A 56237-nucleotide genomic window follows, 5' to 3' on the forward strand; every position below is an offset into this window, starting at 1 on the left:
TTCTTCTCGGCAGGGGGAAGCGACTCTTCGGGGATAGCACGGCGCCTTCTGGGTTCGAGCTGGTCGACCATGCCGTTTCCACCACCGGGGTGACCATTGGCCGCTACTGCCGCGGTGGCGAGATCCAGACCGGCTCCTTTGCCATGCCGGAGCCGAGCCAAGCGGAGCGGGACCGCCAAGCACGCTGGGCGAGGGAAGGCTAAAACAACTTCCCCGTTGCGGCCTTGTCAGCGAGCGGGCAAGGCCGCATCTTTTGCTCATGAGCTCGCGAACAAACCAGCCGGCCCGCCTGGATCAGGCCTCTCTCCGCACCGGAAGCAGCGGTACCGAGATCGAGGCCTTCATCCAAAAGGCGCGTGCCGTAGCCAGACCGGCCACAGGTGGGGGACGGGTGATCCTTGCTCTGGATGCGACCATGAGCCGTCAGCCGACCTGGGATCTGGCTTGCTCGCTGCAAGGCGAAATGTTCGACGCCGTCGGCAAGGTCGGCGGCCTATCGGTTCAACTCGCCTATTTCCGTGGGTTGTCAGAAAGCCGCACCTCAAAGTTCGTGGAAGATACGGAGACGCTGAAACGGCTGATGCAACGCATCACCTGCCAAGGCGGGCAAACCCAGATCGGCCGGATCTTGTCGCATGCGCTCAAGGAAACCCGCGGACAGAAGGTCAACGCCGTGATCTTCATCGGCGACGCGATGGAGGAAAATGTCGACCGCCTCGCTGATGACGCTGCGGCGCTGGGGCTCGCCGGTACGCCGGTGTTCCTGTTTCAGGAGGGCCGGGACGGCGCTGCCGAAGCGGCGTTTCGCGAGATCGCGCGCTTGTCTAAGGGAGCGTGGTTTCGCTTGGACCATTCCTCGGCGGCAACGCTCGCCGGACTGCTTTCCTCAATCGCGGTTTTCGCGACGGGCGGTCTCACCGCCCTGGAAGCGCGCGGACGCAGTGAAGATCGCCTTCTGCTCCAGCATCTTGGCGGCAAAAAGCGATGAGCATTTTCCTCGGTATCGTTGCAGCCCTGGCCTTCTGCTTGCTTGCCGCGGTTGTTTTCACGCGCGCCGATGCGGCCTGGCTCGCAAACGTCCTCAGCAGAATGGGGCCGTTCGTCCTGGGTGCGCTTGGCCTTGGGCTGCTGTTGGTCGGTCGCGCATCGTTCGGCGGCATGCTGCTGGCCGGCGCGGGATCGTGGTTTGTTGCCCAGCAGAAGCGGCGTCGTGCAACGCCGACCCCGGGGCGTCGATCAGCCGTGCGCACCGCCGCGTTGGAAATGGAGCTTGATCATGACTCCGGCGCCCTCGAAGGGCATGTGCTGGCGGGTTCCTTTGAAAGCCGCCGGCTCGGCGATCTCGATCTTCAGGAGCTTCTTGTGCTGCATGAGGAACTCGCGAGCGACACGGAAAGTCTCCGTCTCCTAGAGACGTATCTTGACGGCCGCTTTCCCGTCTGGCGCCAGGACGCTGAGGCGCAGATGAACACGCGGATGAGAAGCGCGCCAGCTTCTGGCTCCATGAGCAAGGAGGAGGCCTACCAGATCCTTGGTCTTGAAACGACTGCGTCCACGGCGGACATCCGCCAGGCCCATCGCCGCCTCATGCAAAGGCTGCATCCGGACTTCGGGGGATCGACCTTCCTGGCTGCCCGGATCAACGAAGCGAAGGACGTCCTGCTCTCTCACCATAACTAAGTTCCCCTCGACGCAATACATTCGGGAAGTTCTGGCGCTCCGCCCTGAGGCGAAGCGCCTCTAACGCTGCTACTGCTGGATGGCGTAGCAGGAGATGTCCTTCTTCTTCAGGGCGCTGCAGGTGTTCCAAGCCTCGTCCTTGGAGCCGTAGCCGCCGAAGCGAGCCCGGTAGTAGGTGGTGCCGCCCTTGGTGAAGGTTTCCGTGAAGGCGGCATCCGCCGAAAGGATCCCGCTCGCCTGCCGTGCGACCTTCGACAAGGTCGACCGGGCTTCCCCTTCAGAACCCAGCGACGCAACCTGGATTGCCCATCCGCTGCGCGATGTCGTGGAGGCGGTGGCAACCGGATCAAGAGCCGCGGCTGCGGCTGCGGCTGAACGCGCCACCGCAGCCTGAAGCCGGTCTGCTCGGACGGGATCGGCCGTTGCGATTTCAAGCGCCGACTTCGCGTCCGCCGTTGCGACCTGTTGCAACACTGCCAGCCCCGGGCGATCCGAGGGGATGGGGGCGTCGCTGCGCGGCAAGGGCGATGCGTAGGCGGTGACGGCCGCATCGTCGGCGCTGCCACGGGCAACAAGCAGACCCGTGCTGCGGGTGGAAGCCTTGGGCAGATAGCGCTGGACGAGTTCGGCCATGTGGTTGTCACGCGACGCGCCGGAGGTGCCGCCCATCACAACGGCCACGAGCTTTCGGTCGCCGTCCTTCAGGGACGTAACAAGGTTGAAGCCGGATGCGTTGATGTAGCCGGTCTTGATGCCGTCCACACCCTTCACCCGATCCAGCAAGCGGTTGTGGCCGCGGATCGTGGTGTTTCCGAACTTGAAGGAACGGGTGGAGAAATAGCCGTAATATTTTGCGTGGTGCTCACGCAGGGCGATGCCGAGCGTCGCCATGTCGCGCGCCGTCGTCTTCTGGTTGGCATCAGGCAGGCCCGATGCGTTGCGGAAGGTCGTCTGGCTCATCCCGAGGCTGCGGGCCTTGGCCGTCATCATGCTCGCGAAGTTGGCTTCCGTTCCGCCGAGCAGTTCGCCCACGGCGGCCGCCGCATCATTGGCGGACTTGGTGATCAGCGACAGGATCGCCTGTTCCACCGTGATCGAACCGCCAGGGCGGACGCCGATCTTCGTGGGTGGCCGGCCAGCGGCGTATTTGGAAAACGGCACCTTGGAATCGAGGCGAATCCGCCCGGCCTTCAGGGCATCGAAGACCATGTAGAGCGTCATCATCTTGGTGAGCGATGCGGGATATCGCGGCGCGTCCGCGCTCGACGAAAACAGCGTCTTGCCATTGTTGGCATCGATCACGATCGCTGCATAACGGGGATTGGACTTCGCATGTGCCGCGCTTACGCCCCCTGAGGCGATCAACACAGCCGCAAACGCTGTTGTAGCAGCGCGGCGAACGAAGGAAAGCAGGCCTGCCGGTGTCTGACGCACGATGCAACCTTTTTGGTTCGTCTTTTGGGTTTGGGTGACCTTTCGGTCGGCCACGGTCATTCACGCTAGGGGCAGGTGGTTACGAAACCCTTTAGGGTAACCACATCCTTGACGCGGTGGCGGGTGTTCGATTCAAATCGTGGCTTAGCAAAGAAGATGCGGTGGCGGTTTGCCGGCGTCACCATGTCGTGAAGCTTTCTCGGGACTACCAAAACATCGTATTGTCAGCCGCAAAGAAGGCCTTAAATTCATCTGGCTTCGCACCTACATCGGGGAAGAGCGATAGAACGCAGACAGGGGTCGGACGAGTGAAGAGCGGTGAGAACGCCAGTCGGCGTTTGACACGTATGCAGGCGCAGGATGGTGGCAGCGGCCTTGGTCGCAGCACTGCGGTAATCACGCGCACTCGAAGCAAAACAAAGAAGCCGAGCCTCTACCGTGTTCTGATCCTGAATGACGATTACACGCCGATGGACTTCGTGGTCCATGTCCTCGAACGGTTCTTTCAGAAGGACCAGGAGGCGGCGACCCGCATCATGCTGCATGTCCATAATCATGGGGTCGGCGAATGCGGGATCTATACTTTCGAGGTGGCCGAGACCAAAGTGTCTCAGGTCATGGACTTTGCCCGTCAGCACCAGCATCCGCTGCAATGCGTGATGGAGAAGAAGTGAGGTACTAAATGCCGGCTTTCTCCCAAGGCCTAGAAAAAGCACTCCATCAGGCGCTGACGTTCGCCAACGAGCGGCATCACGAATACGCCACGCTGGAACACCTGCTGCTCGCCCTCATCGAGGACAGCGACGCAGCTGCGGTGATGCGCGCGTGCAATGTCGATATCGACGATCTGAAGCACACGGTGCTGACTTACATCGACACCGAGCTCGACAATCTGATCACCGGCTATGACGAGGATTCCAAGCCGACCGCCGGTTTCCAGCGTGTCATTCAGCGCGCGGTAATCCACGTCCAGTCGTCGGGCCGTGAGGAAGTTTCGGGCGCCAACGTGCTCGTCGCGATCTTTGCTGAGCGCGAAAGCCACGCTGCCTACTTCCTCCAGGAACAGCAGATGACCCGCTACGACGCGGTGAACTACATCAGCCATGGCATCGCCAAGCGGGCCGGGGCCGGCGAAGCGCGCCCGCCCCGTGGGGCTGAGGATGATCAAGCCGGCGGTGCTGGCGGCGAAGGTGAAGACGGCGGCAAGAAGAAGCAGCAGCAGGACGCGCTCACCGCCTACTGCGTCAACCTGAACCAGAAGGCCAAGACCGGCAAGATCGACCCACTGATCGGCCGCGCCAACGAGATCAACCGCACGATCCAGGTGCTTTGCCGCCGGTCCAAGAACAACCCGCTTTACGTGGGCGATCCAGGTGTTGGCAAAACGGCGATTGCGGAAGGCCTTGCCAAGCGCATCGTGGAAGGCAAGGTGCCGCAGGCGCTTGCCGACTCCACCATCTTCTCTCTCGACATGGGCACGCTGCTGGCGGGAACCCGCTATCGCGGCGACTTCGAAGAGCGCTTGAAGCAGGTCGTGAAGGAGCTGGAGGAATATCCGGGCGCCGTTCTGTTTATCGACGAGATCCACACCGTGATTGGTGCGGGCGCAACCTCAGGCGGTGCCATGGATGCGTCCAACCTCCTGAAGCCCGCGCTGTCTTCGGGCGCAATCCGCTGCATGGGCTCGACGACCTACAAGGAGTTCCGCCAGTTCTTCGAAAAGGATCGGGCGCTCGTGCGTCGCTTCCAGAAGATCGACGTGAACGAGCCGACGGTGGATGACACGATCGAGATCATGAAGGGCCTGAAGCCCTATTATGAGGACTTCCACAAGGTGAAGTTCAGCTCGGATGCCATCAAGGCTGCCGTGGAACTGTCGGCGCGCTACATCAACGATCGCAAGCTGCCGGACAAGGCGATCGACGTGATCGATGAAACCGGTGCGTCGCAGATGCTGCTGCCGGAAAACAAGCGCAAGAAGACGATCACGGTCAAAGAGATCGAGGCGACCATCGCCACCATGGCCCGCATTCCGCCGAAAACCGTTTCGGCCGATGACGAGCAGGTGCTAGCTGGCCTCGAGGTCGAGCTCAAGCGCGTGGTTTATGGTCAGGATACCGCCATCACCGCGCTGGCTTCGGCGATCAAGCTGGCTCGCGCCGGCCTGCGGGAACCGGAAAAGCCCATCGGCTCCTACCTGTTCTCGGGTCCGACGGGCGTCGGCAAGACGGAAGTGGCCAAGCAGCTTGCGGCTTCGCTCGGTTGTGAGCTGCTGCGCTTCGACATGTCGGAATACATGGAGCGCCACACCGTGAGCCGCCTGATCGGCGCGCCTCCCGGCTATGTCGGCTTCGACCAGGGCGGCCTTCTGACCGACGGCGTCGACCAGCATCCGCATTGCGTGCTGCTTCTCGACGAAATCGAAAAGGCGCATCCGGACCTGTTCAACATCCTGTTGCAGGTCATGGATCACGGCCAGCTCACGGATCACAACGGCAAGAAGATCGACTTCCGCAACGTGATCCTGATCATGACCACGAATGCCGGTGCGGCAGACATGGCCAAGGCGGCGATCGGCTTCGGTTCGTCCAAGCGCGAAGGCGACGACGTCGAAGCGATCAACCGCCTGTTCACGCCGGAGTTCCGCAATCGCCTCGATGCGATCATTCCGTTCGGCTCGCTGCCGGTGCCGGTGATCCATCAGGTCGTGCAGAAGTTCGTGATGCAGCTGGAAGCGCAGCTTTCAGAGCGCGGCGTGACCTTCGACCTGTCGCCGGACGCGATCGCCTGGCTGGCTGACAAGGGCTATGACGAGCGCATGGGGGCACGCCCGCTCGGACGCGTCGTTCAGGAACACATCAAGAAGCCGCTGGCGGATGAGATCCTGTTCGGCAAGCTCAAGAAGGGCGGAACAGTGCGCGTCACGGTCGAGGAGATCGAGGGCAAGAAGGGCCTGAAGCTCGAATCGCTTGCAGACGAACTGCCGGTGAAGCCCAAGAAGGAGGCCGAGGAAGAGGACAAGCCGAAGCGTGTCCGCAAGCCGGCTGCCAAGAAGGCAGAAGCGAAAGCCAAGCCGGAAGAAAAGAAGAACCCGGGGCAGCGCAGCCTTGTGCCACAGCTGCCTCGCAAGAACTGACCTCACAGGGATCCTTGTGAAAAAAGGCGTCGATCCGGGGATCGGCGCCTTTTTCTTTTTGGACCAATGCTGAAACGCCGCCCGCCTCTTCGCTCCCCGCAACAGCAATGTTAATCCCCGGTAATGACGCCGTCTCAGCACGTGGATATCCAGCGCTCCCGCACCGGTTGGTATCTCGCCGGTGTCCGTGCTGCCTTTTCCCTGCCTGGGCTGATCCTCGCGAGTTCCTTTGTCGGGTTTGCCGCCCTGGCGAAGGCGGCAGGGCTGACAATCGCACAGGCCGTTTTCATGACCGGCGTGATCTGGGCGCTGCCTGCCAAGGTGGTGCTTGTCGGGGCCATCATGTCGGGCAGCTCGATCTTTGCAGCCGCCTTCGCAGTCGCCCTGTCCTCCGTGCGTTTGACGCCGATGGTGGTTGCCCTGGTGCCGGAACTGCGCGGCTCCCGGACACGACAGCTGACGCTTTACCTTCTGTCCCACTTCGTTGCCATCACCTCATGGGTGCTTGCGATGGAGCGCGTCGGCGACGTTCCGCGCGACATGCGGACCACCTTTTATGCGGGTCTCGGCAGCACGCTGACCCTCGGCAACATGGTTGTGGTGGGGGTTGTTTATGCCTTGAGCCAAAAGCTACCGCCGGAGATTTCGGCTGCGCTCTTCATGCTGACGCCCATCTACTTCCTGACCTCGCTTTGGGCCTCGGCGCGCGAATGGGCGACGCATCTCGCGATGGTCATGGGACTGGTGCTGGGCCCGGTCTTCCACGTCGTGCTGCCGGAGTTTGACCTGCTTGCCGCCGGCACCATCGGCGGGTTCAGCGCCTATGCGATCTTTTCCCTGGTTCAGCGCCGGCGGCCCGCCACGTGACCTTCAGCGCCGTCGACAGCTGGTGGTGGCCGTTCCTGTTCATCCTCATCGCAGGATGGTTGGCGACCGACGCCTGGCGCTTCCTCGGCGTTTATCTCGGCGGACGGCTGCGGGATGATGCGCCGGTTCTCGTGCTGGTGCGGACCATCGCCACCGCGCTGGTTGCCGCGGTGATCGGCAACCTCATCATTTTTCCGTCGGGAGAACTGGCCGACACGCCCTTGTGGCTGCGGCTAGGGGCGGCGTTGATCGGTTTTGCTGCTTTTCTGTTGACTGGCCAGCGCATGATCGTTGGCATCGTTGTTGCCGAAGCGCTTCTGCTTTTCGGCATCTACAGTTTGTAGACTCGAGCTTGAGGGTAATGATGACCGGCTACGTGGATCCCACAAAGGAAAGCTTTGCAGCTTTTCGCGAGAACGACCGGGGCGGCCCGGTGCACATGCTGAATCTGGTGCGCTTTCGCGAGGAGGCAGCCTATGAGGATGGTCGCGTTAGCACGGGAGCCGAAGCCTACGCAGCCTACGGTCGTGAGACCCGCTCGATCTTGAAAAGGCTCGGCGGCAGAATCGTTTGGCGGGGCAACTTCGAGTTGATGCTGATCGGGCCATCGGAAGAACGCTGGGACGAGTGTTTTATTGCCGAATACCCGTCGGTGGCAGCGTTCGTGTCAATGATCCGGGATCCGGAATACCGCGAGGCGGTGAAGCATCGCCAGGCGGCGGTGCTGGACTCCCGGTTGATCCGCCTGGAACCGGCCGCTTCAGGGCAGGGCTTCGGCGGCGAAGGCTGACGTCTTCAGTTGCCGAGGGCGCCGATGATCTTTTCGGCGTGGGCGGCCAGAACGTCTCCCTTTTCCATCTCCCCACTGTGCGGCTTGAGCGACACGCCATTGAAACGGGGGATGACGTGGAAATGGAGGTGGAACACCATCTGCCCGCCCGCGGCTTCGTTGAACTGCTGGATCGTCACGCCGTCGGCGTCGAATGCCTTCATTACAGCCCTCGAGATGAGCTGCACCGTGTGCATCGTGGCAGCAAGGCTTTCCGGCGTCACATCCAGAATGTTGCGCGCACCGACCTTCGGAATCACGAGGCAGTGCCCGTCGCCCCTCGGCATGATGTCCATGAAGGCAAAGGTATGTTCATCCTCGTAGACACGGTGCGCCGGCATGTCGCCGCGCATGATCTTGGCGAAGATGTTGTCCGGATCGTAGCGGGTCGTATCCTGCATGGCGGGCCTTTCGCGAGCTCAACATCATCGGCATAGCATGCGAGGCCGGCTGATCAAGCAGGAGGGCTTCGCTTACTCCCCGTCGACCTTGCGAAACGGCGTCCGGTCTTCCAGATACTCGCTCATGGCAGCCACGTCGCGCCGCTCGCGCGCCAGGTAATCGGCCACAGCGCGCCTCAGCCCGGGGTGAGCGATGTAATGGAGGGAGTGCGTGGTCACCGGTTGATAGCCGCGCGCGAGCTTGTGCTCGCCTTGGGCGCCGGCTTCCACGACCTTGAGCTTGTGGGCGATCGCGAAGTCGATCGCCTGATGGTAGCACACCTCGAAATGAAGGAACGGGTGATCCTCTACGCATCCCCAGTTGCGGCCGAACAGGGTGTCGCCGCCGATGAAATTGATGGCCCCAGCGATATAGCGGCCGTCGCGCTTGGCCATCACGAGCAGGATATCTTCGGCCATGCGCTCGCCGACCAGCGAGAAGAACTTCCTGTTTAGATAAGGCCGTCCCCATTTTCGACTGCCCGTATCCATGTAGAAGCGGAAGAAATCATCCCAAACCCGCTCCGTCAGGTCAGTCCCCGTCAGCCAGTCGATCGAAATGCCCGACGAAAGAGCCGTTTCCCGCTCCTTGCGGAGGGTCTTGCGCTTGCGGGATGCGAGCGCGTCCAGAAAGTCCGTGTAGCTGGTGTACCCATCGTTGAAGAAGTGGAACTGCTGATCGGTCCGATGGAGGAAGCCGTGCTCTTCAAGCGTGGTGATGTCGCGCTCGGCGGCGAAGGTGACATGGGCGGACGATGCCCCGATCTGGTCGGTCAGCGCCTTGAGCCCTTCAGCCAAAGCCGCCTGGATCGGCAGCGGGTCCGATGCTTGGAGGCACAACAAGCGGGGGCCGGCCGCTGGCGTGAACGGAACCGAGGCCTGTAGCTTCGGATAGTAATCCCCGCCCGCACGCTCGAAGGCGTCAGCCCAACCATGGTCGAAGACATATTCGCCCTGGCTGTGGGATTTCAGATAAGCGGGAACGGCGCCAAGCAGGGTTCCGTCGTCCGCTTCCAGCCGCAGAAACTGCGGCAACCAGCCCGTTTTTCGAGACGCGCAGCCGGAGTCTTCAAGCGCGCTCAGGAAGGCATGCGAAAGAAATGGATTGTAGGGAAAGGCGCCCGTTCGGGACGCTCCGGCAAGCATGCCCCACTCGTCGGGGGCGAAGGCTGTCGCGCCTGCCGCTACCCGAATCGTGATCTCGCTCGCGGATGCCGCTTCGCCACCATCTGCCATTCGGGGAAACATACGCCGCCCGTTGTGCGGCGCAAGGTGACGGAACGGCAGTGTGATTGATCAGGCTTCGAAACCCTCGAACGTCATCTGGTCCGCGTAGTCGGCAGTTCGCGTTCGGCCTTCTTCGTCGCGGACCGTCCACGTGATCACAGGCATCGCCAGCCGCTGTCGTACAAAGGTGATGAAGGGGTTCGGCAGATGCTGCCAATGGTAGGACACGAAGTCGATCTCGTGGGCAAGCATTGTGAAATGCAGTTCAATTTCATCAGGCTTTTCGCCCCACGCGGTCAGGCCTCGGGGCAGATCAGGTGCGAAGCGCTTGAAGTCGCGGATGAGCCAGTGGTCGAAGGACATGATGGCCGCCTCGCCGGAATAGCGGTTCAGTTGATCCGCCACCTTTTCGACCAGCCCGGCGTCCCGGCCCTGGATGCCCTTCAATTCGATCACAAGCGGAACGCGGCCGGCGGTCAGTTGAAGAAGCTCGGCCAGGGTCGGCGGATAATCGTCCGTTCCCCCGATGCGCAGGGAGCTCAGTTCTGCTGCCGTTTTTTCGTAGATGAAGCCTTCGGCGCCCGCCAAGCGCTTCAACTCGTCGTCGTGGAATACGATCGGCACGCCATCGGCCGACAGATGCACGTCACACTCAATCGCGTAGTTGCGGTCGATGGCCGCTTTGAAAGCGGAAAGGGTGTTTTCCCATCGCGACTTGTTGAGGTCGTGGTAGCCGCGATGGGCGATTGGCCGTGCCGTCAGCCAAGGGTAGGACTTCATGCTCCGGCGAGCTCCACGATCGCTTCCACTTCAACCGGCGCATTCAAGGGCAGGCTAGCCACCCCAACGGCCGACCGAGCGTGCTTGCCCTCGTCGCCCAGTGCTGCAACCAGGAAATCGGAGGCACCATTAGCCACGACGTGTTGTTCGGTGAAGTCAGGAGTGGAAGCCACGAAGACCGTGATTTTCACGATGCGCCTGATTCGCGCGAGATCGCCGCTTGCCGCCTTGATTTGCGCCAGCACGTTCACTGCACACCACTTCGCGGCGAGCTTGCCGGCTTCCGTGCCCAGTTCGCGGCCAAGCAAACCCATCGCCATCAGCTTGCCGTCCTTCAACGGCAACTGCCCCGCGGTGAACAAAAGAGTGCCAGTTTGGGCGGCCGGAACGTAATTGGCTGCCGGCGCGGCCGCCTCCGGCAATGTCACGCCAAGTTCAAGCAGCCGCTTTTCGATTGTGTCGCTCATGGTCGTCTCCTTATATGCTGCCGGTAGAAGCCGAAGCAAAGGCGCCTCGCTTTTGCCACGTCCGGAGCGCGAACGCAGCCGGAATGTCGATGAGTTTGCGTCCGATTCACGGAGAAGAACAATGCGGTTCGCCCGCGTCATGACCTCGCTGCTGCTTGTTCTCGCGCCCGCCACGGCGTGGGCCCAAGGACCCGCCGCCCTGTCCCCGCACCGGGCAGTCTACGATCTCAGGCTGGACAAGGCGAGCGAGAGCTCTGACATCACCGGCATTTCCGGCCGGATGGTCTATGACTTCGACGGTTCACCCTGTGAAGGTTATACCGTCACCTTCCGCTTCGTCACGGATATCCAGACAAGCGACGCGTCGCGGGTGACGGACCAGCAGACCACCACCTTCGAAGAGGGTAGCGGACAATCGTTCCGCTTCGTTACCAAGTCGTTTGTGGACAGCGTGTTGGAACGCGAACTGCGCGGCGAAGCAAAGCAGGCTGCGGACGCGCTGGAGATTACGCTCGACAAGCCGCAGGAGATGGATGTCAGGTTGCCTGCGGCGCAGTTTCCGACGCAGCACATGCTGGAACTCCTCGGCAAGGCTCAACAGGGCGAAACCTTCTACGAGACGAGCATCTTCGATGGCTCGGAAGACGGCGACAAGGCGATGACCACCGCGGTGGTGATCGGCAAGCCAACCGCAATGTCCGAAAGCGACCCTGAAAAAGCGGCTCTCAAGACGTTGGCCGGCGACCGGTACTGGCCCGTCGACATCGCGTATTTCGACCTGCAGGGCGACGGCGGGGAAGAAACGCCCGACTACCGCGTCAGCTTCAAGCTTCATTCCAACGGCCTGACGCATGACCTGGTGATGGACTACGGAGACTTCGCGATGACCGGCAAGCTGGTTGATCTCCAGCTTCGAGAACAAGCTCCGACGACCTGCGAACCGGCTACGCCGCGATAAGCGCGCGGATGCCGTCGGCGACGAACTGGACGGCGAGGGCGGCGAGCAGGACGCCTAGCAGGCGCGTCAGAATCGAGCGGCCCGTTTCCCCAAGAAAGCGATCAACGCGTTCGGCCAGGATCAGCACCAGGGCCGTCACTGCAAGGCAAAGAGCAAGGATCACAACTGTGGTGAACTGCCCGATCGGGCTCGGGTAAGCCGAAGACAGCAACACGGTTGCCGAAATCGCGCCCGGTCCGGCGATCAGCGGGATCGCAAGAGGAAAGGCGGCGATGTTGCGGATCATGTCGCGCGTGATCGCCCGCGCCGCGCTTTTTTCGTGCCGCTCCTGCCGGCGCTCGAAGATCATCTCGAAAGCGATGAAGAACAACAACAGGCCGCCCGCCGTGCGAAACGCCGGAAGCGTGATGCCGAATGCGCCGAGGATCACCGTCCCAGCCAGCGCAAACACTGCAAGGATGGCAAAGCCGATCACCGACGCGCGGACTCCGACATGGATCCGCTGCGAACGGTTCATCCCGCTTGTCAGCGCGAGGAACAAGGGTGCGAGACCCGGCGGGTCGATGGTCACCAGGATCGTGACAAAGGCGTTGAAAGCGCTTTCGAAGTCCAGCATCTGCTTCGGCTCCCTTGCGCCAGGTTGGGTGGTCGGCGGCTGTTTTAGAAGCTGTGTTCGTGGTTGCAAACGCCGGCTGTCATGCGCTGCCGGCGAAATAAACGCGGATGGATCTGCGTACGCGACCTAAGCGGCTGATGTTGCTTTAAAATCTGCCGGATTTTGCTGTGGGTAGAATGATGGTCCGGTTTGGAGTTGACGCCGCCTTTCCTATATAAAGGACTGATGATTCCCCCAAAATGCGGCGCTAGACATTGACAGATCAAACCACTCCACGAGACGGCGGGCCGAACGGCATTGAGCCCATCTCCATCATGGAGGAAATGCAGCGGTCTTATCTCGATTACGCAATGAGCGTGATCGTCAGCCGGGCGCTGCCGGATGTGCGTGATGGCCTGAAGCCGGTGCATCGGCGGATCATGTATGCGTCGTTCGACAGCGGTTATCATTGGAACCGCAAATATGTGAAATCGGCCCGCCCCGTTGCTGATGTGATGGGTAAATACCACCCGCACGGCGACGCTTCGATCTACGATGCCTTGGTACGCATGGCCCAGGACTGGTCGATGCGCGTGCCGCTCATCGACGGGCAAGGCAATTTCGGCTCGATCGACGGCGATAGCCCGGCGGCGATGCGCTACACCGAAGCGCGCCTCACCAAGGTCGCGCATGAACTGCTGGAGGACATCGACAAGGACACGGTCGATTTCCAGGAAACCTACGACTCGTCCGGTTCAGAGCCTAAGGTCCTGCCGGCGCGTTTTCCCAATCTTCTCGTCAACGGCTCAGGCGGTATTGCCGTCGGCATGGCGACCAACATTCCACCACACAACCTGTCCGAGATCATCAACGGCACTATTGCCCTGATCGACAATCCCGCCATGGATTTGGCTGATCTCATGGACATCATTCCCGGGCCGGATTTCCCCACCGGCGCGCTTATTCTCGGCCGCTCGGGCATCCATTCCGCTTATTCCACCGGCCGCGGCTCGATCCTGATGCGCGGCAAGGTGCACACCGAAACCATTCGGGGTGAGCGCGAAGCCATCATCGTGACGGAAATGCCCTATCAGGTGAACAAGGCATCGATGATCGAGAAGATGGCCGAACTCGTGCGCGACAAGCGCATCGAGGGCATCTCCGACATTCGCGACGAGAGCGATCGCCAGGGCTACCGGGTGGTGATCGAACTGAAGCGGGATGCCAACGCCGAGGTGATCCTCAACCAGCTTTACCGCTTCACACCGCTGCAAACCTCATTCGGCGCCAACATGGTGGCGCTCAACGGCGGCAAGCCAGAGGTTCTGAACCTCATCGACATCCTGAAGGCCTTCATCGCCTTCCGGGAAGATGTCATCAGCCGCCGCACGAAGTACCTCCTGCGCAAGGCTCGGGAACGGGCGCATGTCCTGGTTGGCCTGGCGATTGCCGTTGCCAACATCGACGAAGTGATCGCGCTGATCCGCCGCGCACCGGATCCACAAACGGCGCGCGAGCAGTTGATGGAGCGGCGCTGGCCCGCCTCTGACGTCGAAGCGCTGATCCGCCTCATCGATGATCCGCGGCATCGGATCAACGAGGACGGCACCTATAATCTGTCCGAAGAGCAGGCGCGTGCCATTCTTGAACTGCGCCTGCAGCGACTGACGGCCCTTGGCCGCGACGAGATCGCCGACGAACTGAACAAGATCGGCCTCGAGATCAGCGATTATCTCGACATCCTGTCCTCGCGCGTCCGCATCATGACGATCGTCAAGGACGAGCTTGCAGCGGTGCGCGACGAATTCGGCACGCCGCGCCGCACCGAGTTGGCGGATGGCGGCTCGGACATGGACGACGAGGACCTGATCGCCCGCGAAGACATGGTCGTCACGGTCAGCCACACCGGCTACATCAAGCGTGTGCCGCTGTCGCTTTACCGATCGCAACGCCGCGGTGGCAAAGGCCGGTCCGGCATGTCCACGCGTGACGAGGATTTCGTCACGCGGCTCTTTGTGGCCAACACGCACACGCCGGTTCTGTTCTTCTCTTCGCGTGGCATCGTCTACAAGGAAAAGGTTTGGCGCCTGCCGATCGGCAATCCGCAATCGCGCGGCAAGGCGCTGATCAACATGCTTCCGCTGGAACAGGGCGAGCGCATCACGACAATCATGCCGCTGCCGGAGGACGAGGACAGCTGGGGCAACCTGGACGTCATGTTCGCCACCACGCGCGGCACCGTTCGCCGCAACAAGCTGTCGGACTTCGTGCAGGTCAATCGCAACGGCAAGATCGCGATGAAGCTCGAAGAGGAAGGCGACGAGATCCTTGGTGTGGCGACCTGTACCGATACGGATGACGTCCTGCTGACCGCTGCATCCGGGCAGTGCATCCGTTTCCCCGTCAGCGATGTGCGCGTCTTCTCCAGCCGCAACTCGGTCGGTGTGCGCGGCATCAACATGGCGGAAACCGATCGCGCTATCTCCATGACCATCTTGGGTGGCGTGGAATCAGAAGCGTGGGAGCGCGTCGCCTACCTCCGTCGCGCGGCAGCCGAGCGTCGTGCCGTGACGGGCGACGACGAAGAGATCGTCACGCCTACCGAAGATGTGGCGGTGGAAGGCGAACTGTCGGACGAGCGCTACGAAGAACTGAAAGCGCGTGAGGAATACGTGCTGACCGTCACCGAGCGCGGCTACGGCAAGCGGTCGTCATCCTACGATTTCCGTGTAACCGGGCGAGGCGGCAAGGGCATCCGCGCCACCGACGTTTCAAAGACGGCGGAGATCGGCCGACTGGTTGCCGCATTCCCCGTGGCCGGCAGCGATCAGATCATGCTGGTGTCCAACGGCGGCCAAGTCATCCGCGTCCCGGTCAACGGCATTCGCTTCGCAAGCCGCGCAACCAAGGGCGTGACCATCTTTGATACGGCAAAGGGAGAACGCGTCGTTTCCGTGGAGCGGATTTCCGAGCCGCAGGACGAGGATGGCGAAGCCGGCACGGTGGCAGAGATTGAGTAAGTCGACGGTGCGCGCTCGTTGGAATCAAAACGGGACGCGTTGACGCGTCCCGTTTTGAATTTCTCAACTTGCCGTTTAGCGATAGCTGTTCGGCCGATCGAAGCCAGGTCCGAAGCGGTTCATGCGATCGCGCTTCACGGTCTGCTTCACATACTGAGCTTCCTGGTGAAGGCCGAATACTGTCGCGATCAACATCGCAATGGTCATGGCGGCGGCAAGCATCAAGATCATCATGGCAACATCTCCTGCCGCAAAGAACTCATGAACAACTTTTCGGTTCCACGGGTGAAACCTAGGTGCGTGCTTGTCACCAATTCGTGAATCGGCAAGCGCTTCTCCAGGTCATTCGGTTTGCCTTTGCAGCAACTGGCGATTAGAAGGCCGGCATGACGCACCGTGTCGCCATTTATGCAGGTTCATTCGATCCCCTCACAAATGGGCATCTCGACGCCCTGACGGGCTCGTTGTCCTTTGCGGACAAGATCCTCGTGGCGATCGGCAAACAGGCCTCGAAGACGCCACTGTTCTCTTTCGAAGAGCGCGTCGAGCTCATCAAGTCTGCGGCGCGGGATGCCGTTGGTCCGGATGCAGATCGACTGGAGGTGATATCCTTCGAAGGCCTGGTGGTGCGGGTTGCGATCGAGCGCGGGGCCACCATCATGATCCGCGGGCTGCGCGACGGAACAGATCTTAACTACGAAATGCAGATGGCGGGAATGAACCGAACGATGGCTCCCGGCCTGCAGACGGTATTTCTTCCAGCCAGTCCCGCAGTGCGGATGATCACTGCCACTCTTGTTCGCCAGATTGCGACCATGGGCGGAGACATCACGCCCTTTGTGCCGGCCGTTGTCGCAACAGCGCTGACGGAAAAGTTCAGGACCTAAGCAGGAGTTCTCAATGCCCCGTTTCAAACTTGTTACTGCCGCGCTCGCGATGGCCGTGGCCTTGCTCACAGGTAGCGTGGCCGCCCAGGCTGCCGAGCCGGAAAACACGCTCGTTCTGACGTTGAAGGACGGGGATGTGACGATCGCCTTGCGACCCGACCTTGCGCCGCAGCACGTGGAGCGGATCAAGACCCTCGTGCGCGATGGCGCTTATGACAATGTTGCGTTCCACCGAGTGATCGACGGCTTCATGGCGCAGACCGGCGACGTGCAGTATGGCGATCTGGAGGAAGGCTTCAACGCGGGTGCTGTTGGAACGGGCGGATCCGATCTTCCTGATCTGCCGGCTGAATTCTCCGATGAACGTTTTGTTCGGGGGACGGTTGGCATGGCACGCGCCCAGAACCCGGATTCGGCGAATTCGCAATTCTTCATCATGTTTGCGCCAGCGCCACCCTTGGATGGCGAGTACACGGTGGTCGGTCAGGTGGAAAGCGGACTGGAGCTGATCGACGACATCAAGCGCGGCGATGCGTCCGATAATGGCGCAGTGAGCGACCCGGATCGCATTTTGCGGGCTCGCATTGCGGCAGACGGCAACTAAGTACGAGGAAACGAGCTGTTGCAGGTGCAGCAGTTCTGCAAGGAGTTGATATGGCTGAGATCAAGGATCCAGAAAACACCCTGGTGATGGAAACCACCAAGGGCAAGGTCGTGATCGAGATGTTTCCCGATCTGGCACCTGGCCACGTCGGTCGCATTAAGGAACTGGCGCGCGAAGGCGCCTATGACGGCGTTGTCTTTCATCGGGTGATCGACGGCTTCATGGCACAGACCGGCGATGTGAAGTTCGGCAACTCGACGTCCGGCAGCTTCAATCCGTCGCGCGCCGGCATGGGCGGTTCGGACAAACCGGACCTGAAGGCTGAGTTCAACAACATGAACCATGCCCGCGGGACCTGTTCCATGGCGCGGGCGCAAAGCCCGAACTCGGCGAACTCGCAGTTCTTTATCTGCTTCGAGAACGCCGCTTTCTTGAACCGGCAGTACACGGTGTGGGGCCAGGTGATCGAAGGCATGGAGAATGTCGACCAGATCAAGCGCGGGGAACCCGTGCAGGATCCCGACAAGATCACCTCGCTGAAGGTCGCCGCCGATATTGCGGCCTGAGGAAAGACACGTCCGATGACCACGCTGCTTTGGTCGTTGATGGGCATCCTTGCCGGCGCGTTCGTTGCCCTGCAGGCGCCCATCAACGCGCAGCTTGGCCGTGACCTTGGATCGCCGGTTGCTGCAGCCGGCGTTTCCTTTTTTGCGGGTGCGGTGGTTCTGGGCTTGGCGACAATCTTTTTCGCTCGCCTGCAAGGCATCTCCCTGAACTTCCGCGCACCTCCGCCCTGGCTCTTCATCGCCGGAGGGGTTCTCGGCGCAGCGTTCGTGACAAACAACGTCATCCTTGTGCAGAAGGTCGGCGCCGCTACGCTGATCGCTTTGCTGATGACTGGCCAGCTATTGGCAGGGCTTTTAATGGACCGGATCGGCTTCATGGGCCTGGCCGTGCGCGAAATTACGGCAGGTCGAATTGCCGGCGTGTTTCTGCTGATGGCCGGCGCCCTGATGATTCGCCTTTACTGATGAAGGTCGATCTTTTCGATTTCGAACTTCCCGACGAGCGCATCGCGCTTCGCCCTGCCGAACCGCGCGACACCGCGCGTCTGCTCGTGGTTGACCCGGTTCAGGGCCTGGCGAACCGGCATGTTTACGAGTTGCCGAACCTCCTGCAGCCCGGCGACGCGTTGGTGTTCAACGACACGAAGGTTATTCCGGCGCAGCTGCATGGCACGAGGCACCGCGGCGACAACACGGCGGCCGTCGATGCCACGCTTCATATGCGTGTCGCACCCGATCGCTGGAAGGCTTTCGTCAGGCCCGCCAAGCGCTTGGCCGTGGGGGATCGCATAGCCTTTGGTCGTGAGGGCGACCTCTGCCTGCTCGGAACCTTGAACGCGACGGTGAGCGCCAAGGGCGAGGCTGGTGAGGTCGACCTCGACTTCGATCTCAGCGGCCCCTTCCTCGACGATGCGCTTCGCGAGGCCGGCCATATTCCGCTGCCTCCTTATATCGCCTCCAAGCGTCCCGAGGATGCACGCGATCGCGTGGATTACCAGACGATCTATGCCCGGGAAGAGGGTGCGGTGGCCGCCCCTACGGCCGGCCTCCATTTCACGCCAGAGCTCATGGATGCGCTGGATACCGGCGGCATATCCAGGCACTTCGTAACCTTGCATGTCGGTGCGGGCACCTTCCTGCCGGTGAAGGCCGACGACACAGAGCGCCACAAGATGCACGCCGAGATCGGGGTTGTCTCGGAGGAAACCGCTGCTGCGCTCAATGAGGTGAAGGCGCGGGGAGGGCGCGTGGTGTGCGTTGGCACGACCTCGCTGCGGCTTCTGGAAAGTGCTGCGGGTGACGATGGCAGGATGCGCGCCTGGCAGGGTGCCACCGACATCTTCATCACACCGGGCTACCGCTTTCGCGTCGTTGACGTCTTGATGACCAACTTCCATCTGCCGCGCTCGACCCTTTTCATGCTGGTATCTGCCTTCAGCGGGCTCGAAACGATGCGCGACGCCTACAAACACGCAATCGATGGGGGCTACCGCTTCTATTCCTATGGCGATGCCAGCCTCCTGTTCAGGAGTGCGGCATGAGCGAGCCGTTTCGATTTCAGCTGCAGGCGAAGGACGGCGCCGCGCGCCTCGGCGCGATCACCATGCCGCGCGGCACGATCCGCACGCCAGCCTTCATGCCTGTTGGCACGGCAGCGACGGTAAAGACGCTGACGATGGACCAGGTTCGCGGCACGGGCGCGGACATCATCCTGGGTAACACCTATCACCTGATGCTGCGCCCGGGTGCCGAACGCGTGGCGCGCCTCGGCGGTCTTCATGAGTTCGCACGCTGGCCGCACCCGATCCTGACGGATTCCGGCGGATTCCAGGTCATGTCGCTCGCAACTCTGCGCAAACTGGACGAGAAGGGGGTCACGTTTCGCAGCCACATCGATGGCGCGAAATACGAGATGTCACCCGAGCGTTCGATCGAGATCCAAGGCTTGCTGGACTCCGACATCCAGATGCAACTCGACGAGTGCGTTGCGCTGCCTGCTGCTTATGCGGAAGTGGAGCGTGCCATGGAACTGTCGCTGCGCTGGGCTGAGCGCTGCCGCATCGCGTTTGGTGATCAGCCCGGGCGTGCCATGTTCGGCATCGTTCAAGGTGGAGCCGAGCCGGCGCTGCGCGAACGTTCGGCGCTGGTCCTCAAGGCCATGGACCTCAAGGGATATGCCGTGGGTGGCCTGGCGGTGGGTGAACCGCAGCAGGTCATGCTGGACATGCTCGAGGTGACATGTCCGCTGCTGCCGGCTGAAAAGCCGCGCTACCTGATGGGCGTCGGGACGCCCGACGACATCCTGAAGTCTGTGGCGCGCGGCATCGACATGTTCGACTGCGTGATGCCGACGCGGGCGGGTCGCCACGGCCTGGCGTTCACGCGTCGCGGTCGGGTCAATCTGCGCAATGCCAGGCATGCCGACGATCATCGTCCGCTGGATGAAGAAAGCGACTGCCCCGCCGCGCGGGATTATTCCCGCGCCTATCTGCACCATCTGATCCGCGCGCAGGAAAGCCTCGGCGCCATGCTCCTGTCGTGGAACAACATCGCTTACTACCAGAACCTCATGCAGGGTATTCGCGATGCAATCGGCAGCGGCACGTTCGTGAGCCATGCGGAAAAGATCTCCGCGTCCTGGGCCCAGGGCGACATCGCGCCACTGTGACTCAGGTGCTGAGGCTGTTGGCGGCCCGCAGATTCACGCTGCTGATCAGCCAGGATCCGTCCGGCTGCTGCTGCAACGTGTAGAGCGCCTCGTAATCCTTGCCATCCGGCCCGAGGATCATGACCGTCTGCTTGATCTCGCTGCCGCCATCCTCCGCCGCCCCGAAGGCGAAGTTGCGGGGACGATGCACCATGGGGTAGGCGTTGCGCACCATGGCCATGAAGGCTTCGGGCGTTGGATAGATCCGCCGCAACGTCGGAGAAGCAAAGCCATAGGCAACGCCGTCCTGATCGGAACGGAACGCCTGCATCTGCTGTTCGATCACGGCTTGTGCCGCGGCCACCTCGGCTTCTCCCGCACCAGCGCTTCCGACCGGCATCATGAACAAGGAAAAGAAAGCAAAGGGAATGGCGGATCTGCGCATCATCTGCTCCTGTCGCGAGGGAGCGCCGTTAGCGGCTCCTTGGTGAGTGGCTTCTAAAGCTACGGTGGGAACCGGATAAGGTTTCGCGAGTATGACAACTCTTCGGGAGCGGACATGAAAGCCTTCTTCATGCAGATCAAATGCGAACTCGGCCAATCCTATAAGGTGGCGAGTGCCATCGTGGATGCCGAGATCGCATCGGAAGTTTATTCCACCGCCGGCGACTTTGATCTCCTGGTCAAGTTCTACATTCCGGAGGAGGGCGATGTGGGCCACTTCGTGAACGAAAAGATCCAGGTCATCCCTGGTATCCGCGACACGCGAACCATTGTGACTTTCCGCGCGTTTTAATCAAACTGTCGCCGGCAAAGCTCTTGCAATTGCCGCGTGAACCCCCTGAAATGCAGGAGGTTGGGAGTACTCGGTTGGTAGCCTTTGATGAGATGCATCCGGAATCCACCGGATTGCGGGATCCGTATAAGAAGTACCAGGCATGGCTGGCTGAGCAGGACCCCGCTCGCCTGACCGAGAAGATGCAGGACGCGGAACGCGTTTTTCGCAAAACGGGCATTACCTTCGCGGTCTACGGCGAGGAAGAAGCAGCCGAGCGGCTCATCCCCTTCGACATCGTCCCCCGGATCCTCGCGGGTAGCGAATGGCGGCGGCTCATGCAAGGCATCGAGCAGCGGGTGCAGGCGCTGAATGCCTTCTTGGACGACATCTACCACCGCCAGGAGATCCTGAAGGCTGGCCGTATCCCCAAGGAGCTGATCGCCAACAACGAAGCTTTCGTGCCGGAAATGATCGGCGTACGTCCGCCGGCTGGCGTGTACACCCACATCATCGGCACGGACATCGTGCGAACCGCCGAAAACGAGTTCTTCGTTCTCGAAGACAACGCACGCACGCCAAGTGGCGTGTCCTACATGCTCGAAAACCGCGAAACGATGATGCAGCTTTTTCCCGAGCTGTTTCAGCGGATCCGCGTGCGGCCGGTTGAGAATTATCCGCAGATCCTCCGGCAGTCCCTGTCTGCCGTGAAGCCGGAAAGCTGCGACGGGCCGCCGCGGTTGGCTGTCCTGACACCGGGAAGCTACAACTCCGCTTATTTCGAGCATGCCTTTCTGGCGGACCAGATGGGCGTCGAACTGGTGGAAGGGCAGGACCTGCGGGTGGTTGATGGCCACGTCGCCATGCGCACCACCGAAGGCTACAAGCGCATCGACGTGCTTTATCGCCGTGTCGATGACGCCTTCCTTGACCCGCTGACCTTCCGGCCGGATTCCGCCCTCGGCGTGCCCGGCATCATGGATGTGTACCGCGCTGGCAAGATCACGATTGCCAATGCACCCGGAACCGGGATCGCCGACGACAAGGCGATCTATTCCTACATGCCGGAGATCATCGAGTTTTATACCGGCCGCAAGGCGTTGTTGCCCAATATCGAGACCTGGCGCTGCTCTGAACCGGCGAGCCTGAAATATGTCTTGGAGAACCTTTCCGCGCTTGTGGTGAAGGAGGTGCATGGCTCTGGCGGCTACGGAATGCTGGTTGGGCCGGCGGCAAGCAAAGCGGAACGCGAAGCCTTCGCCGAGAAGCTGCGCGCCAAGCCCTCGAACTACATTGCGCAGCCGACGCTTTCCTTGTCGACGTGTCCAATCCTAACGGAGGCTGGTCTGGCGCCGCGACACGTGGATCTGCGGCCGTTTGTGCTGGTGTCTGACCGCATCCAGATCGTTCCCGGCGGGCTCACTCGCGTCGCGCTGAAGGAAGGCTCGCTTGTTGTGAACTCCTCGCAAGGCGGCGGCACAAAAGACACCTGGGTGCTGGACGACTGAGATGCTTCTAGGACGCACCGCCAACGGGCTCTACTGGATGAGCCGCTATATCGAACGTGCCGAGAACATGGCACGGCTGCTTGACGCCGGCTTGCGGCTCGCGCTGACGCAAACCACGAGCTCGGCGGAAGAATGGACGTCGCTGGTGATCAGCGCCGGTGCCGAGAACGCGTTTCGAGCCCGCCACACTGAGTTCACCTCCACCACGGTCTCCGACTTCCTGCTGCGCGATAGAACAAATCCGTCCAGCGTGATCTCCTCGATTGAAACCGCGCGCATGAACGGCCGCATGGTGCGCACAGCCCTGACCCGGGAAGCGTGGGAAAGCCTCAACGAGGCCTGGATGTCGTTGAAGCGCCTACTGGCGGCACCGATCGACGAGCGGGACCTGCCCCATGTTCTTGACGCCATCAAGCGGGAAGCGGCGCTTATACGCGGCGCCTTTATCGGAACGATGTTGCGCAACGAAATCTTCTATTTCGCGCAACTCGGCACGCTGGTTGAGCGGGCAGACAACACGGCCCGCATTCTGGACGTGAAATATTACGTCCTGCTGCCTTCTGTTCACTGGGTTGGATCGTCGCTCGACAACTACCAGTGGGAGTCGATCCTCCGATCCGTTTCCGCGCACCGCTCCTACCGCTGGGTTTATGAAGCGGACTACAAGCCGACCAATATAGCCGACTACCTGATCCTCGATCCACGCATGCCGCGCTCGCTCGCGTTCTGTTACCGGGGCATCACCGAAAGTCTTCGCATGCTGTCGGACGATTATGGTGCACGACATCCGAGCCATGACATCGCCGAGCGCACCATGGAGCGGCTCTGCGTTGGCTCCATCAAGGAAATCTTCGACTATGGCTTGCACGAATACCTCGACGGCTTCATCGCCGACAACGCGCGGTTTGGTGCTGCTGTCGCAGAAAACTACCGGTTTTATTGACCCATGCGGCTGAAAATCACCCACCGCACCGAGTACCACTACGATCAACCGAACATCTATGCCCTGCAGCGCCTGCGGCTGGTGCCGCAAAGCAATGACAAGCAGCGTGTCAGCAACTGGTCGGTTCAGATCGATGGCGGCGTCGAGGAAGCGAATTATACAGATGGTTTCGGCAATGCCACGCGGCTGGTGAGCGTGTTGCCGGGTCAGACCGACATCAGCGCCACCGCCACGGGGACCATCGAAACGACTGATGGATCGGGCATCACGGGACCCCATCGCGGTTATGCTCCGCTGTGGCTCTTCCTCCAGCCCACGCCCCTCACAGAACCGGGTCCGGCGATCCGCGCCTTGGCGGCTGACATCAAGGAGGGGGCACCGCTCGATCGCCTGCACGAGCTGATGCAGAGCATCGTTTCGCGGGTGACGTACGAGAAGGGCACCACCGCCGTTGGTACCCTCGCAGAAGAAGCTGCAGCCAAAGGCAGCGGCGTCTGCCAGGATCAGGCGCATATTTTTGCATCGGCGTCTCGGCTGCTTGGTTTGCCCGCCCGCTATGTGAGCGGCTATCTCCTTCTGAAGGAGCACGGGGAGGCGGCGAGCCACGCTTGGGCGGAATCGCATGTGCCAGGACTGGGCTGGGTGGCGTTTGATTGCGCCAACGGCATTTCGCCAGACGAGCATTATGCACGCCTGGCGATCGGGCGCGACTACCGCGATGCAGCGCCTGTTTCCGGTTTCCGCTTGGGGGGGGCGGCAGAGCGGCTTGAAGTTCACCTCACAGTCGAGCAGTAATCCGTCCACCAAAACGGCGGAAGCACTCATGACTTATTGTGTCGGCCTCAAGATCGACCGCGGCCTGGTTTTCATGTCCGACACCCGCACGAACGCGGGGATCGACAACATCTCGACCTTCCGCAAGATGCATATCTGGGAAGAGCCTGGAGAGCGGGTGATCGTGCTGATGTCGGCCGGCAATCTGGCCACGACCCAGGCCGTGATCAGTCTCCTGGACGAACGCTCAAAATCGCCTTCCGAGCGGGTCAGTACGCTTTTGCAGACCCCTTCGATGTTTCAAACCGCGCGGCTCGTGGGTGAAACCATCAAGGAAGTCATCAAGAACTCGTCGCCGGACGGACAGTCAGCCGACTCCTACTTCAACGCATCCTTCATCTTGGGTGGCCAGATCAAAGGCTCGGAAGCCCGTCTCTTCCTGATCTATCCCGAAGGAAATTTCATAGAAGCAGGGGAGGACACGCCGTTCTTCCAGATTGGCGAGACCAAATACGGGAAGCCGATCATAGTGCGCGCCTACGACCCCGGGATGAGCTTTGCTGAAACGGCGAAGCTGCTGATGGTGTCGTTTGATTCGACGTTGAAGTCGAACCTGTCCGTCGGTCTGCCGCTCGACATGATGTTCTACGAGCTCGATACGATGCGTGTCGGTTTCCGCAAGAGGATCGGCTACGACGATCAATATTACCGGATGATCTCAGACGGCTGGTCGAACGCGCTGAAGACCGCCTTCAACAGTTTGCCGGAATTCGACGAACTATAACGTCGGCCAGTATCCGGCGCCCGGAGTCTAACCAGACTAAGAAAAAGGGCCCCCAGTGGGGGCCCTTTTTGATCAGCTATACGGCGAATAGCACTGGCGCCGCGGGCCGTTGTAGGGCTGGAACGTGTTGTCCGAAGCCCGATATGACCGATACCGGTCATAGCACCACTGGACGTGGCTGCTGCCGCCGGACCGGATCACGCGCCGTGAACTCGGCTGGTTGGCAACGATGCCGCCGATAATGGCTCCTGTTACCAAGCCTGCCGCGCCTGCCGCCAACGCGTCGCCGCGATCCCGGCCGCGCCAGTAGCGCCGGTCACCACGCCAGTGGCGGTCACCGCGGTAATGCCGGTCGCCGCTATAGTGCCGGTCGCCGCGATAATGATGACGCGAGCCGCGCCAATCATTGCGGTAGCTTTGGCGGTTCTCGAAAGACTCGCGGTTTTGTGCCGCCGCGACACCGATGTCGGCGACAAGCATCGAGCCTGCCATCGACAAGGCCAAGGCTGCTGAAAGAAGTTTGCGCAAAATTACCTCCTGAACGGATCAGATGACGTCCCTTTGCAAATAAACGCCCGCCCCGTTTCCGCGTTCCGGTCTTCACGGAAATGGGATGTCGCCGATTTTCACGGATCATCAACCATGTTGCGGCAATGCTGACCCCCTTAATGAGGGCAAAGCCTGTGGGCACTACGATTTCTCGGCGCACCCTGCTGACCGGCCTCGGCCTTGCCGCGGTGGCCGGCTGCAGCCGCAGCTTCGACATGGAAGAATTCGCCGTCGATCTTTCGCCGACCGGCACGGTGCGGCCGAAGATCAGCGTTGATCGGGCCGTCACCGATCCGCAAGTGATGTATGCTTCCGTGCAGGACGGCCCGTTTGTGCTGCCGGAGATCCCCTACCAGAAGGTGCCGCGCGAATACCGTCGCCAGATCGTTCAGGATCCGACCGGTGAAGCACCGGGCACAATTGTGGTCAGCCTGCAGGATCGCTTCCTGTATCTTGTGCAGCCCGGCGGCGAGGCTTTGCGCTACGGCGTTGGCATCGGCAAGGACGGCTTCCTTTGGTCCGGTCGAGCCGTGATTCAGTACAAGAAGATGTGGCCGACCTGGACACCGCCGAAGGAAATGATCGCCCGCAAGCCGGAAGTCGCGAAATATGCAGGTGGTCAGCCGGGCGGGCTCGACAATCCGCTCGGCGCGCGCGCGCTTTATATCTTCAAGGATGGGGTCGACACGCAGTACCGCGTGCACGGATCGCCGGAATGGCGGACCATCGGCCAGGCGATGTCATCCGGTTGTGTGCGGATGATCAACCAGGACGTGATCGACCTTTACAACCGCGTGCAAGGCAAGGCGCCAATCGTAGTCGGCTAGGGGACTCAGACTCAGCCTTCGCCCGTGAATTCCATCTTGCGCATGGCGGTGACCTTCTCGCCGAACTTGTCGAGGTCGAACGGCTTCGCAACCATGTCCATGCCAGCACCGAGAAAGCCGGAGCGGGTGGTGGCACCTTCGGCATAACCGGTCGCGAACAGGACCTTCAGGTTGGGGCGAACCTGTCTCGCACGTTCCGCCAGTTCGCGCCCGTTCATGCCGGGAAGCCCGACATCCGTGATCAGCAGGTCGATGATCTGTTCGCTTCCAATGATTTCCAGCGCCGACTTGGCATCGTTGGCTTCAAGCGTTTCATAGCCAAGGTCGTTCAGGTAATCGACAACCAGCATCTGGACGAGGACTTCGTCTTCCACGACCAGAATGGTCCCGGTGCCCTCTGCGGATATCATGCTGTCTTCCTTGTCGTGTTCGGGTTGAATGCTCGTTGAAGCATCACGCGGCATATAGAGTTCGATCAGGGTGCCGCTCTGAGGCGTCGATTCGATCCGAATGTGGCCCCCCACCTGTTTGGCAAAGCCGAAAATCATGGAAAGACCAAGGCCGGTGCCTTGCCCGATCGGCTTGGTGGTGAAAAATGGGTCAAAGGCCTTTTCGATGACATCGGAGGACATGCCCATGCCGGTGTCGCGAACCCGCGTCACCACATAATCTCCCGGGGCAATGCCGAAAGCCCGGGCGCGACGCGCATCAACCGAAACATTTGCCGTAATGAGACTCAACGTCCCCCCGTCCGGCATGGCGTCGCGGGCGTTGATCGCAAGGTTCAGCAGCGCGCTTTCAAATTGGTTCTGGTCGGTGAGGGCCGGCCACAGTCTTGGTTCCAGCTTCACTTCGACTTCAATGGCATCGCCGATAGTGCGCTGGAGAAGCTCCAGCAGCGAGGTCACCAGCTCGTTCAGATCGGCCCTTTGCAGATCGAGCGACTGGCGCCTGGAAAAAGCCAGCAGCCGGTGCGTCAGGGCTGCCGCGCGATCCGCCGACGACATGATGATGTCGACATAGCGATCAAGACCATCCGTTCGCCCGCTGCTCAGGCGCTTGCGCAACAGGTCCGCACCCCCTCGAATACCGGCGAGCATGTTGTTGAAGTCATGCGCGATGCCGCCGGTGAGCTGCCCGATCGCCTCCATCTTCTGCGCCTGGCGCAGCGCCTCGTCTTTTTGCTCAAGCTCGCGGGTGCGCGCTTCCACTTCGGCCTCGAGCATGTTGGTGGACATGCGGATTTCCGAAATGTCGATCGCGCAACCGACATGCCCCAGGAACTGCCCGCTGCCGCTGAAGCGTGGAGCGGCCTCGCAGCGCAACCAGCGCGCATGGCCGTCATTGCCCATCACGCGCACCTCCGCACTCAAGCCGGAATGCCGCTGCAAAGCGTTCTGGTTGGTCGCGATGAACGACGCGCGATCGTCCGGATGCACAACCATGTCCCAGCCGCCCTGCAGCAGTTCCGGGGTGGTGGTCGCGAACTCGCTTTCGAAGCGTCGATTGGCGAATGTGAAGTTGCCAAACTGGTCGGTCGCCCAAATCAATGCCGGAGCACTGTCTGCCATGACCTGGAAGCGGATTTCGCTTTCCTGCAGCGCCACCATGGCAGCGGCTCGTTCAGCGCGTGCCGTTGCTTCGTTGAGTGCCCGACGTGCCACGCCCGGAATGCGGCCGAGGTCACGCTTCGTGACGTAGTCTGTTGCGCCAGCACGGACGGCTTCCGTCGCGAACTTCTCGCCAATCACTCCTGACACAAAGATGAACGGCACGCCTGGTGCGAGAGTGTTGGCGACATTTAGCGCTTCCAGGCCGTTGAAGTCAGGGAGAGAATAGTCGGACAGAACAAGGTCATAGGGCCCCGAGGTCAGAAACCTCTCGAACTCGGGTCGGATGACCGCGCGATCCACACGGGTGTCGGCTCCAAGCTTGAGGAGCTGGCGCGTGATCAGGTCGGCATCGATGATGCTGTCTTCAAGAAGAAGGATTCGGAGCGCAGCCGTTTCCGGCAAAGCAAAATCGTGTTCTTCCATTTCAAGGGCGCTTTGCAGGAACCGGCTCGTTCAAAACGGCCCAAACCATTCCCAAATCACGGATGGCCTGGAAGAAGGCGTTGAACTCGACAGGCTTGACCACGAAGGAATTCACGCCGCTCTGGTAGCTTTGCAGGACATCCGTTTCCTCCCGCGAGGAGGTCAGCATCACAATCGGGATGCTGCGATGCTCGGGATGGGCCTTTACCTTCTCGAGAACTTCGAGGCCGTTGACCTTCGGCAGCTTCAAATCAAGCAGCACAACCGCCGGCGGTTCCGGATCCCGATCAGCATAGGCGCCTTCGCTGAAGATGTAGTCCAACGCCTGAACGCCATCGCGTGCCACCACGATCTCGTTCGCGATGTTGCTGCGTTTCAGGGCGGCCATCGTCAATTCGATGTCGGCAGCGTTGTCTTCAACCAGGAGGATCGGGCGCATGCCGATCATTGAACACGAACCTTCCTAGGCTTGGGAAGACTGAAACTGAAGGTCGCTCCTCGGTCAAGCTGTCCTTCCGCGGTGATGCTGCCACCATGGCGGTCGATGATCCGCTTCGACAAGGCAAGGCCGATCCCGGTGCCCTCGTAATCCTCGACATGGTGCAAGCGCTGGAACACCTGAAACAACTTGCCGGAATAAGCCATGTCGAAGCCGACACCATTGTCGCGCACCGAATAGATCATTTCTTCGCCCGCATCTTCGCCGCTGATCTCGATCACGGCCGGGTCCCGGTCGCGAGTATATTTTACAGCATTGTCCGCGAGATTGTAGAAGGCCTGGCGTACCAGGGCAGCGTCTCCATACCCGTCCGGAAGCGTTCCGATCTTCCACACGAAGTTGCGGCCTTGGTCGCCATCCTCGAAGCTCAAGCGGATCTCTTCGGCGATCTTCTGCATGTCGATGCGCGACAGGTTTAGGCTGGCACGGCCGAGTTGCGAAAAGCGCAGCAGGTCGTCCACGAGCTGACCGGCCGACAGCGCCGCGTTGGAGATACCCTCAAGATAATGGCGCGAGATCGACTTCAACTGCTCGCCTTCTTCCTCGCCAAGCAATTGAGCATAACCAAGGATGTGCCGGAAGGGGGCGCGAAGGTCGTGTGAGATCGAATAAGAGAACGACTCCAGCTCCTTGTTGGATCGTTCCAACTCACTGGTCAGCTCGGCCCGTTCTTCGGCACGCTTGAGCACGAAGTTGACCACCGCGTTCCGGAAGTCACCGGCGGAATGGATTTCCGACAGGCGCCATGGCTCGGAGCGCTGCTTGACCTGTTCCTTCCACGTCTCGAACGACTTGCGCGGATGGATCCGCATGCTCTTGTCGTCGACTGCCTTGTGGGGGTTGCCGCCCCACCGGACGGTGCGAACCACCTCAGGGCGGAACCAGATGATGAAGCTTGGATGGATCCGTGAAATCGGGACGGCAAGGATGCCGCTTGCGACTGCCGAGATTGTTGCCCCGCCATGCCATTCCGCAGCAAGATGGTCCGTGGCGAAGGGGCCATCGAGCTCCTTTGCGTGCAGCCAGTCTGCAAGCTGCTTGATCACGCTTGTGTCAGGAACTGCGCCCGTCGTTAGCACCATGCCTTCGGTGACAACTGCGGCCCCATCGGCGTTGGTCATGCCAAGCCACTGGCGGGGACGCTCCACCAAGCCCTGCTGGAAGGACGGAGCGCGGCTGAGATGCGCCACCAGCTCGGTTTCTAGCCGTTTGAAGCCGAGTCGCTGGACGCTCTCGCGACCGCGCTCCTGGCTTGCAATCTGTTGTGAAACGATGCGGCCAAGAAACTCGGCCGCATTGCGTCCGGCAGGCGGGACATAGAGGGGCGCCTCGTTATGGCAGGAAATCAGCCCCCAGAGCCTGCCTTCCACGATCAACGAAATCGACATGGAGGCGCCGGTGCCCATGTTGCGCATGTATTCGAGGTGAATAGGCGACACGCTGCGCAAGGCGGCGAGGCTGAGGTCGGACGGTTGTCCGTCCTTGGGCGACACTGCCGGAATCAGCGGAACCGGCTCGTAGGTTGCGGACGGGATAAGGCGAATGCGGTTCAAGCGGTAAAGCTCCCGCGCCTGCGCCGGGATGTCCGTGGCCGGAAAGCGGAGATCAAGGTAGGAGGGCAGGGTGCCGTCGCCGTCTTCGGCAATGACCGTGCCGGTCCAGTCTGCGTCGAAGCGATAAATCATCACGCGATTAAAACCGGTGAGTTCGCGGACTTCGCGCGCGGCTGCTTCCGTCAAGGACAGGATGCTGTCGTACTCTTCAGCCGCATCCACGAACCGGCGCAAACGCGTGTAAAAGAGCTCGCCACCGCCAAGCGATGAGTCCGGCTCGAATTCCAGCATCAGGCCCTGCAGCGTGGAGTGCGCGGTGACTTGGAACCACGCGTCCGACAGGAGAACACGCTTCTGCAAGGTTTCGCTCGGTTGAAGGCGCGCATCCCGAAGCGCGCCCAGGAGAGGCGTCAGCCGCTCGTCTTCCGAAATCGGCATGCCCTTTTCGGTGAGCGATCCACCCAGAATAGATGCGGCGTTCGCGCTCTGCTGAAGAACACGGAAATCCACCTCGTCCAGGAACAGAAGCGCGCCATGCGGCTGTATGCCGCCAGGAATACGGATGGGCTCCTGCGCGCAAAGATCGAGTGATGGTTGCGGAGCACTAGACACGGTGAGATCCCGCGGTGGGCCGGAGGAAAGGAACGTTTGGCGCTGAGACTTGGAGCAAAAACACTAAGAAAGACACCTATTCGGTCTCAGAAGTAGGACTCGAGAACGATCTCGACATGGGGGGTGCGACGTTCCGGCGGAGGAAAGCTTTTTCCGGCGAAGAAGGCCGCCGCTGGCAAGAAACAGGAACCTTCCGCGCCTTGGTGGTTGACCCTGTTGAAGGTGCTGAATATGGTCCGCCAACTTCGGCAGCCGCTTCGCGGTTCCGCGGGCGCGTAGCTCAGTTGGTAGAGCAACGGACTTTTAATCTGTAGGTCATGGGTTCGAGTCCCATCGCGCTCACCACCCGCTCCCCCAGCCTGAACTCTTCTGCTCTCCTTCCGCGCAGGCTCCCTCGACATTCGGATCGGAATGGATATTGAGGGCTTTGGCATCGGGGCGATGCCGAGCAAGATTGTTGAGCGGGGAATCTGCAAGATGAAGTTCGTGGTCACCGTCGAATGTCCGTCGCGGCGCGGCATCGTTGCTGCCATCTCAGGCTATCTCGCCGACAAGGGCTGCAACATTGTGGACAGCTCGCAGTTCGATGACCTGGGAACCGGCCGCTTCTTTATCCGCATCACGGCCTTGAGCCAGGAAGGGGTCACCCTGGCGGAACTTAATGAGGACTTCGCGCCCACCGCTGCCAAGTTCGAGATGAAGGCAAGCTTCCAGGATGCCGCCGAGCGCATGAAGGTTCTGATCATGGTGTCGCGGTTCGGCCATTGCTTGAATGACCTCCTTTATCGCTGGCGTATCGGTGCCCTGCCGATCGACATCGTCGGCGTGGTTTCCAACCACCTCGACTACCAGAAGCTGGTCGTGAACCAGGACATTCCCTTCCACCACGTTCCGGTCACCAAGGCCAACAAGGCGCAGGCTGAAGCTCGGATCTCGGAGATCGTCGAAGCCACGGGCACGGAACTGATCGTGCTGGCCCGCTACATGCAGGTGCTTTCGCAGGACATGTGTGCCCGCATGTCCGGGCGTATCATCAACATCCACCATTCCTTCCTGCCGAGCTTCAAGGGCGCGAACCCCTACAAGCAGGCGCATGAGCGTGGCGTGAAGCTGATCGGAGCGACCGCCCACTATGTCACGGAAGATCTGGATGAAGGCCCCATCATCGAGCAGGACACCGTGCGCGTGACGCATGCCCAAAGCCCGGATGATTACGTGTCCATGGGTCGTGACGTGGAAGCGCAGGTGCTGGCGCGGGCCATCCACGCCCACATCCACCGGCGGGTCTTCCTCAACGGCAACTGCACCATCGTGTTTCCGCCGAGCCCCGGCAGCTACGCATCCGAGCGCATGGGCTGAGCGAAACCGCTGCGCCGCCGGACCAGGTGTGGCGCAGCCAGTCAGGCCCAGAGCGTCCGCAACTCCTTGCTGCTGACCACCTCGATCTGCTTGCCGAGCCGATCGCAATAGATCTTCATCATGGCGTCGTGCGTTTCATCGGCCGAACTGCAGAGTGCGTCTTTAACGATGATGGTGCGGTAACCCCGGTCGACGGCACCCATGACCGTCCCCAGCACGCAAACTTCGGTTTCGCCGCCCGTGATGACCAGCGTTTCCACGTCGCGGTGACGCAGAACGCCTGACAGGTTGCTTTCGACCCATGGCGAATAAACATGCTTGTCGACCACCGTCGCGTGCTCCGCGAAGGGCTGCAAAGCGGGAATAAGGTCGATCATGGAAGGAGCGAGCCGCTCCAAGGTCATATCAGCCCAAGCTTCGTAGTATTCCTTCCACTTCAGCCCCATGCCGTTGCCCGGCTTTCTGGCGGGAACGAAGCGGGTGAAGATCGTCGCATCTGTGTGTTGCTTGACGATGTCGACCACGTTTCCGGTGATCCGGTCCATCCACGGAACAGCCCAGGGCGAGTCACCCGAAAAGATGTTCTGCATGTCGACGCAAATGTGCGCGGCCTGGCCCTGGATCGGAGCGGGTTGTTTCTTCTCGGGCATGCTGGTCCTTCACGCGACTTGAGGTTGCGCGCCTCCAAGTCTTGAGCCGACCACATGTTCCCCGGTCGCGTCATGATCCCGCGCGAGGGCGCAATGGAGCTGATGGCTCCGTGCGCGCGACTTTTTTTGGCAGAAAAGGAAACAGTCGGCGAACAAATTGGCTCGAAGGCAGTTAGGAGCAAAATGGAGGTAAAAGGGATGGCTCCTTTCGAACAGCTGGCACCGCTGCCGCTTGAGCAGGCCGACGATGATTTGCCCGTCGCGCCGTTTTCCTGGAGGCAGTATGGGACACGCAAAGCTTCGCTGAAGGATCGGGAAACGCGTATCCGCGAGCGGGCTTACCTGCTTTGGGAGGGCGCCGGCCGCCCTGTCGGAGAGCAGGACATGCACTGGCTCATGGCCGTGGAAGAGATCGACGCCGAGATCAAGGCGGCCAAGGCGCGTCACTAGCGTCAATCAAGTTAAAAGAAGCCCGGAGTTGCTGAGGCAGCCCGGGCTTTTTGTTTGTGTCAGACCACGGCGCTCAGTGAGGATGCCTTCTGCGAAGCACCCGAGCGGTTTTGTGCCGCGACGATCTTGCGGAAATGCGTGATCGTGGTGTCGAGTCCTTCCCGTAAGGGGACCCTCGGTTCCCACCCCAGCAGCGCCTTGGCGCGGCTGATATCCGGTTTGCGACGGGTCGGATCATCCTTCGGCAGCGGCTGGAACACCACCGCGCTTTTCGTGCCGGTCTTGGCGACAACAAGCTCCGCAAGCTCATTGATCGTGAATTCACCGGGATTGCCGACATTCACGGGCACGCCCGGATTCCCGGCAACATCCACCAACGCGATCAGACCAGCGATCAGGTCGGACACGTAGCAGAAAGAGCGGGTTTGTTCGCCCGTCCCATAGATGGTCATGGGTTCGCCGCGCAAAGCCTGCACCACCAGGTTGGACACGATGCGTCCGTCTTCCGGATCCATGCGCGGGCCATACGTGTTGAAGATTCGCGCCACGCGGACATCGGCACGGTTGGCGCGCAGCATGTCAAAGCAAAGCGCTTCTGCGGCGCGCTTGCCCTCGTCGTAGCAGGCGCGAGGCCCCGTGCAATTGACGTTGCCGTTGTAATCCTCGCTCTGTGGGTGGCGGTCGGGGTCGCCGTAGACTTCGCTGGTGGAAGCTTGCAGAAAGCGCGCCTCGTGCGCTTCCGCCAGTTGCAACAGGTTCAGCGTGCCAGCAACGCTCGTCATCATCGTGTGGAACGGATCAGCCTGATACCGTGGGGGCGACGCGGCACAAGCAAGATTGAAGACGACGTCGAGCTTTCCGGAGATCTTCAGCGGTTGACAGATATCATGCTGGAGGAAGCGGAAGCGCGAATGGTTCTGAAGATGCGCGACATTGTCTGCCGAACCGGTCAGCAGATTGTCGAGGCAGATCACGGACGCCCCGCGAGCGAGCAGAGCATCGCAAAGATGCGAACCAAGGAATCCCGCGCCGCCCGCCACCAAAGCAGTTTCGCCTGCGGCTGTGACCTGATCCATCATGCTGTTTCCCGAAAGGATGCCTTGCTTGCGTGGCTTCGGCTGGAAGACCGCTCCGGAGCCACATCCCGTAGATAACCGACAAGTTCCGCCGCGCGCGCGTGGCCGGTGTGACCTTGCAGGACGCGCTTCTTGGCGCTTGCCGCCATCTGGAGCCGCTGTTCCTCGGACGACCCAGTGAGGAGCGCCACCACCTCGTCGCTCGAGCGGGCAATCGCGACCGCTTCTCCGAAGGGGAGGAGATCGTCCAACCCTTCCCAAAAGTCGCTGATGATGGCGGTGCCGCAGGCTGCCGCTTCAAACAAGCGCACGCTCGGCGACCAACCCGCCGCGATCATGTCAGCCCGAGTGACGTTCAAGGTAAAGCGCTGGCGGCTGTAGAAGGATGGGTGTTCGGCGGGCGGCAGATGGTCGATGCGTTCGACGTTCGCCGGCCAGTCGATGCTATCCGGATATTGCGGGCCGGCGACCACGAAACGGAGATGAGGCAGGCGTCGTGCAGGCTCGATCAGAAGCTGTTTGAGCGTCGGCTGCCGGTCGTCGCTGTAAGTGCCGAGATAACCAAGGTCCCACACCGTCGCTTCGCCGGTGTTCTCGTAGCGCTTGTCATCCACGGAGCAATACAGCGCTTCCGCACGTGGTGCGCCGAACTCGTTTTCCAACTGGCGCAGCGTCGGGCCGCCGGTGAAGGAAAAGTAGACGTCGAACAACGGCACCTGACGTGCTGCCAGGTATTCCTCGTCGCCCTTCTTCAGGCGCGCAACGGTTATCGGGGTGTCGATGTCATAGAAGGCCAGACGTTTTGGGCGAAGCGCATGCACGGCATCGATCACCTGCGGGCCTTCCGGCACATAGGAGCCGATGATCACTGCGTCCGCCTCCTGAATGCGGGCGGCAAAGCGGCCAACGAGTTCATCCAAGGACTGGTAGTAGTGAAGCTCACAGAAATCCGGGGAGGGCAGGTCCCGATGCGCGGCATACCAAGGCACGTCTCGCTCCAGAAAAGTGACGCGATGGCCAAGCGCATGAAGACCGCGGAGCATGCCGCGATAGGTGGTGGCGTGTCCGTTCCCCCAGGACGATGACAGCGACAAGCCGATGATGACGATGTCGAGCGCTTCGCTCACTCGGCCGCCTCCACACGGTTAGAGCGGAAGTCGCGGAAAATTGTGTCCGCTTCGGCTGCCCGGTCGGCATAGGTGTGGTCGCGCAGAACCCGCGCAAGACCAGCCTTGCCGATTTCGCTCGCACGTTCGGGCGCGAGCCCGGACAGGATCTCGGCGACGTCCTTTCCGTCACGCGCGACCAGCACTTCCTCGTCGGGCTTCAAGAAGAAGTCGACGCCGAGCCAGGCGTCGGTGATCAGGCAGGCCCCGGCGCCGCAAGCCTCAAACACGCGCGTCGCCGGCGAAAAGCCCATATCAGCCATCGAATCGCGGCTGATGTTCAGTACGGCCTTGGGCGTTACGTTGAAGGCATTGTGGTCCCGCGTGCCGACATGGCCGATATAGTTGATATTGCCGGACATCGGCTTGTCCCCCCAGCCGGAGCCTCCCAGGATGAAGCGCTGGTCGGGCAGGCTGTCGGCAGGATTGAGGAAAAAGCTTTCCACCCGCGCTTCGCGGTCCGGCAGGCGATTGCCGAGAAATGCAAGATCAGCCGCGAAGCGGGGATCCGGCTCCACCGGATGATGCGTCTCCGGGTCGAGTGCGTTGTAGATCGGCACGCAACGCTTGGCACCGATGGCGCGATACGCATTCACCACCGGATCGCCGCCGCCATAAGTCAGCACGGCATCGATTTCCTTCAGCGCCTTGTGCTGGGGATGATCCGGATTGGCGCGGAGATCGGCAAGCGTGGCAGGAGCGTCCACATCCCAGAAGATCTTCATGGCGTCCGGGCGGGCGGCGCGGAGCACTTCTGCCAGTAGAAGGTCATCTTCGAAACCCACGCCGCTGGCTTTGACGACGATGTCGGCATCCGCCGCCTTGGCCGCTTCCCGGCGCAGCGCATCCACCGTGCCGTCATAGACGACGACTTTGCACCATTCTGGCGGCTCGATGTCGCGGTTCTTGCCGCGCTCGTAAACGTCCGGCTCGTAGAAAGTGATGTCGTAGCCGCGTCCGGCCAGCGCCCGCAGAAGGCCGCGATAATAAGTTGCCGCGCCGTTCCAATAAGACGAAAGCAGGCTTGATCCATAAAAGGCGATCTTCACGCTGCGGCCTCCTTGGTGCCGGTCGGGGTGGTGTCTACGCCAAGTTCTGCCAAAATCGCCAGCAACTCGTCCACTCTATGACGACAGGTGTGGCGGGTGCGGATGGTTTCCAGCCCCGAAGCGGCAATCTCTGCGCGCTGGGCCTCGTCGTGCAGGAGCGTGCGGATCAGCGCTGTCATCTCGTCGCCATCCTTCGCGAACAGGAAATCCTGCCCCGCACGAAACAGGCCTTCGGCATCGTTCCAGGGGGCCGAGATCAAGGGAATGCCACAGGCTAGCGCTTCAAACATGCGGATCGTCGGGATACCCGGAAGCGATTCCACATAGGGCCGGCGAGGGATGTGCATGGTGAGCTTGTGCTGCGCGAAAGCCGCCGGGACATCAGCATTCGCGATCCAGCCGCCGTAGCCGAGGCCGGCTTGCTTCAACGCGTCGAGTGCGCGCGCGGGATAGCGCACACCCCGCACGGTGCCGCTCAGATCCAAAGTCGATGATGGTTCTGTGAGGAAGGAAGCGATTTCTACGGTGCGCTCGTCGTCGCCCCAGTTGCCGATCCAGATCAGGTCGCCTGTTTTCTCGATTTCCGGATGAGGCTTGAAGAGCCGATCGTCTGCGGCCTCATGCCAGGTGAAGACACGACGACCCCATCCCGCCTTCAGGTAGCGCTCGCGCAGGGTTTCGCCGAAGGCGAGCACCGCGTCATAGCCGCTGAGATCAAGTCCGCCGATGTCCTGTTCTGCGGACACTGCGCGATGATGCGTATCGTGAAAAAGGAGGCTGAACCGACCGCCTTCGCGTCTGATCTTGCCAATACGTGCCACAAGCGCCGGATCGGTCCATTCATGCACGAGGACGACATCCGCTGCCGCCAGCGCCGCTTCGTGATCGAACCCGTCGTCATATTGCTCGGAGCGGAGGGTCGGGAAATCGTCGCTAAAGCGATCGACCGCCGCCTGGCCTAGGTCTTGCCGGAGGTTCTGCCGGCTCCACGATTCAATCGGCTCAAGGGCGTGCGCTTCGAAGCCGCGGGCGACGAGATCGCGCATGACGCCGCGCAGAAAATGCGCATTGCCATGGTTCCAGTCGGATACGAGGGAGTGTGTGTAAAGAAGAACGCGCATGGATTAGTTCGAAAGCACGAGAGGTCGCTCGGCGGGGACCTGGACTTGGGTGTAGATCGCCATCATCGCCTCGGCTTGAGCGGAAGCGGAGTAGCGCTTGGCACGCAACAGGGCCTTGCGTCCAAACTCCTGGCGCTGTGAAGGACTGGCAATAAGACCGTCCAAGGCGGCGACGAAGGCGTCCGGGTCGCGGGGAGCGGCAAACAGCGCAGCACCATCCCACAGTTCGCGATAGGTCGGGATATCGGACAAGACGAGTGGCGCACCGGCCGCGGCGGCTTCAAGGGGAGCCAGGCCAAACGGCTCGTAGATGGACGGCGACACAAAGATGCCGGCTCGTGCCATGACCTCCTGCACTTCCGAACTTGAAAGCGTGCCAAGATGATCGGCGTTGCGCATGCGAATGCGCTCACCGTTCGGACCCTTCACCGAGCCTGCGAGCCGCACGGGCCAGGACAGCTTATTGCCCACCGCATCGAGAACCGCGCCGTTCTTCCCTTCGTCCCACCAGCGCCCGGCTGCGAACACGAAAGGCTGCCGTTCTGCAGTACCGGCCGTGACTTTCGAGGCATTGTGCACCACGGACAGGGATCGAATCGGGCCATAGCTGCGCTCCAGCGCTTCGGCATGGCTGCTGCTCGGCGCGAGCACCGCGTCAGCTGCATCGAAGCCTGCGCGATTCAAGCGCTTCTGCCATAGCAACTTACCCGGCTGCTGGCTCCTTACGGCATCGAGCCAGGTGATCACGCAGGAATGCGATACCACGACCACGGGGCAGGGCACAGAAAGCCCAGCCGCCTGCGACGGAGCGTTGAGGTGAAGCAGGTCAATGCCTTCGGCCTTCACAAGCGCTTCGATGCGCCTTGGCAGATCGTCCAATTCGGCCGGGCGCTTGGCCAGCCATTCGAGCTTTGCGTCCTGCCAGATCAGCTTGCCAATCTTTTCAGCTTCATGCCGCTGCTCGGACGAGGGGCGAGGACCAAAGCCGACGAACACGAAGGTGATGCCATGCGGCTGCAAGGATGCCGCGAGATCGAGGCCGTAGCGCCAAACGCCGCCAACGGCGTCCATAGTCATCAGGACCCGCAGCCGTCGGGAACTGGCACCATTTCGTGCCGGACCGCTCCTGCTGCTTACCGTTCGTTCCGCTCCGCTCACGCCGACACGGCCCGCTGCTGGGGAGCGCTCGCCCGGATGCGGTTCTCGGCCAGCCAATGGGCAAGATCCGCCAAACCGTCGCGCCAGCCGACCTTCGCCTGCCAGCCGATCGCGCTCTCGATCTTGCGCGTGTCTGCCACGAAATAGAACTGATCGCCCTTGCGCCAATCACCGTAGCCGATGTCGACATTTCGGCGGGTCAATCGCGTGATCTCACTGAGCACCATCCGCAGGCTGACGCTGTTGGTTGGGCCGCCGCCAAGGTTGAAGGCCTGTCCCGACACGCAGTCGATTGCATCCAGAACACCACGATAAGCGGCGACGCAGTCGCGCACATGCAGGACGTCGCGAACCTGCTTGCCATCGCCATAGATCGAGATCGGCTCACCACTAAGCGCCTGGAGGAGGAAATGGGCAACCCAGCCCTGATCCTCCGTGCCGAACTGGCGCGGACCGTAGATGCAGCTCATGCGCAACACAGCCGTCGGGAGGTCAAAGGATTTTGCGTAGTCCAGAACATACTGGTCGGCAACGCCCTTGGAGCAACCGTAAGGCGTGCAAAAGTCGAGCGGGCGATCTTCCCCTACGCCGAATTCGGCGAGGTGCGGGTCAGCCGGGGTGTAGCGCTCCTCCGTTTCCTGCATGGCGAGATCATCGAGGCCGCCATACACCTTGTTGGTGCTGGCAAAGATCACAGGCACGCGGCGACCGGTTGCCCGCACCGCTTCCAGGACGTTAAGCGTTCCGCGGGCATTGACCTCGAAATCGTCAACCGGATCGGCCAGGCTCGTCGTCACGGCGGTCTGCGCCGCAAGGTGGAACACGGCCTGCGCATCGGCGACCAGGTCGCGCACGGCGCCTGCATCGCGAATGTCGGCGCGGGCTGGGTGGACGCGCGAGCCATGCGTGGCGACCAGCCAATCGAGATTATCCTGAACGCCGGCGCGACTGAGATTGTCGAGCACCACCACGTCGCGGCCTTCAGAGAGGAAACTGTCCGCCAGATTGGATCCGATGAAGCCGCTGCCGCCGATGATCACGACCGGCTGGGCTCGCCCGATGATTGCAGGTCCCGCCACGCTCTTATGCTCCCCTTGCACAGGAAGCTGTCGTCCTGTTCAAGATACCAGCCCTCGTTCTTCCAATTCCTTGCGCATCTGCGCACCCCGATCTTCCGCACCCGTTTCGCTGACCCACTCGGCCAACTCGCCAAGTGTGTCCTGCAGGCGATGCTTTGGCTCGAACCCAAGCAGTTCGCGGGCGGCCGAGATGTCGGCGAAGCAGTTGCGGATATCACCGGAACGCGCCTTGTTCAGGATGTCAGGCTTGATGTGGGAGACGCCCATGGCGTCCGCGAGCAGCGTTGCGACTTCTGCGATGGTGTAGGCATTGCCGCTGCCGATGTTGATCACGTGGCCGTTGGCTTTGGGAGCGTCCAGCGCCATGCGGAAAGCTCGCGCGACATCGCGAACATGCACGAAGTCGCGGCGTTGTTCGCCGTCTTCGAAGATCATCGGTGGCTGACCATTGGCAAGGCGCGAGGCGAAATTCGCCAAGACCCCAGTATAGGGATTCGACAGCGCCTGGCCCGGTCCGAACACGTTGAACAGGCGCAACGCGACAGCCTCGACATTGTAGGCTTCGCCGAAGATCAGCACTTCGCGCTCCTGCGCGAACTTGGTGAGCGCATAAATAGATGCGAGATCGACTGGCTTGTCTTCGGAGGTCGGGATCGGCTTCAGCTGTTCGCCCGAGCTTGTCGTTGGCTGCCAAAGGCCTGTCTTTACGCGCTCGCCCTGCCTGCGAATGTTGCCGTGCCGCACTCCGTCGGCTGTTTCGTAGAGCCCTTCACCATAAACGCTCATGGAAGAAGCCACCACGATGCGCTTGATTGGCTTGCCGATCATCTTTTCGAGGAGAACAGCCGTGCCAAGATCGTTTGCGCCGACATAGCGCGCGATCTCGTACATGGACTGACCGACGCCAACTTCCGCTGCGAGATGGATGACGCTGTCCATGCCGTCCAACGCCCGCGAAACTGCATCGGCATCTGTCATCTGCGCGTGGATGAACTCGACCCGCTCATCCAGAACAGGTGCAGCACCGCCGTGTACCTGCTCGATCAGCCCGTCCAGAACCCTGACCTGATGCCCCGCGGCGAGCAATTCCTCGACAACATAACGCCCGATGAAGCCACAGCCCCCGGTCACCAGCACTTTCCGCACCTAGAATCGCTCCTTGATCACCTGCGTTGCCACCATAACTAGCAAGGATCTTCTTCTCGGAAACCCTGGCTTCCATTAACAAATGTGAATTCTAGCTGGCATTTAGCCGACGTTGTCCGGAGAACCGTTGCAAAGGAGGCTTCTTCCTCTTGAACAAACATGGTGCTGGAATAGTTACGGCCGCGTGTTGGTGCGCGCCGGAGCTGATCCGAGGGGAGGGGCTCGCCGAGGCGAGAAAGTGGTGGACAAGACCTGCAGTTGACGTTCCGCTCCAGCTTTTGCTGCTCCCCGGGCTTGCTGGACACGCCTGCGGACGAAAAGGTCAAGCGAAACGTAACGTTGGAAATGTCCGCAGCACCCACCCGGAGCTGTTTGGGGTGGGAGAATGAGGGTTAACTGAGGGACGTATGAAGATTGCAATTCTTGGCGCCGGCTATGTCGGTCTTACGACCGGTACTTGCCTTGCCGAACTCGGTCACGACGTCACTTGCGTCGATCTGGATGAAGCCCGCATTGCCAAGCTAAACGGCGGTGAGGTTCCCATCTTCGAACCCGGTCTGGAAGAGATGCTGCGCAATCATGTGGGCGCTGCGCATCTGCGGTTCACGACTTCCATCGCATCTGGTGTCGATGGCGCCGACGCCGTTTTCATCGCGGTCGGCACACCGTCGCTGCCTGACGGCGACATCGATCTGTCCTTCGTGGAAGAAGCGGCCCGCAGCATTGCTCGTCTGGTGAAGCCGAACTGCGTGATCGTCGTGAAATCCACGGTCGTCGTGGGCACCTGCAAGGCGCTGCGCGAGATCATCGCCGAAGAACGGGGTGCGCTCGATTTTTCTATCGCATCAAACCCCGAATTCCTGCGCGAAGGCTCTGCCGTGAGCGACTTCCTCAGCCCGGATCGCGTTGTGTTCGGTTCGGACGATCCGCGGGCCCGGGCGCTCCTGGAAAAGATCTATCAGCCGCTCGCCGACAAAGGCACGCCGATCCTGTGCACCACCAACGCGAATGCCGAACTCATTAAGTATTCGGCTAATGCGTTCCTTGCCCTCAAGATCGGCTTCATCAACGATGTCGCCAATCTATGCGAGCAGGTGGGGGGCGATGTGAACGCCGTTGCGGCAGGCATCGGACTCGATAAGCGCATCGGCTCAAGCTTCCTTGCTGCCGGTCCGGGCTACGGCGGGTCCTGTTTTCCAAAGGATACACGTGCTTTCGCTGCGATTGGCCGCAAGCACGGCACGCCGCAAAGTCTGATCGAGAACCTGATTGCGAGCAATGATGCACGCCCGCAGGCGCTGGCAGATCGTGTCTTACGCGAGTTGGGAGGCGACCCGCACGCGGTCACGATTGCCGTGCTTGGCCTCGCCTTCAAAGCGAACACTGACGACGTGAGAGAATCGCCCAGCCTCGCAGTGATCAACCGGCTGCTCAAGGCTGGCTGCACGGTGCGGGCTCACGACCCAAAAGCGATGCAAGCGGCGGCACCTCATATTTCCGGCGCTGAGCTGTGCGACGATGCGTTTGCCGCTGTTGCCGGTGCCGATGCCGTGATCGTTTTGACGGAGTGGGACGAGTACCGGCAGATGAACGTGGCGGATGTCGTGCGGGCGATGCGTGGCCGCTTGCTCGTGGATTATCGCAATCTGTGGAACGTGGCGAACATCGCCGATCTCGATGTGCATTATGTCAGCATCGGCCGCGCCCCGGCTCCGCGCTCCAAGGCGTCCGGAAAAGTCGCAAAGGCCAATCCGCGCGGCGATCGGTCCGCGGTTGCGGTGTCTCCGGCAGGCTGAGCCAGCATGCAAGAAGCAGGAACCGGTGCGGCTGAGAAAAGCCACACGATGCGCGCGGCGTTGGTGACCGGCGCCGGCCAGATGAGAGTGGATGAAGTTGCTCGCCCGCAGCCTGGGCCGGGTGAGATTCTCCTGCGTCTTCAGGGCTGTGGCGTTTGCGCTTCCAATCTCGGCCCCTGGTCGGGACCGGACTGGATGCAGTTTCCAACCGAGCCCGGCGGACTGGGTCATGAAGGCTGGGGTACCATTGCAGCTGTTGGCGCGGACGTAGCCGGTTTTTCGGTGGGAGACCGGGTCGCGGCTTTGTCGCAGCATGCTTATGCCGAGTTCGACACCGTTGCTGCTGACATGGCGATCCGCTTGCCAGCAGCTTTTGGCGATCGGCCATTCCCGGGCGAGCCGCTTGGGTGCGCCATGAACATCTTTCACCGCGCCGAAATCGAAGCCGGGCAAACCGTGGCCATTGTCGGCATCGGCTTTCTTGGTGCTCTTCTCACGCAGCTTGCCGCTGGTGCCGGCGCCCAGGTGATCGCAATCACCCGCCGGCCGTTTGCGCTAGATTTCGCGCGACGGATGGGTGCTGCGGAAACGATCGTCATGGACGATAATTGGCGCATCCTGGAGGATGTTCGCGCCCTCACGAATGGGCGCTTGTGCGAGCGGGTGATCGAAGCGGTGGGCAAGCAATGGCCGCTCGATCTTGCGGGCGAACTCACCGCCGAACGAGGCCGCCTGGTGATCGCCGGCTACCATCAGGACGGACCGCGCCAGGTCAACATGCAGATGTGGAACTGGCGGGGACTGGATGTGGTGAATGCGCATGAGCGCGATCCCGCGATCTACATGCGCGGCATGCGCGAAGCGGTGGATGCCGTTCTCAGCGGACGGCTCGATCCAGACCCGCTTTATACCCATACCTATCCGCTTGATGAGCTCGGAACGGCCCTGGATGCGACGCGCGACCGGCCCGACGGCTTCATGAAAGCTCTGGTGGCGCTGCGGTGAGCGCGGGTGAAACCAAGCCGCGCGTCGGTTTTCTCGGTGTGGGCTGGATCGGCCGGCACCGGATGCAGGGGATCCTCGAAACGGGTGCTGTGGAGATCATCGCCGTCGCAGATCCGTCCGCCGAAATGGCAGCGCAAGCGGCCGCTCTTGTTCCCCAGGCAGTGGTGGGTGCAACGATCGAGGACGTGCTTGGTCAAGACCTCGACGGACTGGTGATCGCAACACCAAGCGCTCAGCATGCCTCGCAAGCTATCCAGGCGCTGGAACGCGGGGTGGCGGTTTTCTGCCAAAAGCCGCTTGGCCGGTCCGCAACGGAGGTGCAGCAGGTGGTGGAGGCTGCACGCGCGGCTGATCGACTGCTTGGGGTGGACTTCTCCTACCGCCATACCGCAGGCATTCAGGCGATCCGCTCGCTCGTGCAGGTGGGAGAACTCGGCGCCATTCGCGCAATCGATCTGACTTTCCACAACGCTTATGGTCCGGACAAGCCCTGGTTTTACGATCGCGCGCTCTCCGGCGGCGGATGTTTGATCGATCTCGGCGTTCACCTGATCGATCTTGCTTTGTGGGTCTTGGATTTCCCGGAGGTCAGCGACGTTCAGGGTCACCTCCTCTCCAATGGCAAGCTTCTCGACCCGCAGCCGCAAGAGGTCGAGGATTATGCCTTGGCGAGCTTCCGGCTGGGCTCTGGCACCCTCGTTCGCCTTGCCTGCTCCTGGCGCTTGCCCGCCGGCCGAGACGCGGTGATCGGGGCAGAGTTCTACGGCGAGAAGGGTGGGGCGGCGCTGAAAAACGTCGACGGCTCGTTCTACGACTTCACCGCCGAGCTTTATCGCGGAACTGCGCGTGAGGTGCTGGTGACGCCGCCGGATCAATGGGGCATCAGGGCCGCGCAGGATTGGGCTCGCCGCCTTGCATGGGATGGACGCTATCACCCTGAAGCGGAGCGCTTTGCGGCTGTGTCCGAGGTTTTGGATCGGATCTACGGGGTCGTCTGACCGGAAGCCAGAGGTTTCCGGTCAGACGCAGATGCAAGGGTTCACACCGTCTCGCCGACCTTCGTCCCAACACTGGAAGTCATTTTGCCTCCACCCGCGTAGCGGTTGGTCATGAGGGCGCAGAACTCGGCAAACTCTTCGGGTACCTGGGGTGCGCTCGTGTGGTGGGGCTGGATGCCACGATGCTCGGGCGTGAAGCAGTAGGTCACGGTCACATCGAAATCAGCGAGCGCGTCCATCTGCCGGTCGAACCAGTCCATTGCGTTCTCACGGAAGCTGTCTGCCCAAGACAAGCCGGTGCGCACATGCTTCACGCCGAGCCGCTTCATCCAGGCCACCGCGTCGTCGAGCCGATGATCGTGATAATGGAACCATTGCACCAAGCCCATCTCGGGCGCGATCTCGGCGAACGCCTCCAGCGAGGGCTTCGGCGTTCCATCCTGCCGCAAAAGGCCCATGTGGAAATGGCGGTAGTAGGATGAGCCTTCTGCTTCGCGATGTCGGGTGGTTGCTTCCCATTCCCGAGGAAGATCATAAAGGGAATACCAGTGGATCCGCGGTGCCTGTCCGCGAAGAAGCTCGGCCGTCCGCTTCAGCCCCCAGAGCTGCACTTCCTCCGCGCCAAAAGTCGAAACACCAACTTCGCTGACCCACACAGGCAGATGCGTGATGCCTCGAATTTCTGCAACCTTCTGGGGCCATTCGTCGATCTGCCACAGATTCCAGTCGAGGGGAAAGCCATGGACGGCCACCGCATCGACGTGATCCAGCACGCCGAAGTGCTTCATGCGTTCGATAAAAAAGGTGTCGATCGGCGAAATCCCGCCGAGCACGCGCGTCAGTCCAGGTGCTTCGGCGGCGATGGCCTGGCCGGCGAGCTTTGCCATATGGGCGAATTGCGACCAGTCAGGGTCGATTTCCGGATCCCAATGCGACTTGTTGTTGGGCTCGTTCCAGATCATCGCTGCTTCGATCAAGACTGTTCTCCTTTCGCCGGATAGACTGCTTCAGCGCCATAGGCCCGGTCCGCGACCCGGCAGATGAAGACTTCGATTTCCGGATGCTCTTCCACACGGAAGCCAGCGCTCCTCAACATGGCTTCCGTTCCTGCCCGGTTGGGTGCCCACCAGTTGGTGGGGTCATTGGCATAGCGATGCTCGATGAAGTGCATCTTCGGATAGCCGGGCTCATCGAAGATCGCCTCTTCCTCGAACGGGTAATCGCTGGCGACCCGCGATACATCCATGCTGCCGCGTTGCATTGTTTGGAACACAAGCATGTCGCGCGCCACGTGTTCGCGGATCAGGTCGAGAGCAAGGAGCGGATGGCGCAGGTGGTAGAATACGCCCATGAAAAGGACGAGATCGAACTTCTCGTTGATTGCTCCGACGTCGAACACCGACAGCTTGCGAAACTCGATGTCAGCACCCGCGATCTCAGCTACGAAGCGGGACTGGGCGAGGTAATGATCGTCCGAATCGATGCCCAGAACGCGCGTCGCACCGCGTCGTTTCATTTCGAGGGAATAGAAGCCGGCATTGCAGCCAATATCGAGAACGGATTTGCCAGTCAGGTCGTGCGGAATCGCATGTCGGAAGCGGCGCCATTTCTCATGCGGGTAATTGCCGAGAAAATGGTGCGGCGCAGTCCAGTGCCCCTGGAGCTCAATGTTGTGGAACCACGGCCCCAACTGGTCGATGCGCTGTTCGATCTCGCTGCTCGTTAATGACAATTGCGTCTCCTTTCTTGCACGGCATTTCTGCCGCACCCTCAAGCGCTGGGATGGGTGTCGATCCGCTCGTTGAGCCACAAGAGCTTTGCCCCCCAGTCGCCCCATGCAAGACCGGTGGTGGATGCCGGATCAACATCGAAGCGATGGAGTTGGCCGATTGGAAGATTGAGCACGTGACAGACCGCGGCCTTGATGAGATCGGCGTGCGTGACCATGACGATCGTATCGCCCGCCTTGCCCTCGTGTCGCGCTGCCTCAACGCTCGCCACGATTCGGGCCTGCACGGCAGCCATCGTTTCACCGCCGGGTGTTCGCGCCGTGGCCCGCTGCTCATTCCATGTGCGCCATGCTGGATCCTGGTCGAGCTCGTCCCAGGTTCGATTGGTCCAGGTGTCGCCGAAGTCGATCTCGTCCAACCGGCCATCCGTTTGCACGGCGGGGAGTCCGCAAGCCGATGCAAGCGCGTGCGCTGTTTCCTGCGTCCGCGGTTGTGGACTGGCGATGATCTGGGCCGGCCGAACCGAACGGATCCGCTGCGACAATCGCTGTGCCTGGTCCCGGCCGATCTGGCCAAGGCTGACGCCGGGGGTGCGGCCGGTGAGCCGATCGCCCAGGCCGTCATGCGCAGCATGTCGAACAAGAAGGATCGTGCAGGTCAAAGCGCCGGCTCAGCCACTTTCCGTTCGCCTTCGTCTTCTCCGTTGCCGGCAATGAAGCTGAGCGTGCGCTCGCGCGCTTCTGCATCGGTGAACTGCTGGGGAGGAGACTTCATGAAATAGCTTGACGGGCCGACCAGGGCGCCGCCGATCTTGCGGTCGAGCGCCAGCTTGGCGCAGCGCACCGCGTCGATCACCACGCCGGCCGAATTGGGGGAGTCCCAGACTTCCAGCTTCAGTTCGGCGCTCAAGGGCACGTTGCCGAAGGTCGTGCCTTCGAGGCGGATATAGGCCCATTTGCGATCGGTAAGCCAGGGAACATGGTCGCTCGGACCGACATGGATGTTGCCGGCTTCAAGCGGCACGTCGATCTGGCTCGTTACCGCCTGCGTCTTGGAAATCTTCTTCGATTCCAGGCGCTCGCGTTCCAGCATGTTCAGGAAATCGGTGTTGCCGCCGAAATTCAGCTGGTAGGTGCGGTCGACCCGCACACCCCGTTCGCGAAAAAGGTTGGCCAGCATGCGGTGCACGATCGTTGCACCAACCTGGCTCTTGATGTCGTCGCCAATGATGGGAACGCCCTTGGCGGCAAAGCGCTGCTGCCATTCCGGCCGCGAAGCGATGAACACAGGGATGCAGTTGACGAAGGCAACACCTGCCTCGAGTGCCTGTTCGGCGTACCATTCGGTTGCCTGCTGTGAGCCGACGGGCAGATAGGAAACCAGCACGTCCGCACCGCTGCGGCGAAGCACGTCGGCCACGTCCACGGCGGGTGCACTCGACTCCTCGACCAAGTCGGTCAGGTATCGACCCAGCCCATCAAGCGTCGGCCCGCGCTGGACCTGCACGCCGGTTGTGTCAACATCCGCGAACTTGAAGGTGTTGTTGGGTTCGGAGAAGATTGCTTCGCTGACGTCACGGCCGACCTTGTCCCCCGCCACGTCGAAGGCACAACAGATCTCCACATCGCTGACATGGTAGCCGGCCAAGTCTACGTTCATGAGACCGGGGATAGGCTCATTGCCGCTGGCGTCACGATAGAAGCTGAGACCTTGGACCAGCGAGGATGCGCAGTTTCCAACGCCTACAATGCCAACGCGAACTTTCCTTGAACCCATTCCGTTCCCAATCGTAGGATCTAAGTACATCCGCCCATTCTAGGGCGTTACAAGAAAGGTTCCACGGCTGCGAACCGGATTCCCCATCCTGATGCCCCATGTGCCTCGCCTTGGGTGCCAAGCGCAACCGGGAACCTAATCGGTGCAGAGCGCTTTTCGCTGTTGATCCTCCAGCCAGCGAGCAACCATGCCTCCGCAAGCCACGCTTCAGCCAGCGGCTCCCGCTTTTGACGTCAAAGTTGATTTCAGTCTCACCATCAACGGTCGCAAACACAGCTTTTCAGTTGAGCCCTGGGTCACCTTGCTCGATCTCCTGCGTGAGCGCTTAGATCTGACTGGATCCAAGAAGGGCTGCGACCACGGACAATGCGGTGCATGCACCGTTCTCGTGGATGGCAAGCGCATCAACTCCTGCCTGAAACTGGCCGTGACGCTGGATGGGTCGGAGATCACAACGATTGAGGGGCTTGCGGACGGCGATCGGCTCCACCCGCTGCAACAGGCCTTCGTGGAGCATGATGCCTTTCAGTGTGGCTATTGCACGCCGGGGCAGATCTGTTCGGCTCAGGGCCTAATCAACGAGGGGCGCGCCAGGACGGCCGCCGAGATCCGCGAACTCATGAGCGGCAATCTTTGCCGATGCGGCGCCTACACCAACATCGTCGATGCTGTCGAAGAAGTTGTTCGCCAAGGTGCGCTTCATAAGGAGGCCGCGGAGTGATCCCTTTCTCTTACATCCGCGCCGGCTCTGCCGATGAAGCCACAGCTGCCGGTAAGGAACCGGCCACATGGTTCCTGGCTGGCGGCACCAACCTCATCGATTTGATGAAGGAAACCGTGGAGCGGCCGGCTCGGTTGGTGGATATCAACCAGCTTCCGCTGGATCAAATCGAGACGCTGCCCGGCGGCGGCCTGCGCCTTGGGGCGCTCGCCCGCAACGCGGACACCGCCTACCATCCCACCGTTGAAGCGGATTACCCGCTGCTCGCATCCGCCATCCTGGCGGGGGCGAGCCCGCAGCTGCGAAACGCCGCCACCAACGGCGGCAACATCAACCAGCGGACCCGCTGCTATTACTTCTATGACGTCGCCACGCCCTGCAACAAGCGCGAGCCGGGGTCCGGCTGCGGCGCGATCAATGGCGTCAATCGCATTCATGCGATTCTGGGGGCGAGCGACCAATGTATCGCAACCCACCCCTCCGACATGTGCATTGCCCTTGCCGCGCTCGACGCCACCGTGCAGGTCACCGGACCGGCCGGCCAGCGCAGCATTCCATTTGCGGACTACCACCGCCTGCCAGGTGACAATCCTTCCAAGGACAACACACTGCAGCCCGGCGAGCTTGTGACGGCAATTGATTTGCCAGACGGTAAGTTCACCAAAAACTACACCTATCTGAAGCTTCGGGATCGTCTTTCCTACGCGTTCGCGCTGGTTTCCGTTGCGGTCGCCATGAAGCTCGAAGGCGGGGCAATTTCGGATCTGCGCGTTGCTTTGGGTGGTGTCGCCCACAAACCATGGCGGCGACCGGAAGCGGAAAGGCAGCTCCTCGGTCGCGCACCCGACGACGCAGCGTTCAGCGAGTTCGCCGATGCTCTGCTCGACGGTGCGGTGGGGCAGGGCGAAAACGACTTCAAGATCCCACTGGCCCGCAAAGCGATCCAGCGGGCTCTTCGCCAAGCCGCGGCTGGTACGCCGCAGTCGCAAGTCGACAAGCGCATAGCCTGAGGCAGAACCGATGAGTACTTCCACAACCGCTTCTTCCATCGGCCAGCCCTTGAGCCGCATTGATGGTCCCGCAAAAGTCACCGGCCGGGCTAAATACGCTGCAGAGCATGCGGCGGACGGTCTTGCCTACGGTTGGGTCGTTTCCAGCGCGATTGCCAAGGGCAAGGTCAAGGCGATCCATGAAGAGGCTGCCCGTGCCGTGCCCGGCGTGATCGAGATCCTGACGCACAAGAACAGGCCGCATGTGGCCTGGTTCGACAGGAGTTATCGCGATCAGGTGGCGCCTCCCGGAGAACCTTTTCGGGCGCTGTACGACGATGAAATCAAGTTCAGTTTTCAACCTTTGGCGCTGGTTCTTGCAAAAACGCTTGAAGCGGCACGTGCGGCCGCAGCCTTGCTGCGCATCGACTACATCCAGGAAGAGCCGAACACCGACTTCGAAAACTCGCTTGAGAAGGCTTACGTCCCGCCGAAGAAGCGCAGCGGAATACCGGCGCCCGCCAGCCGGGGCGATGCCCAGAAGGCTCTCGACGAGGCCCACCTGAAGGTCACCGCGGATTATGCCTCCGCCGCCCACCACCATAACCCGATGGAAATGCACGCCACGACGGTAATTTATGGCAGTGACGGCGCGCTGACGGTTTACGACAAGACGCAGGGCTCACAGAACGTCAAGTCTTACCTCGTCGGCGTTTTTGGCCTCGCCAACGACAAGGTGACCGTGCGCAACCCCTATGTGGGCGGCGCCTTCGGTTCCGGGCTTCGTCCGCATTACCAGGTCTACCTCGCGACCATGGCAGCGCTTTACCTGAAGCGCTCGGCTCGCGTGACGCTGACGCGCCAGCAGATGGTGAGCCACGTGCGACGCCCGGAAACCTTCCAGTCCATGGCGCTTGGAGCTAGCGAAGCGGGTGGCTTGCAGTCGATCATCAACAGCGCCGTGACCGCGACATCCACCTTCGAAGACTACCAGGAAAACGTGGTGAACTGGGGCGTTGGAGCGTATCGCTGCGCTGATGCGGCTGCCGACTACAAGCTTGTGGCTCTCGACACGCCGACACCGGGCGATATGCGGGCGCCGGGTGCTGCAACCGGCATGACGCTTTTTGAATGCGCCATGGACGAACTCAGCTATGCCGTTGGCGTGGATCCGCTTCAGCTGCGCTTGTTGAACTATGCGGAGGTGGACCCGATCAGCGGCAACCCTTTCACCTCCAAAGCGCTTCGTGAAGCCTATGACATCGGCGCGGAGCGCTTCGGCTGGGGAAAGCGGCCCTCAGAGCCTCGCGCCATGCGCGACGGCAATGAACTGACGGGTTGGGGCATGGCGACCGGCATGTGGGACGCCACCTTCCAAAAAACGTCGGCTCGGGCGCGCATTTCTGCCAATGGTGGCCTCGAGGTCGCCACCGCAGCGTCCGATATCGGAACGGGCACTTATACGATCATCGCCCAAGTCGCATCCGAAACGCTGGGGCTGCCGACAGCCAATATCGACGTGAAGATCGGCGACAGCGATTTGCCGGCCTCACCCATTGAAGGCGGCTCCTGGATGGCGGCCTCAAGCAGCGCTGCGGTTCAGCTTGCCTGCCAGTCCCTCGGCACCAGGCTGTTTGAAGCCGCACAGGATCTCGACGGGAGCCCGTTCAAAGACATTAAGTTCGAAGCCGTCAGCTTCAACGATGGCCGCATCATCGCCAAGGATGATCCTTCGAGGTTCCTGTCGATCACGGATATCATGAAGCGCGCGGACCTCCCATCGCTGGAAGTCGTTGAAACCGCTGGGCCCGGCCTGTCGGGCATGGTCAGCCAGGTAAAAAAGGCGCGCGCCACTCACAGCGCAATTTTTGCGGAAGTGAAGGTCGATGACGAACTCGGCGTCGTGCGGGTCACGCGGATCGTGGTGGCCGTTGCGGCCGGTCGCATCCTCAACCCGAAGACGGCGCGCAGCCAGATCATGGGCGGCGTGGTGATGGGCATGGGCATGGCGCTGCATGAAGAAAGCATGATGGACACGCGCTTCGGGCGGCCGATGAACCACAACTTCGCGGAGTATCATATCCCGGTCAATGCCGACATTCACGGCATTGACGTGATCTTCGTGGAGGAAGAGGACAAGGAAGTTTCGCCGCTCGGCGTCAAAGGACTCGGGGAAATCGGTATAGTCGGAACGGCGGCGGCCATCGCGAGCGCGGTCTTTCATGCCACCGGCACACGCGTCCGCAAATTCCCAATCACGCTGGACAAGTTGATCTGATGGACGCTCACCGCAAAGGCTTCGAACCCTTCGACCCGCAGTTGACGGTTGCAGATCCGTCCGAAGAAGAAACGGCACGCGAACTCGACCAGCAGATGGCGAAGATCCGCGAAACCACCTTTGAAGACAGCGGCCACGCGATCCGCAGCGTGCATGCCAAGAGCCACGGCCTGATCGAAGCAGAGCTCGAGGTGCTCGGCGGTCTGCCGCGCGTCCTGGCGCAAGGCCTGTTTGCCAAGCCGGCGCGTTATCCGGCCATCATGCGCTTTTCCACCAATCCCGGTGACATCCTGCCCGACAGTGTGTCGACCCCACGCGGGCTCGCCATCAAGATCCTTGATGTGGAGGGCGAGCGGCTGTCGGGCGCGACCGAACGCCGGACGCAAGACTTCATCATGGTCAACGGCCCGACCTTTTCGGCGCCGAACGGCGAAGCATTCCTTCAGAACCTGAAGCTCCTGGCAGCGACAACCGATCGAGGAGAGGGTCTGAAAAAGGCTGTGTCGGCGGCACTTCGCGGACTTGAGTCCACCGTTGAGGCTTTCGGCGGAGAAAGCGCGGCATTGAAGTCCCTCGGCGGGCAGCCGCAAACGCACATTCTGGGCGAAACCTTCTTCACCCAACTGGCGCAACGCTACGGCAATAACATCGCCAAGCTTTCGCTTGCGCCCATCTCGGCCAATCTTAAGGCGCTCACGGACAAGCCGCTCCCCGCGGCTGGAGATCCCAACGCCATACGAGACGCGGTTGTCACGTTCTTTGCGCAAGAAGGGGGAGAATGGGAGCTGCGCGTGCAGCTTTGCACCGCCCTTGACGAGATGCCGATCGAGCCAGCGAACAAGGAATGGGATCCGGTGAAAAGCCCTTATCTTCCCGTTGCGCGCGTGCGGGCGAAGCCGCAGACCGCCTGGTCTGCGGAGCGCTCGCGCGCCGTGGATGACGGCATGGGCTTCAACCCGTGGAACGGCATCGTGGAGCATTGGCCGCTCGGTCCGCTGATGCGCATGCGCCGGCGAGCTTACCAGCACTCACAGGAGTTTCGATCGGAACGCAACGGCTGCCCCGTTCATGAACCGAACGCTGCCTCCTTGCCGGGCTCGTGAGCTGTGACGATCATTGGAAGATGCGGTTGTCGACTATTCACGCAGCCGAGCGGAACACGGCGACGATGCGGGGATTGTCCCTGCTCCTTTTACCTCGGAGATCATCCCAGTGGCTGACCTGACTTTGCAAGACATTTCAAAGAAGATGGCGGAGATTGACTTCGCAATGCTGAGCACGCGTAGCGAAGGAGGGCTCTTCGCGGCGCGCCCGATGAGCAACAACGGGAATGTCGAGTATGATGGCGACTCCTTCTTCTTCGCCTATAACGACACGCGCACTGTGGGCGATATTTCCAAGGACAAGAACGTCGGGCTGACTTTTACCGGACCAAAGAGCCTGCTGGGGAAGCCGGGCATCTTCATCGCCATTGAAGGACTCGCGGAGTTGATCCGGGACAAGGCGCAATTCAAGGCGCACTGGAACAAGGATCTGGAAATCTGGTTCCCGCAGGGTGTCGACACGCCGGGCCTGACCTTGATCAAAGTGCACGCGACGCGGCTGCACTATTGGGATGGTCAGGACGAAGGCGAGATCACCAGCTTCGGCCATTCTGCCTGAGCGTAGCAGGCCGGCCGCTAGTCGATCTTCCGGAGATCGCTGACCCTGACCGTTCCTTTTTGGCTGGTGAAAGTGAGGGTGGCGCTGCTTCCTTGGGCTTGCGCCACGCCGCTGATCGCATGGTCAGCCGTGTCATACACAGTGATGTGGCCGCCATCGTCGATTGCAAGCCGCTTCTCGGCCGGGAAAACCGCATAGCGCATCGCATTCTGGCTGCCGGTTGAGGCCGGCTGCCCCAGATCGCCGGGCCACCAGTCAGCACGCCTGCTTTCGCCCGACCGGTAGCTCACCTCTTCCGCGGATTGCGCCGTCTCTTCGGGATTGTGGCGCACAAAAGCAGCGAGGTCCGTCGCCAGCGCCGCAACCTTGGCTTTCAGGTGATCATTGAACATGTCGGAGATCATGATCATGCCGCTCGACCATTGCCCGAACCCGCCAAGCGCAGGATGATTGAACTGGGCCATAGACCCGCCGCTGCGACGCAGTGCTTCCAGGAGGGTGCGCACCGCATCTTCCGGCACGTCGTGCTTGGCGGCCAATCGCGGAACGAGTTCGGTCTCGGTTTGCTGGGTCATGACGGGATCTCGCATCCTGCTGCACAATTCCCAGATAGTCTCTGGAACGACTCTGCCTAGCTGTTGCCGCACTTTGCCGGGCATGCAGCATGACGCACGCGAAGCGAACGTGCTGCCGAATCAACAAGATTGTTTGGAAATGGCTCCCCGGGCCGGATTCGAACCAGCGACCAACCGGTTAACAGCCGGTTGCTCTACCACTGAGCTACCGGGGAACAGTGCTCGTTTTCGAGTGCGCTGCCTATAGCAAAGAGGTTTTGAGATTGCAAAGAGGCATTTCACCTTTTTCCAGATCTCTGACCTTCCGCAACGAAACGCATTCCTGAACCAGCGAACTCAGAAGTTGGCAGCGGGGCTGGAACGGGGCAAACGACAGGCCATATGCGGACCGCACTCAGATTTGGCTGGTAGCAGATGTCCTCGCCCCTCAATGAACCGCATGCGCCGCAGATCCGCTTGTTCAACCGGACGATCCGGATGCCGCGTGCGCGGTGGCTGCGGGTTCTGATCGGGGTGGTTCTTGTTTTCGGCGGCTTTCTTGGCTTCCTGCCGATCCTCGGCTTCTGGATGCTGCCGCTCGGGGTTCTTGTGCTTTCCTATGAGTTTGCATGGGTTCGCCGCCGACGTCGCCGGACGGCTATCTGGTGGGGGCGGCGCAGGTCAGACAAGCAGCGCTCATGAAAAAGGCCGCCCTTGGGCGGCCTGTTTGGGGTGCAGGGCGGGTCAGCGCAAGCGCTTGGGACGAGGATCGGCCAGTTCGCCAGCCAGCCGACGGTCGAGGTAGTCCGCACATTCCTCGATCAACTCGGGCTCCTGATTGGCAAAGAAGTGGTTCGCGCCTGACATGGTCTTCTGGGTGATCGTGATGCCCTTTTGGGTGTGCAGCTTGTCCACCAGCGTTTGAACGTCCTTGGGCGGGGCGACCTTGTCCGAATCGCCGTGGATGATCAGCCCCGAAGACGGGCAGGGCGCCAGAAACGAGAAGTCATAAACGTTTGGCTGCGGGGCGATGGAAATAAAGCCTTCGACTTCCGGGCGACGCATCAGGAGCTGCATGCCGATCCACGCGCCGAACGAATAACCGGCCACCCAGCAGCTCTTGGAATCGGGGTGGAGGGACTGGATCCAATCGAGGGCTGCCGCCGCATCCGACAGTTCGCCTGCACCGTGATCGAACTCACCCTGGCTGCGCCCGATCCCGCGGAAGTTGAAGCGCAGCGTGGTGAAGCTTCGCTTCTGGAACATGTAGAAGAGCTCGTAGACGATGCGGTTGTTCATCGTCCCGCCGAACTGGGGATGCGGATGGAGAACGATCGCGATTGGCGCGTTCTTTTCCTTCGAGGGCTGGTAGCGACCTTCGAGGCGGCCTGCTGGACCGGTGAAAATGACTTCGGGCATTGAAACTCCAAGGGGCGAGAGTCGGTCCTCCGCCTGTGATGAATGGCTGCCATGCCCG

Annotated in this window: 59 protein-coding genes and 2 tRNA genes (1 of these 61 running past the window's edge); 34 read left to right on the forward strand and 27 right to left on the reverse strand. The window is 61.3% G+C overall.

Features of this window, described 5'->3' with window-relative positions:
• The 3 genes in view from J5Y06_RS19320 to J5Y06_RS19330 are tightly spaced (at most 56 nt apart) and all read left to right on the forward strand, a layout consistent with a single transcriptional unit that may run on beyond the window.
• On the forward strand, positions 1–203 hold the end of the coding sequence (locus tag J5Y06_RS19320) for a dihydrofolate reductase family protein (protein ID WP_209336836.1). 472 nt of this gene lie to the left of the window's left edge; 203 of the gene's 675 nt are visible here — the last part of the coding sequence; the start codon falls outside the window, past its left edge; the stop codon is at positions 201–203.
• Between the two features lie 56 nt (positions 204–259).
• Entirely contained in the window at positions 260–988 is a 729-nt protein-coding gene (locus J5Y06_RS19325) for a VWA domain-containing protein (RefSeq protein ID WP_209336837.1), read from the forward strand.
• Entirely contained in the window at positions 985–1680 is a 696-nt protein-coding gene (locus J5Y06_RS19330) for a DnaJ domain-containing protein (RefSeq protein ID WP_209336838.1), read from the forward strand. The genes J5Y06_RS19325 and J5Y06_RS19330 overlap by 4 nt, the downstream gene beginning before the upstream one ends.
• 69 nt (positions 1681–1749) lie before the next feature.
• On the opposite strand, the gene J5Y06_RS19335 is transcribed toward J5Y06_RS19330, so the two are convergent.
• The gene (locus J5Y06_RS19335; protein ID WP_342453462.1) at positions 1750–3114 is read right to left on the reverse strand and encodes a serine hydrolase; all 1365 of its coding nucleotides are present in this window, start codon (positions 3112–3114) and stop codon (positions 1750–1752) included.
• A 347-nt stretch (positions 3115–3461) separates the two neighbouring features.
• Between J5Y06_RS19335 and clpS the strand changes: the two genes are divergently transcribed.
• The 5 genes from clpS to J5Y06_RS19360 all read left to right on the forward strand — a co-directional run bounded on the left by clpS (position 3462) and on the right by J5Y06_RS19360 (position 7907).
• On the forward strand, positions 3462–3788 hold the full coding sequence (clpS, locus tag J5Y06_RS19340; protein WP_209336910.1) for an ATP-dependent Clp protease adapter ClpS: 327 nt from the start codon (positions 3462–3464) through the stop codon (positions 3786–3788).
• Positions 3789–3796: 8 nt separating this feature from the next.
• Entirely contained in the window at positions 3797–6250 is a 2454-nt protein-coding gene (gene clpA / locus J5Y06_RS19345; RefSeq protein WP_209336840.1) for an ATP-dependent Clp protease ATP-binding subunit ClpA, read from the forward strand.
• A gap of 123 nt (positions 6251–6373) precedes the next feature.
• Entirely contained in the window at positions 6374–7117 is a 744-nt protein-coding gene (locus J5Y06_RS19350; protein WP_209336841.1) for an AzlC family ABC transporter permease, read from the forward strand.
• The gene (locus J5Y06_RS19355) at positions 7114–7461 is read left to right on the forward strand and encodes an AzlD domain-containing protein (protein WP_209336842.1); all 348 of its coding nucleotides are present in this window, start codon (positions 7114–7116) and stop codon (positions 7459–7461) included. Before J5Y06_RS19350 ends, J5Y06_RS19355 begins: the two co-directional genes overlap by 4 nt.
• Positions 7462–7481: 20 nt before the next feature.
• Entirely contained in the window at positions 7482–7907 is a 426-nt protein-coding gene (locus tag J5Y06_RS19360; RefSeq protein ID WP_209336911.1) for a DUF1330 domain-containing protein, read from the forward strand.
• Between the two features lie 5 nt (positions 7908–7912).
• Here the strand turns inward: J5Y06_RS19360 and J5Y06_RS19365 are convergent, their stop codons facing one another.
• From J5Y06_RS19365 to J5Y06_RS19380, 4 genes are all read right to left on the reverse strand, one after another.
• Positions 7913–8347 carry an HIT family protein gene (locus J5Y06_RS19365; RefSeq protein ID WP_209336843.1) on the reverse strand — a complete coding sequence of 145 codons (435 nt, stop codon included), beginning with the start codon at positions 8345–8347 and terminating at the stop codon, positions 7913–7915.
• 72 nt (positions 8348–8419) lie between these two features.
• The gene (locus J5Y06_RS19370; RefSeq protein WP_209336844.1) at positions 8420–9622 is read right to left on the reverse strand and encodes a GNAT family N-acetyltransferase; all 1203 of its coding nucleotides are present in this window, start codon (positions 9620–9622) and stop codon (positions 8420–8422) included.
• Between the two features lie 60 nt (positions 9623–9682).
• Entirely contained in the window at positions 9683–10393 is a 711-nt protein-coding gene (locus J5Y06_RS19375) for a glycerophosphodiester phosphodiesterase (RefSeq protein ID WP_209336845.1), read from the reverse strand.
• Positions 10390–10860: a RidA family protein gene (locus J5Y06_RS19380; protein ID WP_209336846.1), complete on the reverse strand. Its 471-nt coding sequence runs from the start codon at positions 10858–10860 to the stop codon at positions 10390–10392. Before J5Y06_RS19380 ends, J5Y06_RS19375 begins: the two co-directional genes overlap by 4 nt.
• 121 nt (positions 10861–10981) lie before the next feature.
• Between J5Y06_RS19380 and J5Y06_RS19385 the strand changes: the two genes are divergently transcribed.
• Positions 10982–11818: a cell envelope integrity EipB family protein gene (locus tag J5Y06_RS19385; RefSeq protein ID WP_209336847.1), complete on the forward strand. Its 837-nt coding sequence runs from the start codon at positions 10982–10984 to the stop codon at positions 11816–11818.
• On the opposite strand, the gene J5Y06_RS19390 is transcribed toward J5Y06_RS19385, so the two are convergent.
• On the reverse strand, positions 11805–12434 hold the full coding sequence (locus J5Y06_RS19390; protein ID WP_209336848.1) for a MarC family protein: 630 nt from the start codon (positions 12432–12434) through the stop codon (positions 11805–11807). The two genes, J5Y06_RS19385 and J5Y06_RS19390, sit on opposite strands and share 14 nt — an antisense overlap.
• 254 nt (positions 12435–12688) lie before the next feature.
• Here J5Y06_RS19390 and gyrA point away from each other — a divergent pair, with 254 nt between their 5' ends.
• On the forward strand, positions 12689–15433 hold the full coding sequence (gene gyrA, locus J5Y06_RS19395; protein ID WP_209336849.1) for a DNA gyrase subunit A: 2745 nt from the start codon (positions 12689–12691) through the stop codon (positions 15431–15433).
• A gap of 75 nt (positions 15434–15508) precedes the next feature.
• On the opposite strand, the gene J5Y06_RS19400 is transcribed toward gyrA, so the two are convergent.
• Positions 15509–15667 (reverse strand): hypothetical protein, encoded by a 159-nt coding sequence (locus J5Y06_RS19400; RefSeq protein WP_209336918.1) that lies wholly within the window; start codon positions 15665–15667, stop codon positions 15509–15511.
• Between the two features lie 152 nt (positions 15668–15819).
• Between J5Y06_RS19400 and coaD the strand changes: the two genes are divergently transcribed.
• The 6 genes from coaD to tgt are packed head-to-tail and all read left to right on the forward strand — an operon-like array spanning position 15820 to position 20158.
• On the forward strand, positions 15820–16320 hold the full coding sequence (gene coaD, locus J5Y06_RS19405; RefSeq protein WP_209336850.1) for a pantetheine-phosphate adenylyltransferase: 501 nt from the start codon (positions 15820–15822) through the stop codon (positions 16318–16320).
• Between the two features lie 13 nt (positions 16321–16333).
• Entirely contained in the window at positions 16334–16924 is a 591-nt protein-coding gene (locus J5Y06_RS19410; protein ID WP_209336851.1) for a peptidylprolyl isomerase, read from the forward strand.
• 50 nt (positions 16925–16974) lie between these two features.
• The gene (locus J5Y06_RS19415) at positions 16975–17490 is read left to right on the forward strand and encodes a peptidylprolyl isomerase (RefSeq protein ID WP_209336852.1); all 516 of its coding nucleotides are present in this window, start codon (positions 16975–16977) and stop codon (positions 17488–17490) included.
• A 15-nt stretch (positions 17491–17505) separates the two neighbouring features.
• Complete coding sequence (locus J5Y06_RS19420) at positions 17506–17955, forward strand: DMT family transporter (protein ID WP_209336853.1); 450 nt, start codon at positions 17506–17508, stop codon at positions 17953–17955.
• Positions 17955–19031 (forward strand): tRNA preQ1(34) S-adenosylmethionine ribosyltransferase-isomerase QueA, encoded by a 1077-nt coding sequence (gene queA / locus J5Y06_RS19425; RefSeq protein WP_209336854.1) that lies wholly within the window; start codon positions 17955–17957, stop codon positions 19029–19031. Before J5Y06_RS19420 ends, queA begins: the two co-directional genes overlap by 1 nt.
• A complete protein-coding gene (gene tgt, locus J5Y06_RS19430) occupies positions 19028–20158 on the forward strand; it encodes a tRNA guanosine(34) transglycosylase Tgt (protein WP_209336855.1) in 1131 nt (376 codons plus the stop codon). The genes queA and tgt overlap by 4 nt, the downstream gene beginning before the upstream one ends.
• A gap of 1 nt (position 20159) precedes the next feature.
• Here tgt and J5Y06_RS19435 read toward each other — a convergent pair whose 3' ends face one another.
• On the reverse strand, positions 20160–20585 hold the full coding sequence (locus J5Y06_RS19435; RefSeq protein ID WP_342453463.1) for a DUF4864 domain-containing protein: 426 nt from the start codon (positions 20583–20585) through the stop codon (positions 20160–20162).
• A gap of 111 nt (positions 20586–20696) precedes the next feature.
• Here J5Y06_RS19435 and J5Y06_RS19440 point away from each other — a divergent pair, with 111 nt between their 5' ends.
• The 5 genes from J5Y06_RS19440 (at position 20697) to J5Y06_RS19460 (ending at position 24921) form a co-directional block, all read left to right on the forward strand.
• Positions 20697–20933 (forward strand): Lrp/AsnC ligand binding domain-containing protein, encoded by a 237-nt coding sequence (locus tag J5Y06_RS19440; protein WP_209336856.1) that lies wholly within the window; start codon positions 20697–20699, stop codon positions 20931–20933.
• A 74-nt stretch (positions 20934–21007) separates the two neighbouring features.
• Entirely contained in the window at positions 21008–22420 is a 1413-nt protein-coding gene (locus J5Y06_RS19445; RefSeq protein ID WP_385931960.1) for a circularly permuted type 2 ATP-grasp protein, read from the forward strand.
• Position 22421: 1 nt separating this feature from the next.
• Complete coding sequence (locus J5Y06_RS19450; protein WP_209336858.1) at positions 22422–23363, forward strand: alpha-E domain-containing protein; 942 nt, start codon at positions 22422–22424, stop codon at positions 23361–23363.
• A 3-nt stretch (positions 23364–23366) separates the two neighbouring features.
• Positions 23367–24158, forward strand: a complete 792-nt coding sequence (locus tag J5Y06_RS19455) for a transglutaminase family protein (RefSeq protein ID WP_209336859.1) — start codon at positions 23367–23369, stop codon at positions 24156–24158.
• A 28-nt stretch (positions 24159–24186) separates the two neighbouring features.
• Entirely contained in the window at positions 24187–24921 is a 735-nt protein-coding gene (locus tag J5Y06_RS19460) for a proteasome-type protease (RefSeq protein ID WP_209336860.1), read from the forward strand.
• Positions 24922–24993: 72 nt separating this feature from the next.
• On the opposite strand, the gene J5Y06_RS19465 is transcribed toward J5Y06_RS19460, so the two are convergent.
• On the reverse strand, positions 24994–25449 hold the full coding sequence (locus J5Y06_RS19465; protein WP_245248111.1) for a BA14K family protein: 456 nt from the start codon (positions 25447–25449) through the stop codon (positions 24994–24996).
• Between the two features lie 140 nt (positions 25450–25589).
• On the opposite strand from J5Y06_RS19465, the gene J5Y06_RS19470 reads away from it, so the two are divergent.
• Positions 25590–26297, forward strand: coding sequence for a L,D-transpeptidase (locus J5Y06_RS19470; protein ID WP_209336861.1), 708 nt, complete (start codon positions 25590–25592; stop codon positions 26295–26297).
• A gap of 11 nt (positions 26298–26308) precedes the next feature.
• Here the strand turns inward: J5Y06_RS19470 and J5Y06_RS19475 are convergent, their stop codons facing one another.
• From J5Y06_RS19475 to J5Y06_RS19485, 3 genes are read right to left on the reverse strand one after another with little or no spacing between them, the layout of a single operon-like run.
• Entirely contained in the window at positions 26309–28333 is a 2025-nt protein-coding gene (locus J5Y06_RS19475; RefSeq protein ID WP_209336862.1) for a response regulator, read from the reverse strand.
• A 1-nt stretch (position 28334) separates the two neighbouring features.
• Positions 28335–28781: a response regulator gene (locus J5Y06_RS19480; protein WP_209336863.1), complete on the reverse strand. Its 447-nt coding sequence runs from the start codon at positions 28779–28781 to the stop codon at positions 28335–28337.
• Positions 28778–30997: an ATP-binding protein gene (locus J5Y06_RS19485; RefSeq protein ID WP_209336864.1), complete on the reverse strand. Its 2220-nt coding sequence runs from the start codon at positions 30995–30997 to the stop codon at positions 28778–28780. Before J5Y06_RS19485 ends, J5Y06_RS19480 begins: the two co-directional genes overlap by 4 nt.
• Positions 30998–31266: 269 nt before the next feature.
• Here J5Y06_RS19485 and J5Y06_RS19490 point away from each other — a divergent pair.
• Together J5Y06_RS19490 and purU are read left to right on the forward strand one after the other, a co-directional pair.
• Positions 31267–31342, forward strand: a tRNA-Lys gene (locus J5Y06_RS19490).
• 132 nt (positions 31343–31474) lie between these two features.
• Positions 31475–32356 carry a formyltetrahydrofolate deformylase gene (gene purU, locus J5Y06_RS19495; RefSeq protein ID WP_209336865.1) on the forward strand — a complete coding sequence of 294 codons (882 nt, stop codon included), beginning with the start codon at positions 31475–31477 and terminating at the stop codon, positions 32354–32356.
• Between the two features lie 41 nt (positions 32357–32397).
• On the opposite strand, the gene J5Y06_RS19500 is transcribed toward purU, so the two are convergent.
• Positions 32398–33006 carry a cysteine hydrolase family protein gene (locus tag J5Y06_RS19500; RefSeq protein WP_209336866.1) on the reverse strand — a complete coding sequence of 203 codons (609 nt, stop codon included), beginning with the start codon at positions 33004–33006 and terminating at the stop codon, positions 32398–32400.
• Between the two features lie 72 nt (positions 33007–33078).
• Between J5Y06_RS19500 and J5Y06_RS19505 the strand changes: the two genes are divergently transcribed.
• Entirely contained in the window at positions 33079–33456 is a 378-nt protein-coding gene (locus J5Y06_RS19505) for a DUF2934 domain-containing protein (RefSeq protein ID WP_209336867.1), read from the forward strand.
• Positions 33457–33515: 59 nt separating this feature from the next.
• Here J5Y06_RS19505 and J5Y06_RS19510 read toward each other — a convergent pair whose 3' ends face one another.
• The 7 genes from J5Y06_RS19510 to J5Y06_RS19540 form a co-directional block, all read right to left on the reverse strand.
• Complete coding sequence (locus J5Y06_RS19510; protein ID WP_385932020.1) at positions 33516–34532, reverse strand: UDP-glucuronic acid decarboxylase family protein; 1017 nt, start codon at positions 34530–34532, stop codon at positions 33516–33518.
• The gene (locus J5Y06_RS19515; protein ID WP_209336869.1) at positions 34532–35659 is read right to left on the reverse strand and encodes a CgeB family protein; all 1128 of its coding nucleotides are present in this window, start codon (positions 35657–35659) and stop codon (positions 34532–34534) included. The genes J5Y06_RS19510 and J5Y06_RS19515 overlap by 1 nt, the downstream gene beginning before the upstream one ends.
• Complete coding sequence (locus tag J5Y06_RS19520) at positions 35656–36747, reverse strand: CgeB family protein (protein ID WP_209336870.1); 1092 nt, start codon at positions 36745–36747, stop codon at positions 35656–35658. Before J5Y06_RS19520 ends, J5Y06_RS19515 begins: the two co-directional genes overlap by 4 nt.
• Complete coding sequence (locus J5Y06_RS19525; protein WP_209336871.1) at positions 36744–37868, reverse strand: CgeB family protein; 1125 nt, start codon at positions 37866–37868, stop codon at positions 36744–36746. The genes J5Y06_RS19520 and J5Y06_RS19525 overlap by 4 nt, the downstream gene beginning before the upstream one ends.
• Before the next feature lie 3 nt (positions 37869–37871).
• Positions 37872–38945, reverse strand: coding sequence for a glycosyltransferase family 4 protein (locus J5Y06_RS19530; RefSeq protein ID WP_209336872.1), 1074 nt, complete (start codon positions 38943–38945; stop codon positions 37872–37874).
• Between the two features lie 77 nt (positions 38946–39022).
• Positions 39023–40105 carry an NAD-dependent epimerase/dehydratase family protein gene (locus J5Y06_RS19535; RefSeq protein ID WP_385931947.1) on the reverse strand — a complete coding sequence of 361 codons (1083 nt, stop codon included), beginning with the start codon at positions 40103–40105 and terminating at the stop codon, positions 39023–39025.
• A gap of 39 nt (positions 40106–40144) precedes the next feature.
• Positions 40145–41251 (reverse strand): NAD-dependent epimerase/dehydratase family protein, encoded by a 1107-nt coding sequence (locus J5Y06_RS19540; RefSeq protein ID WP_209336874.1) that lies wholly within the window; start codon positions 41249–41251, stop codon positions 40145–40147.
• A gap of 407 nt (positions 41252–41658) precedes the next feature.
• Between J5Y06_RS19540 and J5Y06_RS19545 the strand changes: the two genes are divergently transcribed.
• From J5Y06_RS19545 to J5Y06_RS19555, 3 genes are read left to right on the forward strand one after another with little or no spacing between them, the layout of a single operon-like run.
• The gene (locus tag J5Y06_RS19545) at positions 41659–43047 is read left to right on the forward strand and encodes a UDP-glucose dehydrogenase family protein (protein ID WP_209336875.1); all 1389 of its coding nucleotides are present in this window, start codon (positions 41659–41661) and stop codon (positions 43045–43047) included.
• 6 nt (positions 43048–43053) lie between these two features.
• Positions 43054–44052: an MDR/zinc-dependent alcohol dehydrogenase-like family protein gene (locus J5Y06_RS19550; RefSeq protein WP_245248114.1), complete on the forward strand. Its 999-nt coding sequence runs from the start codon at positions 43054–43056 to the stop codon at positions 44050–44052.
• Positions 44049–45050 carry a Gfo/Idh/MocA family protein gene (locus J5Y06_RS19555; RefSeq protein ID WP_342453464.1) on the forward strand — a complete coding sequence of 334 codons (1002 nt, stop codon included), beginning with the start codon at positions 44049–44051 and terminating at the stop codon, positions 45048–45050. The genes J5Y06_RS19550 and J5Y06_RS19555 overlap by 4 nt, the downstream gene beginning before the upstream one ends.
• 41 nt (positions 45051–45091) lie before the next feature.
• Here the strand turns inward: J5Y06_RS19555 and J5Y06_RS19560 are convergent, their stop codons facing one another.
• Genes J5Y06_RS19560 through J5Y06_RS19575 form a run of 4 tightly spaced genes read right to left on the reverse strand, consistent with a single transcriptional unit; the run spans position 45092 to position 48556 of the window.
• On the reverse strand, positions 45092–46027 hold the full coding sequence (locus tag J5Y06_RS19560) for a beta-xylosidase (RefSeq protein ID WP_209336876.1): 936 nt from the start codon (positions 46025–46027) through the stop codon (positions 45092–45094).
• Entirely contained in the window at positions 46024–46782 is a 759-nt protein-coding gene (locus J5Y06_RS19565) for a TIGR04290 family methyltransferase (protein ID WP_245248116.1), read from the reverse strand. The genes J5Y06_RS19560 and J5Y06_RS19565 overlap by 4 nt, the downstream gene beginning before the upstream one ends.
• A gap of 38 nt (positions 46783–46820) precedes the next feature.
• Complete coding sequence (locus tag J5Y06_RS19570; RefSeq protein ID WP_209336878.1) at positions 46821–47441, reverse strand: histidine phosphatase family protein; 621 nt, start codon at positions 47439–47441, stop codon at positions 46821–46823.
• A complete protein-coding gene (locus tag J5Y06_RS19575; RefSeq protein WP_209336879.1) occupies positions 47438–48556 on the reverse strand; it encodes an inositol-3-phosphate synthase in 1119 nt (372 codons plus the stop codon). Before J5Y06_RS19575 ends, J5Y06_RS19570 begins: the two co-directional genes overlap by 4 nt.
• 187 nt (positions 48557–48743) lie before the next feature.
• Here J5Y06_RS19575 and J5Y06_RS19580 point away from each other — a divergent pair, with 187 nt between their 5' ends.
• The 5 genes from J5Y06_RS19580 to J5Y06_RS19600 all read left to right on the forward strand — a co-directional run bounded on the left by J5Y06_RS19580 (position 48744) and on the right by J5Y06_RS19600 (position 54206).
• Positions 48744–49277 (forward strand): (2Fe-2S)-binding protein, encoded by a 534-nt coding sequence (locus J5Y06_RS19580; RefSeq protein ID WP_209336880.1) that lies wholly within the window; start codon positions 48744–48746, stop codon positions 49275–49277.
• Complete coding sequence (locus tag J5Y06_RS19585; protein WP_209336881.1) at positions 49274–50287, forward strand: FAD binding domain-containing protein; 1014 nt, start codon at positions 49274–49276, stop codon at positions 50285–50287. Before J5Y06_RS19580 ends, J5Y06_RS19585 begins: the two co-directional genes overlap by 4 nt.
• 10 nt (positions 50288–50297) lie before the next feature.
• Positions 50298–52544, forward strand: coding sequence for a xanthine dehydrogenase family protein molybdopterin-binding subunit (locus J5Y06_RS19590; RefSeq protein WP_209336882.1), 2247 nt, complete (start codon positions 50298–50300; stop codon positions 52542–52544).
• Positions 52544–53647, forward strand: coding sequence for a catalase family protein (locus J5Y06_RS19595; protein ID WP_209336883.1), 1104 nt, complete (start codon positions 52544–52546; stop codon positions 53645–53647). Before J5Y06_RS19590 ends, J5Y06_RS19595 begins: the two co-directional genes overlap by 1 nt.
• A 109-nt stretch (positions 53648–53756) precedes the next feature.
• The gene (locus J5Y06_RS19600; protein WP_209336916.1) at positions 53757–54206 is read left to right on the forward strand and encodes a pyridoxamine 5'-phosphate oxidase family protein; all 450 of its coding nucleotides are present in this window, start codon (positions 53757–53759) and stop codon (positions 54204–54206) included.
• Positions 54207–54223: 17 nt separating this feature from the next.
• Here J5Y06_RS19600 and J5Y06_RS19605 read toward each other — a convergent pair whose 3' ends face one another.
• Positions 54224–54781, reverse strand: coding sequence for a hypothetical protein (locus J5Y06_RS19605; RefSeq protein ID WP_209336884.1), 558 nt, complete (start codon positions 54779–54781; stop codon positions 54224–54226).
• 140 nt (positions 54782–54921) lie between these two features.
• A tRNA-Asn gene (locus J5Y06_RS19610) sits at positions 54922–54996 on the reverse strand.
• 199 nt (positions 54997–55195) lie between these two features.
• On the opposite strand from J5Y06_RS19610, the gene J5Y06_RS19615 reads away from it, so the two are divergent.
• A complete protein-coding gene (locus J5Y06_RS19615; RefSeq protein WP_209336885.1) occupies positions 55196–55462 on the forward strand; it encodes a hypothetical protein in 267 nt (88 codons plus the stop codon).
• Positions 55463–55504: 42 nt separating this feature from the next.
• Here the strand turns inward: J5Y06_RS19615 and J5Y06_RS19620 are convergent, their stop codons facing one another.
• Positions 55505–56179, reverse strand: a complete 675-nt coding sequence (locus tag J5Y06_RS19620) for an alpha/beta hydrolase (RefSeq protein WP_209336886.1) — start codon at positions 56177–56179, stop codon at positions 55505–55507.
• Between the last annotated feature and the right edge of the window lie 58 nt (positions 56180–56237).

This window comes from Tianweitania sediminis (genome assembly GCF_017813335.1).
Taxonomy (GTDB): domain Bacteria; phylum Pseudomonadota; class Alphaproteobacteria; order Rhizobiales; family Rhizobiaceae; genus Tianweitania; species Tianweitania sediminis.

Coding starts and splice junctions, on each gene's coding strand:
- coaD (WP_209336850.1), top strand. CDS start 15,820: ATGACGCACCGTGTCGCCATTTATGCAGGTTCATTCGATCCCCTCACA.
- J5Y06_RS19370 (WP_209336844.1), bottom strand. CDS start 9,622: ATGGCAGATGGTGGCGAAGCGGCATCCGCGAGCGAGATCACGATTCGG.
- clpS (WP_209336910.1), top strand. CDS start 3,462: ATGCAGGCGCAGGATGGTGGCAGCGGCCTTGGTCGCAGCACTGCGGTA.
- J5Y06_RS19330 (WP_209336838.1), top strand. CDS start 985: ATGAGCATTTTCCTCGGTATCGTTGCAGCCCTGGCCTTCTGCTTGCTT.
- J5Y06_RS19360 (WP_209336911.1), top strand. CDS start 7,482: ATGACCGGCTACGTGGATCCCACAAAGGAAAGCTTTGCAGCTTTTCGC.
- queA (WP_209336854.1), top strand. CDS start 17,955: ATGAAGGTCGATCTTTTCGATTTCGAACTTCCCGACGAGCGCATCGCG.
- J5Y06_RS19400 (WP_209336918.1), bottom strand. CDS start 15,667: ATGATGATCTTGATGCTTGCCGCCGCCATGACCATTGCGATGTTGATC.
- J5Y06_RS19550 (WP_245248114.1), top strand. CDS start 43,054: ATGCAAGAAGCAGGAACCGGTGCGGCTGAGAAAAGCCACACGATGCGC.
- J5Y06_RS19325 (WP_209336837.1), top strand. CDS start 260: ATGAGCTCGCGAACAAACCAGCCGGCCCGCCTGGATCAGGCCTCTCTC.
- J5Y06_RS19475 (WP_209336862.1), bottom strand. CDS start 28,333: ATGGAAGAACACGATTTTGCTTTGCCGGAAACGGCTGCGCTCCGAATC.
- J5Y06_RS19580 (WP_209336880.1), top strand. CDS start 48,744: ATGCCTCCGCAAGCCACGCTTCAGCCAGCGGCTCCCGCTTTTGACGTC.
- J5Y06_RS19435 (WP_342453463.1), bottom strand. CDS start 20,585: ATGATGCGCAGATCCGCCATTCCCTTTGCTTTCTTTTCCTTGTTCATG.
- tgt (WP_209336855.1), top strand. CDS start 19,028: ATGAGCGAGCCGTTTCGATTTCAGCTGCAGGCGAAGGACGGCGCCGCG.
- J5Y06_RS19350 (WP_209336841.1), top strand. CDS start 6,374: ATGACGCCGTCTCAGCACGTGGATATCCAGCGCTCCCGCACCGGTTGG.
- J5Y06_RS19390 (WP_209336848.1), bottom strand. CDS start 12,434: ATGCTGGACTTCGAAAGCGCTTTCAACGCCTTTGTCACGATCCTGGTG.
- J5Y06_RS19530 (WP_209336872.1), bottom strand. CDS start 38,945: ATGACTATGGACGCCGTTGGCGGCGTTTGGCGCTACGGCCTCGATCTC.
- J5Y06_RS19375 (WP_209336845.1), bottom strand. CDS start 10,393: ATGAAGTCCTACCCTTGGCTGACGGCACGGCCAATCGCCCATCGCGGC.
- J5Y06_RS19460 (WP_209336860.1), top strand. CDS start 24,187: ATGACTTATTGTGTCGGCCTCAAGATCGACCGCGGCCTGGTTTTCATG.
- J5Y06_RS19380 (WP_209336846.1), bottom strand. CDS start 10,860: ATGAGCGACACAATCGAAAAGCGGCTGCTTGAACTTGGCGTGACATTG.
- J5Y06_RS19450 (WP_209336858.1), top strand. CDS start 22,422: ATGCTTCTAGGACGCACCGCCAACGGGCTCTACTGGATGAGCCGCTAT.
- J5Y06_RS19615 (WP_209336885.1), top strand. CDS start 55,196: ATGTCCTCGCCCCTCAATGAACCGCATGCGCCGCAGATCCGCTTGTTC.
- J5Y06_RS19620 (WP_209336886.1), bottom strand. CDS start 56,179: ATGCCCGAAGTCATTTTCACCGGTCCAGCAGGCCGCCTCGAAGGTCGC.
- J5Y06_RS19590 (WP_209336882.1), top strand. CDS start 50,298: ATGAGTACTTCCACAACCGCTTCTTCCATCGGCCAGCCCTTGAGCCGC.
- clpA (WP_209336840.1), top strand. CDS start 3,797: ATGCCGGCTTTCTCCCAAGGCCTAGAAAAAGCACTCCATCAGGCGCTG.
- J5Y06_RS19470 (WP_209336861.1), top strand. CDS start 25,590: ATGAGGGCAAAGCCTGTGGGCACTACGATTTCTCGGCGCACCCTGCTG.
- J5Y06_RS19510 (WP_385932020.1), bottom strand. CDS start 34,532: ATGGATCAGGTCACAGCCGCAGGCGAAACTGCTTTGGTGGCGGGCGGC.
- J5Y06_RS19385 (WP_209336847.1), top strand. CDS start 10,982: ATGCGGTTCGCCCGCGTCATGACCTCGCTGCTGCTTGTTCTCGCGCCC.
- purU (WP_209336865.1), top strand. CDS start 31,475: ATGAAGTTCGTGGTCACCGTCGAATGTCCGTCGCGGCGCGGCATCGTT.
- J5Y06_RS19420 (WP_209336853.1), top strand. CDS start 17,506: ATGACCACGCTGCTTTGGTCGTTGATGGGCATCCTTGCCGGCGCGTTC.
- J5Y06_RS19545 (WP_209336875.1), top strand. CDS start 41,659: ATGAAGATTGCAATTCTTGGCGCCGGCTATGTCGGTCTTACGACCGGT.
- J5Y06_RS19575 (WP_209336879.1), bottom strand. CDS start 48,556: ATGGGTTCAAGGAAAGTTCGCGTTGGCATTGTAGGCGTTGGAAACTGC.
- J5Y06_RS19440 (WP_209336856.1), top strand. CDS start 20,697: ATGAAAGCCTTCTTCATGCAGATCAAATGCGAACTCGGCCAATCCTAT.
- J5Y06_RS19410 (WP_209336851.1), top strand. CDS start 16,334: ATGCCCCGTTTCAAACTTGTTACTGCCGCGCTCGCGATGGCCGTGGCC.
- J5Y06_RS19500 (WP_209336866.1), bottom strand. CDS start 33,006: ATGCCCGAGAAGAAACAACCCGCTCCGATCCAGGGCCAGGCCGCGCAC.
- J5Y06_RS19505 (WP_209336867.1), top strand. CDS start 33,079: ATGATCCCGCGCGAGGGCGCAATGGAGCTGATGGCTCCGTGCGCGCGA.
- J5Y06_RS19480 (WP_209336863.1), bottom strand. CDS start 28,781: ATGATCGGCATGCGCCCGATCCTCCTGGTTGAAGACAACGCTGCCGAC.
- J5Y06_RS19455 (WP_209336859.1), top strand. CDS start 23,367: ATGCGGCTGAAAATCACCCACCGCACCGAGTACCACTACGATCAACCG.
- J5Y06_RS19605 (WP_209336884.1), bottom strand. CDS start 54,781: ATGACCCAGCAAACCGAGACCGAACTCGTTCCGCGATTGGCCGCCAAG.
- J5Y06_RS19595 (WP_209336883.1), top strand. CDS start 52,544: ATGGACGCTCACCGCAAAGGCTTCGAACCCTTCGACCCGCAGTTGACG.
- J5Y06_RS19365 (WP_209336843.1), bottom strand. CDS start 8,347: ATGCAGGATACGACCCGCTACGATCCGGACAACATCTTCGCCAAGATC.
- J5Y06_RS19525 (WP_209336871.1), bottom strand. CDS start 37,868: ATGCGCGTTCTTCTTTACACACACTCCCTCGTATCCGACTGGAACCAT.
- J5Y06_RS19415 (WP_209336852.1), top strand. CDS start 16,975: ATGGCTGAGATCAAGGATCCAGAAAACACCCTGGTGATGGAAACCACC.